This window comes from Micromonospora sp. NPDC049662, assembly GCF_040675055.1.
In the GTDB taxonomy this organism is placed as follows: Bacteria; Actinomycetota; Actinomycetes; order Mycobacteriales; family Micromonosporaceae; genus Micromonospora.
In genome coordinates this window covers 57,672-115,342 of record NZ_JBFAOC010000013.1, presented here as the reverse complement: position 1 = coordinate 115,342, position 57,671 = coordinate 57,672, and the positions used below count along the sequence as shown (strand labels likewise).

49 protein-coding genes and 1 pseudogene (2 of these 50 cut by a window edge) are annotated in these 57,671 nt (G+C 70.2%); 24 read left to right on the top strand and 26 right to left on the bottom strand.

The annotated features are described in order from the left end of the window. The 3 genes in view from AB0J36_RS13285 to AB0J36_RS13275 are tightly spaced (each overlapping or abutting the next) and all read right to left on the bottom strand, a layout consistent with a single transcriptional unit that may run on beyond the window. Positions 1–230: the start of a carbohydrate ABC transporter permease gene (locus AB0J36_RS13285; RefSeq protein ID WP_357173911.1), read on the bottom strand. Its footprint begins 682 nt before the window's first position; 230 of the gene's 912 nt are visible here — the first part of the coding sequence; the start codon lies at positions 228–230; the stop codon falls past the left edge of the window. Next, positions 230–1,177 carry a sugar ABC transporter permease gene (locus tag AB0J36_RS13280; protein WP_357125004.1) on the bottom strand — a complete coding sequence of 316 codons (948 nt, stop codon included), beginning with the start codon at positions 1,175–1,177 and terminating at the stop codon, positions 230–232. Before AB0J36_RS13280 ends, AB0J36_RS13285 begins: the two co-directional genes overlap by 1 nt. Next, positions 1,174–2,607: an extracellular solute-binding protein gene (locus AB0J36_RS13275; RefSeq protein WP_363660530.1), complete on the bottom strand. Its 1,434-nt coding sequence runs from the start codon at positions 2,605–2,607 to the stop codon at positions 1,174–1,176. The genes AB0J36_RS13280 and AB0J36_RS13275 overlap by 4 nt, the downstream gene beginning before the upstream one ends. A gap of 294 nt (positions 2,608–2,901) precedes the next feature. Between AB0J36_RS13275 and AB0J36_RS13270 the strand changes: the two genes are divergently transcribed. The 6 genes from AB0J36_RS13270 to AB0J36_RS13245 all read left to right on the top strand — a co-directional run bounded on the left by AB0J36_RS13270 (position 2,902) and on the right by AB0J36_RS13245 (position 7,488). Next, positions 2,902–3,594 carry a GntR family transcriptional regulator gene (locus tag AB0J36_RS13270; protein ID WP_357174254.1) on the top strand — a complete coding sequence of 231 codons (693 nt, stop codon included), beginning with the start codon at positions 2,902–2,904 and terminating at the stop codon, positions 3,592–3,594. Between the two features lie 88 nt (positions 3,595–3,682). Continuing rightward, on the top strand, positions 3,683–4,252 hold the full coding sequence (locus AB0J36_RS13265; protein WP_355047859.1) for a DJ-1/PfpI family protein: 570 nt from the start codon (positions 3,683–3,685) through the stop codon (positions 4,250–4,252). Between the two features lie 19 nt (positions 4,253–4,271). Further along, positions 4,272–5,093 (top strand): alpha/beta hydrolase, encoded by an 822-nt coding sequence (locus AB0J36_RS13260; RefSeq protein WP_357125011.1) that lies wholly within the window; start codon positions 4,272–4,274, stop codon positions 5,091–5,093. Between the two features lie 265 nt (positions 5,094–5,358). Beyond that, positions 5,359–6,588: a cytochrome P450 gene (locus AB0J36_RS13255; RefSeq protein ID WP_357125014.1), complete on the top strand. Its 1,230-nt coding sequence runs from the start codon at positions 5,359–5,361 to the stop codon at positions 6,586–6,588. Next, positions 6,582–6,812, top strand: coding sequence for a ferredoxin (locus AB0J36_RS13250; RefSeq protein WP_363660529.1), 231 nt, complete (start codon positions 6,582–6,584; stop codon positions 6,810–6,812). Before AB0J36_RS13255 ends, AB0J36_RS13250 begins: the two co-directional genes overlap by 7 nt. A 346-nt stretch (positions 6,813–7,158) precedes the next feature. After that, complete coding sequence (locus tag AB0J36_RS13245; RefSeq protein ID WP_355047864.1) at positions 7,159–7,488, top strand: TraR/DksA C4-type zinc finger protein; 330 nt, start codon at positions 7,159–7,161, stop codon at positions 7,486–7,488. A gap of 49 nt (positions 7,489–7,537) precedes the next feature. Here AB0J36_RS13245 and AB0J36_RS13240 read toward each other — a convergent pair whose 3' ends face one another. Together AB0J36_RS13240 and AB0J36_RS13235 are read right to left on the bottom strand one after the other, a co-directional pair. Beyond that, complete coding sequence (locus AB0J36_RS13240; protein WP_357392478.1) at positions 7,538–7,891, bottom strand: hypothetical protein; 354 nt, start codon at positions 7,889–7,891, stop codon at positions 7,538–7,540. A 49-nt stretch (positions 7,892–7,940) separates the two neighbouring features. Continuing rightward, positions 7,941–8,150, bottom strand: a complete 210-nt coding sequence (locus tag AB0J36_RS13235) for a hypothetical protein (protein ID WP_357392479.1) — start codon at positions 8,148–8,150, stop codon at positions 7,941–7,943. Between the two features lie 202 nt (positions 8,151–8,352). On the opposite strand from AB0J36_RS13235, the pseudogene AB0J36_RS13230 reads away from it, so the two are divergent. Further along, positions 8,353–8,428, top strand: a pseudogene (locus tag AB0J36_RS13230) (nucleotidyltransferase); the annotation flags it as partial. A 148-nt stretch (positions 8,429–8,576) separates the two neighbouring features. Here AB0J36_RS13230 and AB0J36_RS13225 read toward each other — a convergent pair. Further along, complete coding sequence (locus AB0J36_RS13225) at positions 8,577–9,821, bottom strand: PQQ-dependent sugar dehydrogenase (RefSeq protein ID WP_357173900.1); 1,245 nt, start codon at positions 9,819–9,821, stop codon at positions 8,577–8,579. Between the two features lie 395 nt (positions 9,822–10,216). On the opposite strand from AB0J36_RS13225, the gene AB0J36_RS13220 reads away from it, so the two are divergent. After that, on the top strand, positions 10,217–11,704 hold the full coding sequence (locus AB0J36_RS13220; protein WP_363660528.1) for an endo-1,4-beta-xylanase: 1,488 nt from the start codon (positions 10,217–10,219) through the stop codon (positions 11,702–11,704). A 151-nt stretch (positions 11,705–11,855) separates the two neighbouring features. Then, positions 11,856–12,629: a hypothetical protein gene (locus tag AB0J36_RS13215; protein WP_357173894.1), complete on the top strand. Its 774-nt coding sequence runs from the start codon at positions 11,856–11,858 to the stop codon at positions 12,627–12,629. 51 nt (positions 12,630–12,680) lie between these two features. On the opposite strand, the gene AB0J36_RS13210 is transcribed toward AB0J36_RS13215, so the two are convergent. Further along, positions 12,681–13,082: a cupin domain-containing protein gene (locus AB0J36_RS13210; RefSeq protein WP_357173891.1), complete on the bottom strand. Its 402-nt coding sequence runs from the start codon at positions 13,080–13,082 to the stop codon at positions 12,681–12,683. Positions 13,083–13,438: 356 nt separating this feature from the next. On the opposite strand from AB0J36_RS13210, the gene AB0J36_RS13205 reads away from it, so the two are divergent. After that, positions 13,439–14,305, top strand: coding sequence for an alpha/beta hydrolase (locus tag AB0J36_RS13205; RefSeq protein ID WP_357173888.1), 867 nt, complete (start codon positions 13,439–13,441; stop codon positions 14,303–14,305). Between the two features lie 111 nt (positions 14,306–14,416). On the opposite strand, the gene AB0J36_RS13200 is transcribed toward AB0J36_RS13205, so the two are convergent. Then, entirely contained in the window at positions 14,417–15,265 is an 849-nt protein-coding gene (locus AB0J36_RS13200) for an alpha/beta hydrolase (protein WP_363660527.1), read from the bottom strand. 9 nt (positions 15,266–15,274) lie between these two features. Beyond that, on the bottom strand, positions 15,275–16,108 hold the full coding sequence (locus tag AB0J36_RS13195; protein ID WP_357125055.1) for an alpha/beta hydrolase: 834 nt from the start codon (positions 16,106–16,108) through the stop codon (positions 15,275–15,277). Positions 16,109–16,323: 215 nt separating this feature from the next. On the opposite strand from AB0J36_RS13195, the gene AB0J36_RS13190 reads away from it, so the two are divergent. Further along, positions 16,324–19,191, top strand: coding sequence for a BTAD domain-containing putative transcriptional regulator (locus AB0J36_RS13190; RefSeq protein ID WP_363660552.1), 2,868 nt, complete (start codon positions 16,324–16,326; stop codon positions 19,189–19,191). A 56-nt stretch (positions 19,192–19,247) separates the two neighbouring features. Then, positions 19,248–19,712, top strand: coding sequence for a helix-turn-helix transcriptional regulator (locus tag AB0J36_RS13185; protein ID WP_357125058.1), 465 nt, complete (start codon positions 19,248–19,250; stop codon positions 19,710–19,712). Between the two features lie 51 nt (positions 19,713–19,763). Here AB0J36_RS13185 and AB0J36_RS13180 read toward each other — a convergent pair whose 3' ends face one another. From AB0J36_RS13180 to AB0J36_RS13125, 12 genes are all read right to left on the bottom strand, one after another. Then, positions 19,764–20,114 (bottom strand): hypothetical protein, encoded by a 351-nt coding sequence (locus AB0J36_RS13180; protein WP_363660526.1) that lies wholly within the window; start codon positions 20,112–20,114, stop codon positions 19,764–19,766. A gap of 152 nt (positions 20,115–20,266) precedes the next feature. Next, complete coding sequence (locus tag AB0J36_RS13175; protein WP_357125064.1) at positions 20,267–21,619, bottom strand: RICIN domain-containing protein; 1,353 nt, start codon at positions 21,617–21,619, stop codon at positions 20,267–20,269. Positions 21,620–21,975: 356 nt separating this feature from the next. Next, positions 21,976–22,404, bottom strand: a complete 429-nt coding sequence (locus AB0J36_RS13170) for a PPOX class F420-dependent oxidoreductase (RefSeq protein ID WP_357125067.1) — start codon at positions 22,402–22,404, stop codon at positions 21,976–21,978. Then, positions 22,385–23,305 (bottom strand): NAD(P)-dependent oxidoreductase, encoded by a 921-nt coding sequence (locus tag AB0J36_RS13165; RefSeq protein WP_357168988.1) that lies wholly within the window; start codon positions 23,303–23,305, stop codon positions 22,385–22,387. The genes AB0J36_RS13170 and AB0J36_RS13165 overlap by 20 nt, the downstream gene beginning before the upstream one ends. After that, the gene (locus AB0J36_RS13160) at positions 23,302–23,895 is read right to left on the bottom strand and encodes a dihydrofolate reductase family protein (protein WP_357125073.1); all 594 of its coding nucleotides are present in this window, start codon (positions 23,893–23,895) and stop codon (positions 23,302–23,304) included. Before AB0J36_RS13160 ends, AB0J36_RS13165 begins: the two co-directional genes overlap by 4 nt. Positions 23,896–23,954: 59 nt before the next feature. Then, entirely contained in the window at positions 23,955–24,857 is a 903-nt protein-coding gene (locus AB0J36_RS13155; RefSeq protein ID WP_363660525.1) for a DUF6597 domain-containing transcriptional factor, read from the bottom strand. Beyond that, positions 24,854–26,068: a nucleotide disphospho-sugar-binding domain-containing protein gene (locus tag AB0J36_RS13150; RefSeq protein WP_363660524.1), complete on the bottom strand. Its 1,215-nt coding sequence runs from the start codon at positions 26,066–26,068 to the stop codon at positions 24,854–24,856. The genes AB0J36_RS13155 and AB0J36_RS13150 overlap by 4 nt, the downstream gene beginning before the upstream one ends. Next, positions 26,065–26,736 (bottom strand): VC0807 family protein, encoded by a 672-nt coding sequence (locus AB0J36_RS13145; RefSeq protein WP_363660523.1) that lies wholly within the window; start codon positions 26,734–26,736, stop codon positions 26,065–26,067. Before AB0J36_RS13145 ends, AB0J36_RS13150 begins: the two co-directional genes overlap by 4 nt. Next, positions 26,733–27,350, bottom strand: coding sequence for a TetR/AcrR family transcriptional regulator (locus AB0J36_RS13140; RefSeq protein WP_357125085.1), 618 nt, complete (start codon positions 27,348–27,350; stop codon positions 26,733–26,735). The genes AB0J36_RS13145 and AB0J36_RS13140 overlap by 4 nt, the downstream gene beginning before the upstream one ends. A 119-nt stretch (positions 27,351–27,469) precedes the next feature. Continuing rightward, entirely contained in the window at positions 27,470–33,661 is a 6,192-nt protein-coding gene (locus tag AB0J36_RS13135) for a S8 family serine peptidase (RefSeq protein ID WP_357398536.1), read from the bottom strand. 13 nt (positions 33,662–33,674) lie between these two features. Beyond that, positions 33,675–33,818 (bottom strand): hypothetical protein, encoded by a 144-nt coding sequence (locus tag AB0J36_RS13130; RefSeq protein WP_355236120.1) that lies wholly within the window; start codon positions 33,816–33,818, stop codon positions 33,675–33,677. Between the two features lie 98 nt (positions 33,819–33,916). Further along, entirely contained in the window at positions 33,917–36,871 is a 2,955-nt protein-coding gene (locus tag AB0J36_RS13125) for an AAA family ATPase (RefSeq protein ID WP_357125091.1), read from the bottom strand. A 99-nt stretch (positions 36,872–36,970) separates the two neighbouring features. Between AB0J36_RS13125 and AB0J36_RS13120 the strand changes: the two genes are divergently transcribed. Then, positions 36,971–38,218 carry an FAD-dependent monooxygenase gene (locus AB0J36_RS13120; RefSeq protein ID WP_357125094.1) on the top strand — a complete coding sequence of 416 codons (1,248 nt, stop codon included), beginning with the start codon at positions 36,971–36,973 and terminating at the stop codon, positions 38,216–38,218. 7 nt (positions 38,219–38,225) lie between these two features. Beyond that, positions 38,226–38,765 carry a MarR family transcriptional regulator gene (locus AB0J36_RS13115; protein WP_357169009.1) on the top strand — a complete coding sequence of 180 codons (540 nt, stop codon included), beginning with the start codon at positions 38,226–38,228 and terminating at the stop codon, positions 38,763–38,765. A gap of 71 nt (positions 38,766–38,836) precedes the next feature. Here the strand turns inward: AB0J36_RS13115 and AB0J36_RS13110 are convergent, their stop codons facing one another. Beyond that, positions 38,837–39,400: an ester cyclase gene (locus tag AB0J36_RS13110; protein WP_357125101.1), complete on the bottom strand. Its 564-nt coding sequence runs from the start codon at positions 39,398–39,400 to the stop codon at positions 38,837–38,839. Between the two features lie 89 nt (positions 39,401–39,489). On the opposite strand from AB0J36_RS13110, the gene AB0J36_RS13105 reads away from it, so the two are divergent. Further along, the gene (locus AB0J36_RS13105; RefSeq protein WP_357125104.1) at positions 39,490–40,113 is read left to right on the top strand and encodes a TetR/AcrR family transcriptional regulator; all 624 of its coding nucleotides are present in this window, start codon (positions 39,490–39,492) and stop codon (positions 40,111–40,113) included. Positions 40,114–40,158: 45 nt separating this feature from the next. Here the strand turns inward: AB0J36_RS13105 and AB0J36_RS13100 are convergent, their stop codons facing one another. Next, entirely contained in the window at positions 40,159–41,004 is an 846-nt protein-coding gene (locus tag AB0J36_RS13100) for an IclR family transcriptional regulator (RefSeq protein ID WP_357125107.1), read from the bottom strand. Positions 41,005–41,123: 119 nt separating this feature from the next. On the opposite strand from AB0J36_RS13100, the gene AB0J36_RS13095 reads away from it, so the two are divergent. Next, the gene (locus tag AB0J36_RS13095; protein WP_357125110.1) at positions 41,124–42,350 is read left to right on the top strand and encodes a fumarylacetoacetate hydrolase family protein; all 1,227 of its coding nucleotides are present in this window, start codon (positions 41,124–41,126) and stop codon (positions 42,348–42,350) included. Next, complete coding sequence (locus AB0J36_RS13090; protein ID WP_357392601.1) at positions 42,347–43,864, top strand: aldehyde dehydrogenase family protein; 1,518 nt, start codon at positions 42,347–42,349, stop codon at positions 43,862–43,864. The genes AB0J36_RS13095 and AB0J36_RS13090 overlap by 4 nt, the downstream gene beginning before the upstream one ends. Positions 43,865–44,106: 242 nt before the next feature. On the opposite strand, the gene AB0J36_RS13085 is transcribed toward AB0J36_RS13090, so the two are convergent. Further along, a complete protein-coding gene (locus AB0J36_RS13085) occupies positions 44,107–45,630 on the bottom strand; it encodes an alpha-N-arabinofuranosidase (protein ID WP_357125116.1) in 1,524 nt (507 codons plus the stop codon). A 487-nt stretch (positions 45,631–46,117) separates the two neighbouring features. Here AB0J36_RS13085 and AB0J36_RS13080 point away from each other — a divergent pair, with 487 nt between their 5' ends. The 7 genes from AB0J36_RS13080 to AB0J36_RS13050 all read left to right on the top strand — a co-directional run bounded on the left by AB0J36_RS13080 (position 46,118) and on the right by AB0J36_RS13050 (position 55,613). After that, positions 46,118–47,140 (top strand): LacI family DNA-binding transcriptional regulator, encoded by a 1,023-nt coding sequence (locus AB0J36_RS13080; RefSeq protein WP_357125118.1) that lies wholly within the window; start codon positions 46,118–46,120, stop codon positions 47,138–47,140. Between the two features lie 83 nt (positions 47,141–47,223). Continuing rightward, positions 47,224–49,398, top strand: coding sequence for an alpha/beta hydrolase-fold protein (locus AB0J36_RS13075; protein ID WP_357169017.1), 2,175 nt, complete (start codon positions 47,224–47,226; stop codon positions 49,396–49,398). A 105-nt stretch (positions 49,399–49,503) separates the two neighbouring features. Beyond that, the gene (locus AB0J36_RS13070; protein WP_357392600.1) at positions 49,504–50,844 is read left to right on the top strand and encodes an extracellular solute-binding protein; all 1,341 of its coding nucleotides are present in this window, start codon (positions 49,504–49,506) and stop codon (positions 50,842–50,844) included. 80 nt (positions 50,845–50,924) lie between these two features. Continuing rightward, positions 50,925–51,866 (top strand): sugar ABC transporter permease, encoded by a 942-nt coding sequence (locus AB0J36_RS13065; RefSeq protein WP_357125127.1) that lies wholly within the window; start codon positions 50,925–50,927, stop codon positions 51,864–51,866. After that, a complete protein-coding gene (locus AB0J36_RS13060; protein WP_363660522.1) occupies positions 51,867–52,751 on the top strand; it encodes a carbohydrate ABC transporter permease in 885 nt (294 codons plus the stop codon). Positions 52,752–52,793: 42 nt separating this feature from the next. Then, entirely contained in the window at positions 52,794–54,521 is a 1,728-nt protein-coding gene (locus tag AB0J36_RS13055) for an IlvD/Edd family dehydratase (RefSeq protein WP_357125133.1), read from the top strand. 66 nt (positions 54,522–54,587) lie between these two features. Further along, positions 54,588–55,613: a LacI family DNA-binding transcriptional regulator gene (locus AB0J36_RS13050; protein WP_357125136.1), complete on the top strand. Its 1,026-nt coding sequence runs from the start codon at positions 54,588–54,590 to the stop codon at positions 55,611–55,613. Between the two features lie 22 nt (positions 55,614–55,635). Here AB0J36_RS13050 and AB0J36_RS13045 read toward each other — a convergent pair whose 3' ends face one another. Together AB0J36_RS13045 and AB0J36_RS13040 are read right to left on the bottom strand one after the other, a co-directional pair. Next, positions 55,636–57,048, bottom strand: a complete 1,413-nt coding sequence (locus AB0J36_RS13045) for a ricin-type beta-trefoil lectin domain protein (RefSeq protein ID WP_363660521.1) — start codon at positions 57,046–57,048, stop codon at positions 55,636–55,638. A 568-nt stretch (positions 57,049–57,616) separates the two neighbouring features. Next, positions 57,617–57,671, bottom strand: partial view of a substrate-binding domain-containing protein gene (locus tag AB0J36_RS13040; RefSeq protein WP_357125143.1) — the final stretch only. The gene runs 1,085 nt beyond the window's last position; 55 of the gene's 1,140 nt are visible here — the last part of the coding sequence; its start codon lies off the right edge, out of view; the stop codon is at positions 57,617–57,619.

Sequence of the window (57,671 nt, the reverse complement as noted above, 5' to 3'; positions counted from 1 at the left end):
TGCAACGTGACGGCGAAGTCGAAGAACTTGGCCGGGATGGCGTAGACGTCCCGGTTCTCCTTGATCGACGTCTCGATCATCCACAGCACCGGAAAGAGCATCACGGCGGCCAGCACGGTCAGCAGCACGACCTCCACCGCGGAGCGGCCCCGGCCGCCGGGGCGGCGCACGGGAGGTGTGTGGTCCCCGGCCGGACCGGTGGACACGGCCTCGTCGACGGAGACGGCCATCAGTCCTCCTTGAGCTTGTTCAGATAACGCAGGTAGAGCTGCGTGAGGACGATGACGACGAGGACCATGAGGATTCCGTACGCTGACGCGGTTCCGGTGTTGAAGCCCAGGAACGCGACCTTGTAGATGTGGAACGACAACGTCTCGGTGGAGACCCCCGGGCCTCCGTTGGTGAGGATGTAGACGAGGTCGAACAGCCGGAACGCCTCGATGGCCCGGAACATCACGGCGATGAGCAACAGCGGCCACACCAGCGGCAGGGTGATGGTGCGGAACTTGAACCACTCGGACGCGCGGTCGATCGAGGCGGCCTCGTAGAGGTACTTGGGCACTGCGCTGAGGCCCGCGAGCGCGATGAGCATGATGAACGGCGTCCACTGCCAGGTGTCGACCACGATCAGCGAGATCAGCGCCGTCCGCTGCCGGGTGAGCCACTCCACCTGCCCGAGGCCGACCGAGCCGAGCATGCTGTTGACCACGCCGAACTGCGCGTCGAGCATGAAGCGCCAGAACAACCCGACCACGACCGGCGACAGCATCATCGGGACCAGGAACAGGGTGGTCAGCGCTCCTCGCCCGCGCGTGCGCCGGGAGATCAGGTAGGCGATGCCGAACCCGAGCACGGTCTGCAGGGAGACCGCGCCGATCACATAGACCAGAGTCGTCAGGGCCCTCGTGTGGACCTGGGCCGACGTCAGGATGGCGGTGTAGTTCCCGAAACCGACGAACTCGGCGGGACCCCCGCGCGTGGCCGAGTAGTCGGTGAAGGACAGGTACAACGACCACAGCAACGGGAAGACCGACATGGCGAGCAACAGCAGGAGCGAGGGGGAGATGAAGGCCACGGCGAGCCCACGGTCGCTCAACCGGCGGGACCGACCCGGCGCAGGTGGCGTCGCGGACGCCACCTGCCCGGGGTGTTCGGTCGTCAGAGGGGCGTCGCTCACAGCCCGCCGCCGCCCTTGCGGTTGCTCGAGTCGAGCACGCTCTGCTGCTCCTTGGCGATGTCGTCGAGCGCGTCCTTCGGGCTCTTCGCGCCGTTGAGGGCCGCGTTCACGTTGGTGTTCTCGATGTCGACGAGGCGCGCGTACTCGGGCACGTTCCACATGTCCCGCATGCGCGGGACCGAGTCGGCGTACACCTTGTTGAACGGCCCGGCGTTGAGGAACTCGGGTGACTGGATCGCGTCGGTACGTGATGGCACGCCACCGGCGGCGGCCCACTTCTTCTGGACGTCAGCCCGCTCGAACCACTTCATGAAGTTCAGGGCTTCCGCCTGGTTCGCCGCGCCGGAGTAGGCCGAGATGTGCATGCCCATGCCGCCGAGCGGGACGAGGTTGGTCTTCTGGGTCGGCAGGGTGGCGAAGCCCAACTTGTCGAGGATCTGCTCGCGCGTGGTGCCGAGCGTCGACTGCTTCGGGTCGAGCAGGCCGCCGCTCGCCGCGATCCAGTTGAACGCGATGCACGCCTTGCCCTGGGCGACGGCCGCGTTCGTCTCGTCGATGAACCAGTTGCCGGAGCCCTTGGCGGTCAGCGGCTTCATCTTGTTGACCAGGACGTCCATCGCCTCTTGGCCGGCCGCGTCGTTGAGGACGCCCTGGATCTTGCGTGCCTTCGGGTCCCAGAGGTTGCCGCCGTAGACGCCGTTCACGGTGTTGTAGGTGACGGCCGCGGCGTCGGATCCGTTGGCCTGGTGGAAGGCCAGTCCGCTCACGCCGGGGTGCTCCGCCTGGCACTTCCCGGCGACCGAGATCATCTCGTCCCAGGTCTGCGGCGGCTTGTCGCCGATCAGGTCCTTGCGGTAGATCATCGTCCAGGTGTCGCCGAGCAGCGGCAGCCCGTACAGGCTGGCGTTCTCGTCGCGTTTGCCGGTCTCCGCCTGGGGGAACTGACCGTAGGCCGCCAGGAGGTACGGGTCGTAGGCCTGCACCTCGATGTTGTTCTTGACGAAGTCCGTGAGGTCGAGGATGTTGCCGTTCGTCACGGCCTCGCCGATGTGCTGCGAGTCCAGGATCGCGATGTCGAAGTCGGTCTTGCGCGCGGCGAACTGGGTGAACATCGCGTCGTGCCAGTTCGCGTTCGGCACAGTGTTGACCTTGATGGTCGCGTTCGGCCGCTCTTTCTTGTACTCCGCGTTGGCGAAGGCTTCCAGCGCTTGGGCGGGCGGCCAGTCGAACCAGATGAAGCTGAGGGTCAGCGGGTCCTTGCTGAGCTCCGGGACGGCCGCCGGCGCCTTGGGGGCGCTCGCCTTCGCGTCGTCGTCTTTGTCGCCGCCGCACGCCGCCAGGGTCGTGGCCACCAGCAGCATGGCCGCCGTCGCCAGCCGTGCCTTGCGACCGGGAACGGGCATTCGTCCTATTCGCTTCTGAGCGCGCATGTTATGCCTGCTTTCTGGATGGGGACTTCTAGGCCTCGCTATGTGCTTCGCCGAGCGGTTGCTGGGTTTTCTGGGCGTGGCGCCGGGCCGTCGTGAGGGCCGGCGTCAGGACTGCGCCGCGAGGTGGAGAATGAAGATCATCCGCCACTTTTCCTATACGATCTGGTGGGGGCGTCAGCATGCCGCAGCGCTGTGACTGATGTCAACAGGCCGCAACGGCGCAAGAAGGGACCTCACGTCACGATGGACGACGGAGCGATGATCGCGCGGGGCCGCAAGGCCGTGACGGGAGGAATGTCGGTGGGAAGATCGGGCGGCCGGCTCGCCGACGAGGTGTACGACACGCTGCTCGGGCAGCTGATGTCGCTACGGATCGAGCCCGGCTCCCGCGTCACGATCGACGTCCTGGCGCGAGAGCTGGGAGTCTCCCAGACGCCGATCCGGGACGCCCTGAACCGCATGGAGGCCGAGGGGCTGGTCGTGCGGGTGCCCCACGCCGGCTACCGCATCCCTCCCCAGATCACCCGCCACCGATTCGAGGACATGCTCGAGGTCCGCCTGCTGCTCGAGCCCGCGGCGGCGCGCCGGTCCGCCGAACGCGCCTCGGTGGAACAGGTGACCGGCCTGCGACGGATGCTGGAGGAGATGGCCGAGCTGGAGGGGGGCAAGGGGCCCGCGGCGTACGGCGCCTTCGGGCTCCGCGACGCCGCGTTTCACGACCTGGTCGCCCGCAGCGCGGAGAACCAGGTGATCCGGGAGGCGCTCGCCCGCCTGCACAGCCACGTGCACCTCTTCCGGCTGCACCACGACGCCCAGGTCACCCACCTGGCCATGGCCGAGCACGAGGACGTGGTGGCCGCGATCGCCGCGCGTGACCCCGACGCCGCCGCCTACGCGATGCGTCGGCACATCCTGCGCTCCGGCGACCGGTTCCGGCGATTGTTCGACGAGGTCACGGACGCGGAATCGATGGCGGTAGAGGCTTGACGGGTGGGCTGGGTCGAGGAATGCTATCGCCACCGGATCGGATCGGATTGGATCTCCACCACCCGCCACCAGACGCGAGGAGAAGCAGGTGCCCAGAGCGCTGCTCCTGACCGGCGACGCCGCCGAGGAACTCGACACCATGTATCCCTACTACCGCGTGCAGGAGGGCGGCTGGGACGTCGACGTCTCGTCACGGACGCTGCGTGACGTGCAGTTGGTCATCCACGAGTTCGACCCCAACTCCGACGCCTACGTGGAGAAGAACGGGCGCAAGCTGCCGGTCGACGTGCCCTGGGCCGAGGTCGACGTCGAGCGCTACGACGCCCTCATCATCCCCGGCGGACGTGCCCCCGAGTGGATCCGGGTGGACGCCGACGTCAGGCGCATCACCGAGCACTTCTTCGCGCGCAACCTCCCCATCGCTCTGGTGTGCCACGGCGCGCAGGTGCCAGCGGTGTACGGGCTCCTGAAGGGTCGGAAGACGGCGTGCTTCCCGCCCATCACGGGGGACATGGAGAATGCGGGCGCGACGGTCATCGACGCACCCGACGTCGTGGACGGCAACCTCGTCTCCTGCCGGGGATGGCCCGACATGCCGCAGTTCGGCAGGGCGATGATGGAGGTCTTCTCGAAGTCCGTCAGCTCCGCCTCGGCGTGAGCACGCCCGGCCTGCCCCGGTGACAGCACTTCGGACCGTCGCGGTCGACGGTTCACCCGTCCACGTTCTGGAGAGCGGCGCCGGGCCCGCGGTGTTGATGCTGCACGGCTCCGGACCCGGCACGACCGGGTCCGGCGCCTGGGCATCGACGGCGCAGGCGCTGGGCACGTCCTGGCACGTGGTGGCTCCTGACCAGGCGGGGTTCGGCCGTACGCCCGTGCCGGCCGGCTCCCCGAGCGGACTCCGGCTGTGGACGGAGCAGGCGGCGGGCCTGATGGATGCTCTCGGTATCGAGTCCTACGCCGTGGTGGGTCACTCCATGGGCGGCGCCGTGGCGCTGGCACTGGCGGCGGCCCGCCCTGAGCGGGTGACCCGTGTCGTGGCGGTCTCCACGATGGGCGCTCCGGGGGCGCCGCTGTCCGCCGATCTCGACGCGGTCTGGGCCGCCCCCGCCGGCCCGCTCGGGGCGCGGGACATGCTGAGCCGCCTCCTCCTCGACCAGGCTCTCGTCACCGACGCGGCCGTTGAGGCCCGTGCGGCGGCGATGCGGGATGGGGCGTCCGCGTACGCGTCGTTGTTCCCCGCACCGAGGGCACGATGGGTCGACGACCTCACCCTCACCGCGCAGCGGCTGGCAGCGATCCACGCGCCCGTGCTGCTCGTGCACGGCGCCCAGGACCGTGTCACCCCGATCGAGGCAGCCACCCGACCCCTGCTCGAACACCTGGCCGACGTGCGTCTGCACGTGTTCGGTCGATGCGGGCACGTGCCGGCGGTCGAACACCCGCGCGAGTTCCGGCAACTGCTGTCGTGCTTCCTCGGCCAGGACCGAGGTCACTGAACCACGCGCCGGTCGCCGCTACGGTCCGCAGTCCGTGCGAGAAGCTCAATCCTGCCGCGAGCGATCCGCTGGGAGCACGGCTGTCCCGTACGGGGCGCGGATCGGTTTCCATGGCGATCATCGACGTCCCTCGCTACGATCCGACATTGAAACGTCACGATGCGTAGGGGTGTGTTGATCCACGCCCTGGGCGTAGGCGATCTGAAGCCGCTGTGAAGGTGGCGCCGGCCTGCGGATCACGCCCGTCTCGACGAAGGGAAGCCGGATGACCGAGAGCGCGCAGAGCACCGAGAGCCGAACCGTTCCGCCCGTGCGGTCGTACCCGTTCAGTGTGCCCGACCGCCTCGTCGTCGATCCGACCTACGGCGAGCTGCGCGAGCACGAGCCGATGACCCGGGTGCAGCTCCCCTACGGGGAGGAGGCGTGGCTCGCCACCCGGTACGAGGACGTCCGTACGGTCCTCGGTGACGTGCGGTTCGGCCGCGCGCCAGCCGTCGACCGTGACGAGCCCCGGCTCACCCCGCGCCAGCAGTACAGCGGCATGCTGACCATGGATCCGCCCGATCACACCCGGCTGCGCCGGCTGGTGGCCAAGGCGTTCACGGCACGTCGAGTGGAGGCGCTGCGACCTCGCACCCAGGAGATCGCCGACACGCTGGTCGACGACATGCTCCGGCTCGGTCCCCCGGCCGACCTGGTGGAGCACGTCGCCACGCCACTGCCGATCCAGGTGATCTGTGAGCTGCTCGGCGTCCCGTACGCCGACCGCGACCGTTTCCACGTCTGGTCCGAGGCGATCGTCTCGACGACCTCACTGCCGCTGGAGACGATCCAGGAGTACCTGAACAATCTCTGGGGCTACATCGGTGGCCTGGTCGCCGAGCGTCGCCGCGACCCGGGGATCGACGACCTGCTCGGCGCGCTGGTGCGGGCCCGCGACGAGAACCAGGATCGGCTCAGCGAGACCGAACTGGTGGAGCTGGCCGCGGGGCTCCTCGCCGCTGGTCACGAGACGACCGTGACCCAGATCCCCAACTTCGTCTACGTCCTGCTGCACAATCCGGACCAGCTCGCGCGGCTGCGGTCCGATCCGTCGCTGGTGCCGGCCGCGGTCGAGGAACTTCTGCGGTACGTGCCGCTCGGCGTCGGTTCCTCCTTCGCCCGGTACGCCAAGGAGGACGTCGAGGTCGGCGGGGTGCTGGTCCGGGCCGGTGAACCGGTTCTCGGCTCACTGTCGTCGGCGAATCGGGACGGCACGGTCTTCGCCGACCCGGACCGGCTGGACTTCGATCGCGAGCAGAAACCGCACCTGGGCTTCGGGCACGGCGTACACCACTGCGTCGGCGCGCAGTTGGCCCGCATGGAGTTGCAGGTAGCCGTCAGCACCTTCGTCACCCGTCTGCCCGGCCTGCGGCTCGCCGTACCGGAGGCCGAGCTGAAGTGGAAGCGCGGCATGTTGGTACGGGGCCTGCTCAGCATGCCGGTGGCGTGGTGAGCACCGCCTGGCGGGTCGGGGTGGACCCGGCTCGTTGCATCGGCACGAGCATCTGCGCCGGCACCGCGCCCGAGCATTTTCGCCTGGTCGACGGTGTGTCCGCGCCGTTGGCCGGCGTTGTCTCCCCGGCCGAGGTCGTCCTCGACGCCGCCAACTCGTGCCCGGTGGAGGCGATAATCGTCCGGGACGTCACGGACGACCGGCTGATCGCGCCGGAGGAGTGACCCGTCACCCACACCGCGCGTGAGGCCGGCCGTTCCTCCGGCGTTGGCATCGCCGTGGTCGCCGCCTATGGTGGAGACATGTCCTCGGTTACGTTCCGCTCTCCTGCCGTCACCGGCGTGGCGGCGGTCGGGGCTGCCCATGTGGCGATGGCGGCGTGCCGGACGGTCGATATGCGGGTACCGGTTGTCCGCGTGCCGCGCATCGCGCCCATCTCGTGGTTGACGAGCCCGGCGCGAACCGGCCGAGGGCCCCCAGCGGAACCGTTGCATCACGGAACGACCGCCAGGGCGAAGCTATCCAGCTTCGGCCCTTTTCTTTTTACCCTTCGGAAGCAGAGGTAGGACCATGAGCGTCGATCAACGAGCTGTCGACCAGCGTTGGCTGGCTGATCTGCGAGCCTCGCTGGCGGAAGACTTCGCCACGCAGACGGCTCGGCTGCGGGAACTGACCGAGCTCAACGCGGACACCGGCGACCCGAGCGAGGCCCACAACCGGGCCGCGCTGCTGGTGGCCACCCGGCGCAACATCGAGCAGATCACCGGTGCGCTGAGCCGCATCAGCGCCGGTACCTACGGGACCTGCGCGAAGTGCCGCCAGAACATCCCGGCCGAGCGGCTCGAAATCCTTCCGCATGCGCAGTTCTGCGTGTCCTGCCAGGCGAAGCAGAACGGCTGACCGGCGGTGTGGCTGCCGTGCCGCAGCGGTACGGCAGCCACACCGGCCGTCACGCGGGAGATGGCTCCGTCACGGTGACGATGTCGAGGATGCCCAGAAGTCCGGCAAGCGTCACGGCCTCGGAGCGCGTCAGGGTGAGCGAGCAGGTGGCGTCGGGGTCGTCGGGGGACTCGTAGACGAGATCTCGTCGCCCGCCCGGGTGGTGCGTGACCACGCCCACTCGACGACCGTCAGCGGTGGTGAACATGCGGCGTACCCCGATACCGGGCAGCGGGGTCAGTTCGACAATCATGGGGACTCCAGCGGGCAGGGCGGCGCATCCGCGTAGCGGCTCGGCGGCGCGCAGGCCGGCGAGCGTGGCCGGGCGAAGTGCGGTGGGCGTGGTGGTGGCACGGCCGGTCATGGCGGCGAACTGGACACACCATGGGTCGGCGCGAGCCGGGGCGGGTGGATCAGGCGAGGCGCAGCGCGTGGCGCGGGGGAGCGCGATCCGCTGACCAGGCGGGCACGCAACCGGGGGTCGCCCGCCGTGCGGAACGGAACACGATGCACAACCCGATCGAGCGGGTGGCTGAGAGCACCAGCAGGAGCACGGCGAGCAGCAGCAATGTCAGCTGCGGCGTCCGCTCGCCGACGCGCCGGGGGCCGCGTCTGTCGTGCATGCCCCAACCATAGCCGTCGCCCAGAGTGTGGACCATGTTCGCGTTGGGTGACCGCCTCCGGGCGATGTGGTCGATGAACTGGATGACATCGTGGGCCTGCCGGGTCGCGCTCGTTCGGCCGCTGCTGGCGATGACGTACCACTGGTCGGGAACGACCGTCGGCCCGGTCCGCCGGGAAACGGTGGCGCGTGCGGGTCGGTGGTTGGGTAGCGTCCCGGCAGGCGTTCCTGTCGAGGCGTGTGGCCGAGACCTACGGCAACTACGCGCGGAATCAGCTCCCCGGCCGGGAACGCGTCGTCCTCCCCGGCCCGTGAGCCGGCGGCGGCCAACCAGGACCGACGACGTGGTTGGCCCCGTGCCGCGGTGGACCGCCACGGGTGCGTGGCAGTCCACCGCGGTGTCACCGGTGCCGGTTTCCGCCGAGGCTCAGCGGTTGGCCACCCCGGCGGTCGGGGTGGGCTGGACCCGCTCGAACCGGACCTTGCTCAGCCAGCCCGGGAGGTCGCTGAGCACGTACAGCTCCCCGTTCACGTCCGCGCCGAACGCCGTCGGCTGGGTGGGGAAGGTGCCGATCTCGGCGGACTCGTAGCCGCCCGTGGACGTGGGACGCACGGCGAACGCGCGGGTCGAGCAGTAGTCGCTCGCGATGTAGGTCCCCCGCGCCTCCGGGGTGACGGACCCCCGGTACACCAGGCCGCCGATGATGGAGCAGTTGTCCGTCAGGTAGTGCTCGTACTCGGCGACCGGGTCGGTGAGCCGTACGCCCGGCCGGCACTGCGTCTGGTCGAAGACCGGCGTGCCCTCCTTGCAGGACCAGCCGAGGTTCGCGCCACGCTGCGACGGGCGGATGTGGTTGATCTCCTCGATCAGGCCCTGGCCGACGTCGCCGATCCAGAGCGAGTTGTCGACCGGGTCGATGGAGAACTTCCACGGGTTGCGCAGCCCGTAGACCCAGATCTCCGGCCGCGCGCCCGCCGTGCGGACGAAGGGGTTGTCCAGGGGTACGCAGTAGGGCTTGCCCCCGCAGCTGCGGTTGACGTCGATCCGTACGATCTTGCCGAGCAGGGTGCCGAGGTTCTGGCCGCTCTTGAACGGGTCGTTCGCGTTTCCGCCGTCGCCGGTGGACCAGTAGAGGTAGCCGTCGCGGCCGAAGGCCACCTGTCCGCCGTTGTGGTTGCCGAACTCGGCGTGCTCCTGGGTGAGCAGCACCTGTAGCCGGTCGGGAGCGCCGAGCGGCACCCGCGCCAGGGTCAGCGCTCCGGCCGGCAGGCTCGTGTAGGCCACGTAGAGGATCCCGGTGCGCGCGAAGTTCGGTGCGGGCGTGATGCCGAGAAGGCCGCGCTCGTTGTCGGACGTGTCGATCCGGGCGGTCAGGTCGAGCACCGGATCGGCCGCCAGGCCGGTGGCGGGGTGGTACGCGCGGACGGTGCCGTTCTTCTCCGCGATCAACATTCGACCGTCCGGCAGGCCGGTGATCGCGATCGGGCGCTGCAGTCCGAACGCCACCCGCTCGGACACCACGGTCAGCTCGGTGAGTGGCGTCGCGCGGGCGTGGGATGTGCCGGTCGCCGCGGTGCTGGCCACCGACGCGGGTGGTGACAGAAGCACGGACAGGGTCAGGATGAGCAGGCCGGCCAGCATGGTGGCCGGACGTTGTCGCCGTCGCTGCATGTTCGGCTCCTCGATCAGGTGGGTGGTGGTGTGGGAGCGTTTCCACACTACATCGATCTAAGTCGATGCCAAACCGGCTGGTCCTCCGCCGTGCGCGCCACCGTTGTCGGTCGCCGGCTGTCCAGATCGAGCTGATTCGATATAGCATCGCGGCAGGGCAGTGTTACTCCGCAGGGGCGTGCGGCGCGGAGTGTTCGCCATCCACCGGGCGGGCCGGGCAGCCGGCGGTGGCCACCGATTTCGGGCGCGGCGGGGTTGACGCCGGCTCGGCGTCACCTGCGGCGTGCTGGTCCAGTGGCGAGCGCGGTGCTCCGGTCGTCGGCCGTGCGGTGCTCCTCGGTTCCGTGCCTCGAGTCGGCAACGGACCAGACGAAACACCGAGGAGAAGTGCACAGATGAACGACCTACCCGCTCGACCGAAGCGCCGAACCAGGGGGGCCGCCAGGCTGCTCCTGGGTGGGGCCTGCGCCCTGGCGATCACCGTGTCCTCGATGGCCGTGGCGACCTTCGCCCGCGCCGACCTCCCCGGATCGCCCGGGACCACCCTGAAGGCCGCCGCCGAGCGCAGCGGCCGGTACTTCGGCGCCGCCATGGGGGCGGACCGCCTCAACGACTCGGGCTTCCTGACCATCGCGAGCCGTGAGTTCGACATGATGACGGCCGTCAACGAGATGAAGCCCGACGCGACCGAGCCCAACCCCGGCCAGTTCAACTTTGATCGCGGTGACGCGATCTACAACTGGGCCACCCAGCGCGGCATGCGGTTCCGTGGTCACACCCTGGCGTGGCACGCCCAGCAGCCGAGGTTCTGGGGGAGCCTGAGCGGCACCGCCCTGCGGAACGCGATGATCAGCCACATCAACGGGGTCATGGCCCACTACAAGGGCAAGTTCGCGTACTGGGACGTGGTTAACGAGGCCTTCGCCGAGAACGGCAGTCGGCGGTCGTCGAACCTGCAGTCCACCGGCAACGACTGGATCGAGGTCGCGTTCCGGACCGCGCGCGCCGCCGACCCGAGCGTGAAGCTGTGCTACAACGACTACAACATCGAGAACTGGACGTACGCCAAGACGCAGGGCGTCTACAACATGATCAGGGACTTCAAGTCCCGGGGCGTGCCGGTCGACTGCGTGGGCCTGCAGACCCACTTCACCGGCGGCAGTTCGCTGCCCGGCAACTTCCAGCAGACCCTGTCCAGCTTCGCCGCCCTCGGGGTCGACGTGGCGTTGACCGAGGCCGACGTCACCAACGCCTCGACCAGCCAGTACCAGGGCCTCACCCAGGCCTGCATGAACGTCCCCCGCTGCGTTGGCATCACGACGTGGGGCATCCGGGACAGCGACTCGTGGCGCGGCAGCGAGAACCCGCTGCTCTTCGACCGCAACAGCAACCCGAAGGCGGCGTACACCGCCGTCCTCAACGCGCTCAACGCCGCCTCCACCACCGTGCCGGGAACGCCGCCGACGACCCCTCCGCCGACGACCCCTCCGCCGACCACTCCTCCGCCGACGACCCCTCCGCCGACGACCCCTCCGCCGACGACCCCTCCGCCGACCACGCCTCCGCCGACCACGCCGCCGCCGGGTGCCTGTAGCGCGACGTACCGGATGGTCAACAGCTGGAACGGTGGCTACCAGGGCGAGGTCACGGTGGCCAACAACGGCTCCGCCACCCTCAGCGGCTGGACCGTACGGCTGACGCTGGCCAGCGGGCAGAGCATCGCCAATGTCTGGAATGGCATCAACACCGGCACCAGCGGAACGGTCAGCGTCCGTAACGCCGACTACAACGGGTCTCTCGGCGCGAACGCCTCGACCACCTTCGGTTTCCTGGTCAACGGCAGCAGTACTACCGCACCGAGCGGTCTCTCCTGCACCAGTTGACGCGCGACGACGCGTACCGGTCCCTCCGCGTCGGGACGCTGACCGGGCCCGGAGCCACCCGCTCCGGGCCCGGGCGCCGTCGTGGTCGGACCGGTACGCGACCGAAGTAACCGTCCTCGCGTACCGCACCTCGTCGATAGGGAGAACGACCATGCGCAGACTTCTCGCGGTGTTCAGCGCCGCCCTGATCCTCGGCACCACGGTCGGCAGCGCTCCGGCCGGGGCGTCGGGCGCGTCCCGGCCCTCGTGCCCCCGTGGCCTGCTCTTCTGTGAGGACTTCGAGCGACTGCCCGCCGGCGGGGCCAGCACGGTGAACTGGGGCGTCGACACCCGCCACGGCACGCTCACCGTCGAACGTGCTCGCCGGGGCAACCAGGTGCTGCACGTCCACACGGTCGACAACGGACGTGCCTTCCTGCGCGTCGACGACTTCGCCGCGCCGGGCAACCGCTTCTACGGCCGGATGCGCCTGCGCGTCGACGCCTTCCCCACCGCCCCGGACTGGGCGCACTTCACGCTGGTCGAGGCGACCGGTAGCGGTAGCGCGGAGGTCGTGCGTCCGATCGGTGGCCAGTACGCCCCCACCGTGCCCGGCACGTTCTGGGGCATCGGGGCCGACGGCGGTCCCACCGGCGACTGGACCAACTGGCGGGAGTCCGCCCCGGTCGTCGAGGACACCTGGCAGTGTTTCGAGTGGAAGATCGACGGGGCGGACAACAGCGTCGCCGTGTGGATCGACGGCGTGGCGAACCCGGAGCTGACCGCCTCCACGAACGACCACGGCGGTAATGACGTTCCCTTCGTCCTGCCGAGCGTCGACACGGTGAAGATCGGCTGGCAGCTCTACCAGGGCGGCACGACGCCGGGTGAGTTCGACCTCTGGATCGACGACATCGCCCTGTCGACCAAGCGGCTCGGCTGCTGAGCTGACGCCCCCGCAGGTGCGCGGGGGCGTTCGACGCCGGTGGTCGTGATGTCAGTCGCGATCGACGTTCCTGCCGGGGTGCGGCTCTGCTGCCGTACCCCGGCCGAACTGGTCGGCTCGCCGATCTGGAGCGCGCGAGCCGTACGCCGGACCGAACACCACCAGCAGCGTCAGGTCCTCGGTCACCTCGTCGAAATGGTGCTCCTCGCCGGCCGGCACGAAGATCACCGAACCTGGGGCCACCTCGGCCGTGCCGTCCGGGGTCACGATCCGGGCCCGGCCGGCGGTGACCACGTAGATCTCATCCTCGGTGTGCGGGCTCTGATCGTCGAGACCTCCCGCCGGGATGCAGTACGTTCCCACCGACAGGTCCGGAACCCTCAGGTGTTCGATCCAGTCGTTGACGGCTCCGCCGGGTGTGGTCCACCGGCCCGCCCCTTCGATGATCTGCATTGCCGAAACCTAAGGGACGTCTCGCACCTCCGTGGAGGGCGTTTCCCGGCGCCGGGCCGGTGGGGGCGGTCGGCTCCGAGCACACGCGGCGACTGGGGAAGCAACCCGTTTGGCGGGTTTCCTCGGAAGATAGCAAATCTGAGCACTTCTCCTGTTTCGTCCATTATTCCGACTCATTGTGAGTACCGTGAAGTCGGGCGATCGTGCAGTCACCGAGGCGTCGGAGGCCGGCCCGTCACCGGTCGACGCACCGCTCGGCGGTGGACCCGACCGGTCGCGGCTCCGACCGGGCAGCGTTGGCGGCCACCCGCATCTGCCCGCGTTCGGCATCCACTGACCAACGAGGGGGAACAGACATGCTCAGAATCTCGCTACGTCGGCCGAAGGTGATCGCCGCAGCGCTCGCCGCCGCAACTCTGGTGACGGTGCTCGGCTCAAGCACCCCAAGCGTGTTCGCGGACGGCGGTGTGCGACCAACCCCCGACGAGGGGCACCGCAGCAGACCGACGATCGTCCTCGTGCACGGCGCCTGGGCCGACGGCTCAAGCTGGAATGGGGAGATCCGCAGACTCCAGGCGCGCGGTTTCGACGTCCAGGTCGCGCCGCAACCCGGCCGAGGGCCGTCGATCGACAGCGGCTACCTGAAGGACTTCCTGTCCACCATCGAAGGTCCCATCGTGCTCGCCGGCCACTCGTACGGTGGCTTCGTGATCAGCGACGCCGCCACCGGCAACAAGAACGTCAAGGCGCTCGTGTTCGTGGACGCCTTCGCGCCGGACAAGGGGGAGACCGTGGAGGAGCTCACCGCGGGCTCCGGCTCGATCCTCGAGCCGGCCCTGACCGACCCCACGAGCGTCTTCCGGCTCGTGCCGTTCCCCGGTGCCCCGGAGGGCGCGGCCGACGCGTACGTCCTGCCGAAGGTGTTCATCCCCGGCTTCGCCAACGGTCTGCCCCGGCGGCAGGCGGAGGTGCTCGCCGTGACCCAGACCGCCCTGGCCACCAACGCGCTGGGCGAGCCGGCCACGGAGCCGGCGTGGAAGACGATCCCCGCGTGGGCGGTGGTCGGCACCGAGGACCTGGTCATTCCGCCGGCCCGCCAGGAGGAGATGATGAAGCGGGCGGGGGCCGACATCACCCGGATCGACGCCGGTCACCTGGGCCTGATCTCGCACCCGGACCAGGTCACCAGGGTCATTCTGGAGGCGGCCCGGACGACCGCCTGACGAGGTCTCGTGACATCGGCAGCAGTGGCCGCGTGGGCTGGACCAGCCCACGCGGCCACTTCCCGACCGGCCGTGGCATCGCGCTGTGCGGTGCCACGGCCGGCCGCCGTGTCAGTTGGTCGCCTTGGCGGCGGCCTCGATCTGGTTGGTGACCGCACCCGAGTCGGTGACCATGGACAGGTGGGGTGCGTTGATCTGGACGCTGTGCGCCTTGGCCCGCTCGGACATGACGACCTGCTCGGCGGCAGGGATGACGGCGTCCTGCTTGCCGATCACCGACCACGAGGGGATCGTCTTCCACGCCGGCGCGCCGGACTCCTCGACCAGAGCGCTGAAGGCCAGCGGACGCTGCCGGGCGGCCAGCACCGCCACGTCCTTGGCGGGAATGCTCCTGCCGGCGAACGCCGTACCGAAGACCGACGGCTTCACGTACAGGTTGACGTTGCCGGTCTCAGCGGGGATCGCGACCTGGTCGAAGACGGCGGACGTGTCGCCCCCGAAGACCGAGCCCGGCACGGCCGAGGTCAGCGAGAAGACGGTGTCGTGCTGGTCCGGGATGTACGCGTCGACGTACACCAGGGCCTTGACCCGCTCGTTGCCCAGGGCGGCGTTCGTGATCACCATGCCGCCGTACGAGTGCCCGACGAGGACGATCGGCCCGGTGATGGTGTCCAGGTACGCGCGGAGACTCGCGGCGTCGTTCGCCACGCCCGACAGCAGGTTCGGCGGGGTGACCACCCGGTAGCCGTCGTGCTGGAGCTTGGCGGTCACCTTGTCCCAGCTCGACCCGTCCGCCCACGCGCCGTGCACGAGCACGACTGTCGGCTTGGTCGCGGCGGGGCGCGACTGCGTGACGTGAGTCGCCGAGGCCTGCGCGGTGCCGACACCGACACCGGTCAGGGTGAGGGCACCGATGGCCACGCCTACCGAGACGAGGCGGCGCTTGAAGGACAATTTCACGGTTTCTCCTTACTGCTGCACGAAATCGAGCAGGGCGGCGTTGACCTGATCGGCGTGGGTCCAGGCAATGGCGTGCGGCCCGCCCTCGATGACGAGCAACCGGGAATCCCCGACGAAGGCGGCAACCCGCTGGCCGGTCACCCCGATGGGCAGCACGCGGTCCTGGTCGCCCTGGATCACGAGCACCGGCACGTCAACCTTGGCCAGGTCCTCGCGGAAGTCGGTGAGCCAGGTGGGGATACACGCCACCGCGGCGACCGGGGACCCGGCCTCGGCCACGGCCAGACTGGCCTGGAACGCCTCGTCGCCGACCAGCGATCCGCCGTACACGTCGAGGTTGTAGAAGTTCTCCAGGAACTGCTTGAGCCACCCGTTCCGGTCGGCCCGCGCGGCCTGGATGAACCCATCGAACAACGCCTGCGGCGCGCCTTCGGGATTGTCGTCCGTCTTCAGGAGGAACGGCGGAATCGGCGACATCAGCACGGCCTTCGCGACGCGTTCGGTGCCGTAGCGACCCAGGTACCGGGCGACGTCACCGGTCCCCATCGAGTGGCCCACGAGAATGGCGTCGCGTACGTCCAGTGTCGTGAGGAGCACGTTCAGATCGCTGGCGAACGTGTCGTAGTCGTATCCACCCGCGGGCTGGCTGGAATCGCCCCAACCGCGCCGGTCGTACGTGATGACGCGGTACCCGGCGGCGAGCAGTGCGGCGACCTGCTTCTCCCAGGCCTGCCCGCTGAGCGGGTAGCCGTGGCTGAGCACGACCGGCGTGCCGGCGCCGTGGTCCTCGTAGTGGATGTCGATCGGGTTGGCTCCCTCTGAGCCAACGCTGACATGGGGCATGCGTACTCCTTGGGCTTGCGTTCCACGCTGGGAACCCTGCCGAAGGTACGGAGGTGGCGGCGTTTCGGAATCACCCGAATCACGTAGTCCCCGGCGTCGTCGGCCGCCCGAAAGACAACGAGCGATGGGCGATGCGGCGGGCCTGGCAGGAGTCGCAGGCTTGGGCCGAAAAGCGAAGCCGCCACCCCTTCGTCTCTAGGATGTCAATCGTGACCATGCCCGACCGCAGGCTCTCGGACGGGCCGCCGTCGCACTGCGAGTTCAAGGTCTTCGGCGGTATGGGCTGCCGGCGGGATGGCTCGGACGTCGATCTCGGCCCGGTCCGCCAGCGGGTCATCCTCGCCAAGCTCCTCGCGGCCGGCGGTGACGCGGTCAGCCTCGACAGCATCGTCGACAGCGTGTGGGACGACCGACCTCCGGCCAGCGCCGCCAACCAGATCCACCGGCACGTCGGGAACCTCCGTCGGATTCTGGAACCGGACCTGGACGTCCGCGAGACCGGTCGTTACCTCCTACCGGCCGGTACGGGCTACCGGCTGATCCTCGCGACCGAGGCATCCGATCTGGCCATGTATCGCGAGCTGGTCCGGCGGGCCCGCGAGGCGCTGGCGGGCGGGGATGCGGTGTCCGGCGTGCGGGCTTACCTGACCGCCCTGGAACTCGGCCGCAGCCCCGCGTTCACCGACCTGCCGACCGGGGCGTTGCGTTCGCCGGAGTTCGTGGCCATCGAACGGGAGCGCGTCGCGGTGGCGCTCGCGGCCAGCGAAGCCGCGCTGGCCCATGGCATGGCCGACGCCGCGCTGACCCCGCTGGTGAGCGTGGCCGCCGCGGCGCCGCTGGACGAGGCGCTGCAGGCGTGCCTGATGCGCGCGTACGTGGCCACCGGCCACCGGGCGGAAGCGGTGCAGGTATTCGAGCGGACGCGCCAACGTCTCGCCGAGGAACTGGGGGTGGATGCGGGGCCCGAACTGCGGGAGGCGTACCGGGAGCTGCTCGCCAGCGGCGGAAGCTCGCCGGACGAGCTGCGTCCGCTGGAGGCTCCCCGGCCCGCGCAGCTGCCGCCGCCGGTCGCGGGCTTCGTCCGACGGAACGACCTGGCCGCAGTGCTCGACGGCCTACTCTCCGACGCGTTCAGCGACGCGACGATCGTGATCACCGTGCTCGGCGGTATGGGTGGCATCGGTAAGACCGCCCTCGCCGTGCACTGGGCCCACCAGATCGCCAACGAGTTTCCCGATGGTCAGTTGTTCCTCGACCTGAGGGGCCTGGACCCGGACGGACGGGTCATGTCACCGCAGGAGGCGCTCGCCACGCTGCTCGCGTCACTGGGCGAGCCGGCGGTCTCGTCACCGCAGGAGACCGTCGACGCTCAGGCGGCTCGTTATCGCAGTCGCCTCGCCGGTCGTCGCGTTCTGATCCTCCTCGACAACGCCCGCGACTCCGATCAGGTCCGTCCGCTGCTGCCGGCCTCCCGAGGCTGTCTGGTCATCGTGACCAGCCGCCACCGGATGACGAGCCTGGTCACCCGGGAGGGGGCACGTTACCTGCAGGTCGACCGGCTGACCGGGGCCGAGTCCCGGCAGCTACTGATCAACCGTCTCGGCACCCGCCGCGCCACCATGGACCCGGCCTCGCTCGACAAGGTCATCAGCCTCTGTGCCGGGCTGCCGCTCGCACTGGCGATCGTCGCCGCCCGCGTGGCGCTCAATCCGGCCCTGCCATTGAGCGCTGTCGTCAGCGCCGTCTCGGCCCCGTCAGCCAGACTCGACGCGTTGTCCAGCGCGGACCCGTCAGACGATGTCCGGTCGGTGTTCTCGTGGTCGTACCGCGCTCTCGATCCATCGGCAGCGCAGGTGTTCCGCGCTCTCGCCGTCCACCCGGGTCCGGGGGTCTCGCTGGAGTCGATGGCGAGCGTCGCCGGGGTCAGTCGGACGAGGGCGCGCACGCTGCTCACGGAACTGGTGACCGCGAACCTGCTCGACGAGGCGCAGTCCGGGCGGTACTTCCTGCATGACCTGCTGCGGGCCTACGCGGGTGAGCTTCTCGACGAGGATCGAGAGCGACCGGAGTACGAGCGGCGTCTCGTCATGCACTACCTGCACTCGGCCCGGGCCGCGTACGCGAGACACCACCGGCAGCCGGTCGGCACCGCCACCGGGACGCCACCGGACGTCACGCCCGAGTCGTTCGACAGCGTGTCCCAGGCTGCCGCCTGGTACGCACGGGAACGGCCAGCGCTGTGGGCGACGATCGAGCTGGCCCTCGCCCACGGCCTGGCGCGCGATGCGGCGGCAATGGTCCTCGCGGCCTCGGCGCCGGGCAGCAACTCCATCCCCGCGGGCCGGACACCGACCGTCCTCGCGATCCTCGACCTGGCCGGCGCGCTCGGCGAGCCGCTGATGGAGGCCGAGCTTCTTCGTACCATCGGTGAGGTCTTCGCCCCGCTGCCACCGGCCGACGAATACCTCCGTCGAGCCCTGTCCATCTTCGCCGGCGCCGGCGACCTCGCCGGGCAGGCCGACGTCCTGCGAAACCTGGCCGTGCTCTCGTCGGCGCGTGGCGACCACGACGCCGCCAACGCGTACGGCGAACGCTCGGTGGCTCTCGCTCGGCAGACGGAGCGTCAGGAACCGCTCGCCGTCTCGCTGCTGACACTCGCGAGAGCGCGGCTCGGTTCGGGTCGGTTCGACGACGGCGTACGGATCGCGGACGAGGGGTTGGCCATCGCGATGGTGCAGCACCTTGATCACCTGAACGTCCGCTACGCGCAACTCCTCGCGGAATCGTCCTGGAAACTCGGTCAGCTTGAGCGAGCGGTGACGATCTCGGAGTGGGGATTGGCCGAAGGCGTCAGTGAGTCGAACGGTCCCCGCTGCGCCGTCGCGGCGATCCTCGCGCGTGCCGCGTTCGACCTGGGCGACCAGGCGCGCGCGGAACAGGGCTGCCAGCGGTTCGAGGGCCTGATCGCCGACAACGGCTTCCGGGAACTCATCGAGTTCGCCGGCATCGAGGACGCCGAGACGTATCGGACCATGGTTGCGTACGTCCGGGCCCGGCTGAGTCTGATGAGCGACGCGTCGTGAGCGGCTAGGGGCGCGAGCACTCAGTTTGCACTCGTCGCGCACAGCGGTGCGGTCGGATGGTCGTCGAGACCCCGAACCCGCGCCCGAGGAGCACCATGCACTGCCCCCCAGCCGACTCTTCCCGCGTTCATCCGGGTGCGGCACTGACCCCCCGACAGGAACAGATCGCCCTGCTGGTGGCGGCCGGCTCCACCAACATCGAGATCGCGAGACACCTGGTCATCAGCCCCCACACCGTCAAACACCATCTGCGCGGAGTGTTCCACCGGCTGAACGTCGCATCCCGCCGCGAACTGCGCGGGAGGTTGAGCCACCGCACGACCGATCGCTTCGCCCAGAGCCGTCGCCTGACCAGTCAGGAGCGCGACATCGCTCGCCGGGTCTCGGACGGCGCGTCCAACCGGGAGGTGGCGGCACAACTGTTCATCAGCCCGAGCACGGTGGACTATCACCTCCGCAAGATCTTTCGCAAGCTCGACATCACCTCACGCCGAGAACTGGCCGATCGCCCTCGTCTCTGACGCTCCCCGGTCTGCGCGTCGGCACGCGGTTCGGGTGTCGCGGGACCCGAGTCAGCGCTGGTCCCAGTGTCCGACGTTCGCTCCCCATCCGGACGGCGCTGCCAGACGAAGCTCGTCTCGACTCAGCACCTCCAGATCGGCCGCTCGCCCCTTGACGACCCGCGTGTCGAACGTGAACTGCACGCTGGCGCCGTCCGCGAAGGAGACCGTGACGTGGGTGTCGGGCCCGGCCGGGTGGTTGTCCAGCCATTGCACATGGACGACCTCGGCCGTCAGCGTGCCGTCCGGACGCACCAACGCGAATCCCTCGAGGTCACCCTGGGCGACATCCGGGTGGAACCGTCCGCGCAGTTCCGCCCGCCGCTGCTCGCGCCAGCGCCGTCGTGGGTCGATGTCCGCCATGCGGCGCATTCTGCAACGGGCGTCAGCACCGCGAAACCCGGTGTACGAGCATCCGGCGGCCACTCGTTCGGCCGTTCGATCGGACCCGAACGACACGCGCCGCCCGGGACAGAACCCGGGCGGCGCGTCTCTGACAGGTGGTGGGCGATGCCCTAGGTGCGCGTGCTCCACTGCTGGTTGGCGCCGCCGTGGCAGGCCCAGAGGTGCAGCTGTGTCCCGTTGGCCGTGCCGGAACTGACGGCGTCCAGGCAGAGCCCCGACTGCGCGGAGGTGATGGTGCCGTTGGAGTTGACGTTCCACTGCTGGTTCGACTGGCCGTTGCAGTCCCAGATGATGACCGCGGTGCCGTTGCTGCTGCCGCTGCCGCTGGCGTCCAGGCACTTGTTGCCGTAGACGGTCAGCGTGCGGTTGGCGGTCCGGGTCCAACGCTGGTTGGCGCCACCGTGGCAGTCCCAGAGCTGCGGGCGCGCGCCGTTGGCCGTGCTGGAGTTGGGGACGTCGACGCACCTGCCGGACTGGCTGCCGACGATCAGCACGCTCTGCTGGCTGGGTGGCGGGGTCGTCGGCGGGGGAGTCGTCGGCGGGGGAGTGGTGGGCGGCGCGCCGCCGCCGAACTGCGCGAAGAAGTTCCACACCTCCTGCTTGACCCAGCTCCGCGCGCCGCTCTCGCAGCCCGCACACCCGTCCACCGGGCCCTGCTGGTGTCCGCCGTCGAACGCGGCCCAGAGCACCGGATATCCGGGCTGGCAGGAGTAGGCGGTGGTGATGTGGGTCCGGCTGCCGGCCGCGGGCTCGGGCGGGTTCTGCGCGGCGCATCCGTTGTTGCGGACGAACCTGTCACGCAACGCCCGGCCGTTCGCGATGTTGTCGTTGATGCCGTGGATCCCCAGGTACGCCACGGGTTGGGTGCCGCCGCTGCATCCGCTGATCGCTCCCGGGGCCGCGATGGCCGCGACCGCGCGGAACACCGTCGGCCGGGAACACGCCAGCGAGTAGCTCATCGCTCCGCCGTAGCTGAACCCGACGGAGAAGAGTTGCGTCGTGTCGACGCAGAGGGCGTTCTCGATCACGCGGACCATGTCGTCGGTGAAGGTGACGTCCTCACCGTTGGCGTTGCCCCAGCCGTTGTTGAGTCCCTGCGGGGCGACGAAGATCGTGGTGTTGTTCGCCTGGGAGAGCATGCCGTAGTAGGCCCACGGCGCGCCGTCGGTGCCGCCCGACGCGACCTGGCTGGCGGTGCCGCCCAACCAGTGGAAACCGAAGGCCAGCCGGTGGGCGTAGGTGTTGTTGTAGCTGTCGGGTAGCCGAAGGATGAAGCTCCGGCTCTTCCCGCCGCTCTGGATGGTGTGGGTGCCGCTGTTCAAGCCCGGCGCCTTGCCGCAGCCGGCGGTGCTGGCCGCGGCTGCCGGAGTGACGCTGGTGACGATGTAGGTTCCGACGGCGATCAGGACCAGGACCGCCATGGCTGCCCCGATCCAGGGGGCGGACAGTCTGCGAAGTGGCACAGTTGAATCTCCTTGTGCGAAAAGGAACGTCGGCCTGCCGCACGACGCCTCGTCTGTTCGGTACGAGGTGATCCACGCGCGGCGCGGGACGTGCCCATGACGAGGGCCGGCTGGACGCCACCGGTCCTGCGGCCCGTGCGGGACCGGATGGTCGTCGAATCGTCGGTGGCCCACAACGTTCGCCCGAACACCACGCGCCCGGCCGTCGGAGGATGCCGGAGCACCAGATCCGAGGGTCGAACCGATTCGACTCGACGCTAGATCACGCAATTAGGGGTGTCAATGTCTTGGGCGGCGACGACCGAGACGAGACAGACCTGGGCGACCGCTGCCAGTGTGCGGGGACGGGCTGCGCGTCAGCGGATGCCGATGCTCTGGTGCTCGGGTTCGATGACGGCGACGACGCGTTCGTCGTCGCGCGGGTACGTCCCGTCGGTGTACTTGGCGACGATGCGGTCGATGATCGACCACGCGGCGTCGCCGTCGAGCCAGTTGACGACACGGCCGCGTACGACAATCGGAGTGAACGGATCGTCGGCCGGCGCGATGGACAACGCCAGGCGCGGGTCGCGGCGCAGGTTGCGCGCTTTGCGCTTGCCGGGCCCGGTGAATATGACGATGTGTTCGCCGTGCGTTCCGACGTAGACAGGGGTGGCGTGCGGTGCGCCGTCCGGCAGGACGGTGGCAAGGTGGGCGATCGGTGACCCGTCGAGCACACGGCGGATGTCGAGACGCAGCACGGTGGTCCCTCCGGTGGTGTGGTGGTTATCGGGCGTGATGGGCACGCCAGCTGATGTAGTCGGCGACGGCGGCCGTGAGGTCGAACGCCGGTTCGAAGCCGGTGTCGGTGGTGAGGCGGGAGATGTCGAGGTAGGGATCGCGCCCCGGTCCGCCACTGCGACCGTCGAGCACGTCGAGCCGCGCGTCCGGAATGGCCGCGCGTACGGCGTCGATCAGCTGCCCGTTGGTGAAGGGCTGTCCGCTCGAGATGTTGTAGATCTCGTGGCCGAGGGCGTCTGCCGTGATGAGCAGGGCGATTGCGCGTCCAGCGTCGGGGGCGTAGCAGAAGTCGCCCCCGTCGTGGGCGTGCAGGGCGGTGGGGCGTTCCCCGCGTAGCACGGAGCTGATGTAGGGCGGGACCGCGTTGAAGGGAGTGGCCGGGTCCATGAGCGGTCCCCAGGTGCTGCCGATGCGGAGCACGAGCGCCTGAATCCCGGTGTCCCGCAGCGCATTCGTGGTGAGCGGTTCGACAGCCTTCTTGAAGGCGATGATCGGGTGCGGTACGGCCACCGCAGGTAGGGGCAGGTCTTCGTGCCAGGTGATCGCACTGCTGCCCAGGTAGGAGCCGAGACTGCCGGCGACGGCGAAACGCCGCACGCGCCAGCTGCGTGCGGCGTCGAGCATGGTGAGCAGCCCGGCGGTGTCGGCCCGGAAGTACGCGACTCGATCCTCGCCGGGGATGCTGCCGGCCAGGTGGACGATGTCGGTGATCCGGTACCGGTCGCCGAGGGTGGACACCGCGGCGGCGTCGGTGACGTCGAGTTGTTCGACGATGACGTCGTCGGGCAGGAACGACGGGCGCTCGGTTCGCCGGTGGGCGGTCGCGACGACGGTGTGCCCGAGGTCCGTCAGGGCGCGCGCGGTCTGGGCGCCGATCATGCCGAGGCCGCCCGTCACGAGGATCACCGGACCACCTCGTAGTGCAGGTGGGTCACGGCCGGCGCGGCGACGGCCTCGATCAGGCGGAGTTCGACGGGTGCGGACAGGGCCTGGAAGTACGGCCGGCCGGCGCCCAGCAGCACCGGCCGCTGGTGCAGGATCAGCTCGTCGACCAGACCCGCGGCCAGCGCGGCGGTGGTCACTCCGCCCCCCATGAGGGCCACGTCCTTGTCGCCGGCCAGGCGGCGGGCCGTGTCGACGGCCTCCTCGATGCCACTGGTCACCAGAATCTGGCGCGGATGCTCGGCGGGCAGCGATCGGTGGCTGAGCACCACGAGCGGCGCGTCGGGGTGAGGGGTGCCGCCGCTGTCCCAGCCGGAGTCGTCGTAGGTGTTGCGCCCGGCCAGGCTCGCTCCCACCCTGGCCGCGGCCGTGTCGAACACGCGGGCGCTGGGAGCGCTCAGCCGGAAACCGTCGAACACCGCGCTCGGTGTGTCGCCGTCGAAATACCAGTCGAACAGCATGCCGCCGTCACCGAGGCCGCGTCGGGGTCCCGGGTCACGACCGGTGATGTATCCGTCGACCGAGACCGACAGGGCTGCGAGGACCTTGCTCATGTATCGCCTCTCACTCGTCGCGGGACCGGGTAGGTGCCGGCCTGCCACGGAGGGGGACGTTATCGAGCGACGCGCTTACCGGTCTTGAACGAATCGCGCACCGTCACGTGGTCTGCGTCTCCACCGACCTGGACTTTCTCGGGCGATCGAGCCGCGAGGAACGGCGCGTACGACGCGGTGTGGTCGTGCCCGCACGAGCACCGGTCGACCTGTGCGCCGAGCAGTCCGGCCGGCGTCAGCCCGCTGAGACGCCGCACCTCTCGACTCAGGTGGGCCTGATCCGCGTACCCCGCATCGACCGCGAGTCCCACCATTCCGTCGGCCCCGCGTCGTCCGGCCGCCATGGTGCCCGACTGCGCCAACGCCAGGAAACCCTGGAACCGCAGCGTCCGCTGCAACGACTTCGGACCCGTTCCCACCGCCCACACAGAGCGGCGACGGAACTGGCTGACCGACAGTCCGAGGTGGTCGGCGACGACGCCGATCTCACGCGGCGCCCAGGGCATGAGCATGCGTACCGCCGCGCGAACGAGGGGATCCCCGCCAGCGGTCCGCGTGCGGCGCAGCAGGAATTCCTGCAGGACGAGCAGCCCCGCCCGAGGTGTGACGGCGGTGGCAATGGCCTCGCCGAGCCGGTCCACCCACCGGTGACCGAGCTCGTCCAGCGCGACCTGCCGGTCGAGCAGGTCCCCGACGCCACCAGGTATCAGAACGGGTGCCCCCGGATGGAATCGGACGCCCAGCAGGATCGTCGACGCGGGGATCACCTCGACCCGGGGTCCGGTCAACGGGCCGAGCAGGCGTGGCTCTCCGCCGAGCGGCCAGTGCAGCTCCGCGCCACCGGTGGGCAGGTGCCGCTGCAGGTAGGGCGCCGTCCCGGTGGTCTGCACCCACACGGTCCGAAGGTGGTCGACCAGCCCTGGCAGCGGGGCAAGCTCAACGTAGGACTCGCCTGCGCTCACGCGCGGACCTGATCCCCGTCGGACGCGATGGCCCCCTGCACCGCGTCCGCGGCTGCTCGACGCCCGCCCGCCGCCCGCACCGTCGCGGATGCGGTACGCAGGCGCTCACGGATCGTCGGATCGTGCGGGAGGTCGCGGATGCGGGCCTCGACGTCGCTGTTCGGACCAGCACCGTTCGACAGGTTCACCCCGAGACCGAGAGCCTCGACCCGTGCCGCGACGACGTGCTGTTCGCTGGTACGCGGCGCGCAGACCATCGGAACGCCGAACCAGAGGGACTCCATGACGCTGCCCATCCCGGCGTGCGTGACGAACAGGTCGGCCTGCGCCAACGCGGCGAGCTGGTCGACGTGCTCGTGGGCTTCGACCCGGTCGGGCAGCGTCCCGAGAGCGGCGATCGGGAGCCCGCCGGTGGACACGAGCACCCGGCGGTTGGGCGCCGCGGCGGCCGCCGCTCGGATCAGTGGCCGTAGCGCCTCGGGCTCGGCCGCCGCGGTGCCCGCGCTCACGTACACGAGGCGCTCGCGCACTGCCGGTCCGGTGCCGAGCCGCGAGCGCAGGCACGGTCCGACGAAGTGGTGGTCCGGGCCGAAGCCCTCTCCGTTGCACTGAAACCACCGCGGGAGGAACGCGATCGATCGCCGCTCGCGTGCCTCGGCCAGGTCGCGTACGGTGCCGCGCTCCAGTCCCCAGCGCGCGGAGAACTGGTCGAGCTGGTCCTGCAACGGGGCGAAGGCGGGATGTGCGGGGTCCAGGACGCTCGCCTGCCCGGTGGCCGCGGCCAAGGACCACGCCGGCCCCTGTGCGAAGGACGGAAACATCGCCACCGCCGGCCGGTTCAGCAACTGCGCCAGCGCGCGGCCGGCCGGATGCGCGGCCCGATCGTAGAGCAGGACGTCGGGGACGTCGCCGCGCAGCACGGGGATGATCTGGGGGACGACGGCGGCTGCTTCCGCCAGGAGCACGAACGGGAGCCAGACCGCGAAATCAGCCGGCGGCACCGTCGACGACGGGCGCGTGACAAGCGTGGACTCGTACGTCACGACGTGCGCGCCGGCACGTCGCGCGGCGGGTGCGGCGCCGTCCGGGGCGAAACAGGTGACCCGGTGCCCGCGGGCCCGCAACTCCTCGATGACGTCGAGGACGGGCAGCAGGTGACCAGTGGCCCCGACGGCGAGGACGGCGACGTGCGCACTGGCCTTCGTGCTCATGCGCGCAGCCCGTGTCGGGCGGTGTACCAGAAGAACCAGGACAGCAGGCCGGCGAGCATGACGACGTACTGCACGTTGGTGACCGTCGCGACCGCGTCGAGGTCGATCACTGACGCGATGGCGACGCGGACCACGGCGTCCAGCATCAGCACGACGCCGACCACCACGCTCACCAGGCGCAGGCGGCGCCGGAAGACGGGATCGTCGGTCCAGCGTCGCTGCCACGCCGCGGCGCCCTCATCACCGACCTTCGCGGTGGCGATGGCCGTGCCGAGGTGGAGCATGAACGGCCGCTTCATGGCCAGCGACAGCAGCACCCAGGCGCCGAGCAGGCCGGTGAGCCAGCCGTCCTTGATGTACAGCAGCCGCGCGTCCCCGGTGACCACGCTCAGCGCGCCCCCCGCCAGGAAGAGGCTGACGACGACGAGGCCCGCGACGTCGATCCGCCGGCTGCGGGCGGCGACCAGGGCGGCGTTCGCCGCGGGGACCGCCCCCGCGGCCAGGGTGGCGGCCAGCACGCCGGCGCCCAAGGCGCGAAGCGCGTAGTAGACGAGCAGGGGCAGGACCACGTCGACGACGATTCGTCCGACCAGAGCGCGGCGCGCGCGCTCGCTCGTACGCCCGGCGGCAGTCGGCGTCGGCTGGGTGTCGTTCCTGACCGGCCTCACCGAAGCACCTCCCCGCGATCCCTCGTGGCCGGCTCGGCGGCGATCGCGCGGTCGAAGAGCGCGCACAACTCCTCCGCGTAGGCGGCCAGGTCCAATCCGCCACCGCTGGCGAACCGCTCGACGGCGGCGTCGACGGCGGCGCGGACCGTCACCGCCATCACCACCGGATCGAACGTGCGCAGTTCCCCGGACTCCTGGCCGGCGACGAAGAGGTGCGCCAGCAGCATCACGGGTACGTCCTCGCGAGCATCCGCATCCGCCGTGTCCCTGGGCAGGTTGCGGACGATCTCGACGGCCGCGCGGGCGTACGCCGGTCGTTCGCCCAGAAAGCGGAAGTTCGAGCGTAGGTACGCGGCGAGCTTGCCACGTGCCGTCGACTCAGCCTCGATCGCCGGGACCATGACCTGTTGCGCCCGGTCGACGATGTGGCGCAACGCCGCGGCGACCAACTCCTGCTTGGTGTCGTAGTGGTACGTGATGAGCCGGGTGCTGCTGAGTCGCGCCGTCTCGACGATCCGCGCGAACGTCGCCCCCGCGTAGCCGTGCTCGGCCAGCAGCTCGACGAACGCCTCCAGAATCTGCGTCTTTCGATCGACCTCCGGTGTTATCTGCATAGATAAAAGTTCAGCAGAAGGCCGGCTTCCCGTCAAGGGCGTAGGGATCGCCGCAGCGCGTGCGGAAACGGCAGAGCCTCCCCGGCGACGTCGCCGGGGAGGCTCTGACCAGTGCGCGGCTATCTCTTCAGGCGCGGATCCTCCTGCACCTTCAGGGCGTTGAGGATCGGATCGCCCTCGCCCTTCTCCCGGGTGAACTGGATTGTCAGATCGCCACCGGGGTGCTCGACCGTGACCGTGTTCGCATCGACGGTCAGCGCGCCCACCTTCGCCTGCACGTCGTGGTCGTACAGCACGACCTTGCCGTCGGCGAGCACGTCGAAGGCGCGCTTGCCGGCCTTGACCTTCTCGAGCTCCGCGAAGTCGAGGCCGATCCGGTACGTGCCGGCGGGGGCGTTCTTGAACACGTAGCTGAACGTGTCGCCGGTCCGCTGGGTGCGGAACAGCGCGTCGTCCGTCGTACCGGCGATGTCGGCCTTGGTGGTGTGCGCCTTACCGCCCACGTAGCCCCACTGCCGCGAGCCGAGCGCCTGGTCGGGCGCCCAGAAGAAGCCCGAGGCGTCGACGTACCCGGACCCGCCCGCGTCGACGCCCTTCCAGTAGGCCGACGTCGCCAGGCGGACCGGCTTGAGCTGGCTCTCACCCTTGCCGGCGTTGGACGCCACGAGCACGTCCCCGACGAGTACGCCGGGCTTGATGCCGGCGTTGTCGGCCGTCACCGTGACCGTGGTCGACGTGCCGACCGCGAGCGTGACCGGGCCGGTCGCGGCCGGGCCCGTGAGGGTCAGCCACGGCAGGTCGGCGGCCTCGTGCCCACCGTCGTCGGTGCGCTTCTGCTCGCTGACCCGCACCTGAAGCGGCGCGGAACCGGTGTTGGTGACGGTCACGTCGGCCGTCGCCTGCTGGCCCTTGTCGAGGAGCCAGTCGAGGTCAGTTGCGGCGACGGTGGCGATGCCCGTGGTCAGCGCCGTGTCGACCACCTCGGCCTGGTCCTTCTTGGCGATGGTCACGGGGTGGCTGGCGGTGACGTAGTTCGGCGCCTCCACCTGCACCGTGTTTCCGCCGACCAGCGCCTGGGCCTTCCACCGGCCCTTCACGTCGGTGGTGATGACCCGTTCACCGGCCGGCCCCTTGAGCGTGACGACCGCGCCCTCGATCGGCTTGCCGTCGTTCCTGTCGGTGACCGTGCCCTCGATCGTGCCCGCGGCCGGGAGCGTGTACTCCAGCCCCAGGCCGGCCTTCAGGACCGGCTCGTTGAAGGAGTACTGGCCCGCGGGGTTGCGGTTCAGGCTCTCCACACCGACCGTCGCCGACGAACCCTTGGTGAGGGGGTTGTCGCCGCCGACGCCCTCGCCGTACCCGATCTGGATCCGTCCGTCGGCGATCAGGGTGACCGAGAAGCTCACCCGGGCGCTCGGGTCAGCGAAGAAGGTGACGTTCCGCCATTCGATGACCTGCGCCGCCACTCCGTCCACCTCGGTCGTGCCGAAGTAGATACCCGCCTCGTCGTCGACGACGAGGTCGTCCCAGAACGGGTAGATCGCGTCAATCGGGTACGGCGACGGCAGCGCCGTGTTGCTGCCCGACGTGGCGGCGCGGTCGAAGACGAGCGTGCCGTTCGTCGTGACGCACACGCCGTCCCAGGCCGTGTCGTAGAACGGCTGCAGGTAGTCGGAGCTGAACCACAACGGGCCACAGAGGTCGTCGCCCAGCCACCCGGACTCCTGGGTGCCCTGGCGGTAGAGCCCCTCGGTCACCTTCATCGAGTACGAGCGACCGGCGGGGGCCACCGGTACCGGGCCGGGGTCCGGCTGTTCGGGCTGGGGATCCGGCTCCGCCGCGTCCGCCCGCGGGTCGAGCGTCACCCGCAGCGCGGCGATGCTCGGGGCCTTCAGGCCCTTCGAGCCCCGCAGTTCCACCGTCAGCGGACCGCCGTCGTGCTGCACGACCGCGGTACGCCAGTCGGCGGTGTTCGGTCCCACGGCGGCGGCCGGGTCGTACGCGTAGTTCGTCAGCGTCCCGTCCACGAGGACGTCGAACACCCGCTTGCCCTTCGGCGCCTTCTCGATCTCGGCGAAGCCGAAGTCGATCGCGTAGGTGCCCTTGGGCGCGTCCGGGAAGCGGTAGAACAACTGCTTCTCCGGCGTGCTGCGCTGCGACTGGAACAGGAGGTCGTCCGTCGTGCCGGCGATCGGGGCCTTCGTGGAGGTGACCTTCGTCTTGCCCTCGTAGCCCCACGACTTCTTGCTCGCCGGCTGGTCGGCGGACCACGTGTAGCCGGTGCCGTCGGTGAGCTTCGCGCCGCCGGCGTTGACGCCGACCTGGTACTTCGTGGTCGTGAGCGTCACCGGCACGTACGTCTTGGACTGGCGTCCGGAGTCGGACCGCACGACGATGTTCGCGCCGAGAACACCCGGCTTGGCGTCCTTCGACGAGATCGAGACCTGGACGGTCGTCGACTGACCCGGCGCGAGGGTGCCGCCGGTCGAGGAGAGCGACAGCCACGGCAGGTCGGTGAGCAGGTCGTCCTCGACGTCGACGAGGACGACGTCGTCGGCGATCTGGTCCGCCGCCCACAGCGCGCCGGTGGAGTCGGTCTCGAGGCCGCCGCCCTGGCCCACCTTCTGGCCCGGGAACCACCACGCGTTCACCAGCGAGCAGTCGTCGGGGTCGACCTGCAACAGCCGGGTGGGCCGGTTCGAGGTGAGGTCGGTGTACCAGATGGTGTCGGACGCCTGGTTGTAGGCCAGGCCCATCACCTCGGGCAGCGGCGGCGTGCAGAAGGACAGCAGCGCGCCCGGGTTGTCGTGCGAGGTGCCGGCGACCGTCCCGATCATGCCGTTCGCCCGGCCACCGACGTAGAACACGTCCCGGGCCGGGTTGTAGGCGAGGCCGGTGAGCTGGAGCGTGGACCAGTCACCCTTGATCTGCCGCGTCTCCTTGCCGGTCTCCCGGCTGAAGCAGTGGATGTAGCTGGCCGGGCTGTCCTCCATCTGGCACATGTCACCGGTCTTGGTGTCGAGCGCCATGTCGAAGGCCCGGTACGCGGGGTTCCACGACGCGTCGAAGACCTTCGACGTCTTCTTGCCGGTCACCGTGTAGGCGGTGTTGGTCCGCGCGTTGTAGTCGTGGACCCAGACGTCGCCGTCGTACCCGATGCCGGAGGGCTCCTTCTCGGCGATCGTGCCGGGAATGGCGATCCGGGTGATGACGTCTCCGCCGGAGGTCGCGCCGACCCTGGCTGCCGCCTGGGCCTCCGCGAGGCTCGGCGTGGCGGGCTTGCCGTCGACGTTTGACGGCTTCATGCCGCTCGCACCGGCCTTCCAGCCGGCGAGGTCGATCGTGCTTGCCGCGCCCACGCCGGTACGCGCGGTGGCGCCGGTGGCGTCGAGCTCGGGGTGCCGCGCGGCCTCGCCCAGGTCGTACGTGAGCGGGGCGGAGCCGGTGTTGGTCAGCGTCAGCGAGCCGACGCCGTTCTGGTCGGTACCCAACAGCGTCTCGAGGCCGTCGGCCTTCAGACCGGCGACACCCGTGGTCAGACGCGCGTCGATCTTGGCCTGCGCGTAGAGCTTGTCGAGCGAGAACGGGTACGACCCGGTCGTGTAGTTCGGCGCCTCGACCGTCATGGTGTAGTCGCCCAGCGGAAGCTGGCGGTGCACGAGACCGGTTCCGTTGGTCGTGACGGCCTCGACGAGCCCGTCCTTGGTGCTGAAGGAGACCTTGGCGCCGGCCACCGGCAACCCGTCGTTCTTGTCCACGACGGTCGCGTCGAGGTACCCGAAGTCCGGCAGGTCGTAGGTGACGATCATCCCGTCGCGCAGCACCGGGGCGTGATCGGAGAACCGGATGCCGTCGACGCCGGCCCAGCCCTGGATGCCGGTGACGGCGTTCGCGCCGGCGGTCACCGGGTCGTCGGTTCCGACGCCGTCGCCGTACCCGAAGATCATCGTGCCCGAGCGGGTGAAGGTGGCCGAGAAGTTGACCGGTTCGGTGTACTCCGACCGGGTCGGGTAGGCCCAGATTTTGGTGTTGCGGTACTCGACGACGAACGCGTCCTCACCGTTGACCTTGGTGGCGGCCGTGAAGACACCGCCGCCGGGGGCGAACTCGGCGGGGCTCTCCATGTAGAACGGGAAGGCGCCCGCGCCGCCGTAGCCGGGACCGGTGCTGCCGTCCGGGGCGATCACGCCACGCAGGCCGACGCCGAGGGTGTCGTGGCTGCCGTTGTACAGCGCGATCGGGAACGGCAGCTTCACCGTCGCCCACACACCGCTGCCGAAGGTGACCTGCTCGGTGCCGCGCAGGTACTCGCCCTCGGTGACGGCGCAGCTGTAGCCGCCCTTGTCGACGACGAGCCCGACCGGGATCTCGGGCGACTCGTTCTGTGCTCCCACGGTCAGCGGGAGCGTCTTCGGCGAGAAGCACGAGTTGGGCGTGACGGCCAGCTTGTACGCGCCCTCGGGGACACCGGTGATCGTGAACGCGCCGTTGGCGTCCGTGCGTACCGGCTTCAGCGGCGTGTCCCGGATCGCGACGTCCGCGTTCGGCACGGGCCGCTTCCTGTCGTCCACGACCCGGCCGCCGATGTCGTGCTTCGCGGCGGCCGTGAGCGGCAGCGTGACGGAGGTGTCCTGGCCGAGGGTGACAGCGACGGTGGCGGTCGCGGTCAGGTACCCGAACACCCTGGTGGTGAGCTGGTAGTCGCCGACCGGCAGGTTCGTCGTGAAGCGGCCGTCCTTGTCGGTGCCGATCGACCGGCTGAACGGCCCGCTGATCGTCACCTCGGCGGCGGGGACCGGGGCGCCGTTGGCGGTCACGACACCGGTGAGGGTGCCACCCTTGCGGGGCGCGAGCTCGAGCAGGCGGACGAGGTCGAGCCGGCCCTCGCCGTACTTGTTGTTGAGCTCGGCGGTGCCGCCGCACTCGGTGTCGTCGACGTCGGTCGCCGACTCGGCGAGCAGGCGACGGGTCTCGTCGACCTGCCCGATCAGGGTCGGGTCGTAGCTCCAGAGCGCCGCGACCGCGCCGGCGACGTGCGGTGCCGCCATCGACGTACCGGCCATCTCGACGTAGCTGTTGTTCGGATAGGACGAGCGGACGTTGACACCCGGCGCGGAGATCTCGGGCTTGATCCGACCGCCCTCACCCGCGCCCTTGCGGGAGAACGCCGCGAGCGTGCCGTCCTCCGAGTAGGCGCCGACGGAGTAGGCGGTCGCCGCCGAGCCCGGCGAGGAGACCGTGTCACAGGCCGCGTACGGCACGGTGTTGCCCGACGACCAGGTGCTGAAGATGCCTGCGGCGGTCCAGGCCTCGTCGATGGCCTGGAAGAAGTCGTCGAAGTTGTGTTCGACGTCCTGGCCCCACGAGTTGTTGACGACGTGCGGGCGCTTGGACGGGTCGGGGTTGTTGCCCTCAAGGTCGGTCGGGGCGAGCAGCCACCAGCCGGAGCGCAGCAGCGACTCGACACCGGTCCTCTCGCAGCAGCCGTTCGTCGCGATCCACTGCGCGTCCGGGGCGACGCCGACGTGGTCGGTGCCGTCGACGCCGACCATGGTGCCCATGGTGTGCGTGCCGTGTCCGTTGTCGTCGCACGGCGCGGCCGAGCACGATCCCCGGGTGGCCATCCAGTTGTAGTTGTGGTCGACGGTGCCGTCCGGCTTCGCGCCACGGTACTGACGCGACAGGGCGGGGTGGTCGAACTGGACGCCCGAGTCGAGGTTGGAGACGGTGATACCCGCGCCGGTGGCGCCCATGGCCCACGCCTGCGGGGCGTGGATGGCCTCGAGACCCCACGTGACGGTGTCGTCCGCGCCGGCCTTCGGGGCCGCGGGTCGGGCCGCCTGGTCAGCGGGGAGCTTCTGCTCCACGGGCTGTACCAGGGCGACCTGCGGCGTGGCGTGGATCTCGGCGACCTGCACCCGCGCGGCCACGTCGAGAGCGAGCTTCTCGGTGCCGCCCTTGACGAGTACGGCGTTGGCGATCGGGTAGGGGGTGTACTTGACCCCGGCCCGGTCGAGTTCGGTGGAGACGGAGGCCAGGGAGCTCTTCGACGCCGTGGCCAGTGCGTCGTAGACGAACTGACCACGGGCCGTCCAGTCGGCGATCTTCTTCGCCGGCCCGAGGTCGGGCTTCGTGTCGAACGTGATCCAGAAGTCGGAGGCCGGCTGCGTGCGGAAGCGGTCCTTCAGGGTCGGCGCGATCTTCCTGGCCGCCGTGCCGGGATCCGGCTCGGCGGCGGACGCCGGTATCGGCTGGAGCATGCTCAGGCCGACCGCTGCGGCCAGCGTTGCCGCGAGGGCTTTGAATCTCATCGGGGTCCTTCGCCTACAGGGGTTGGTAGGGGTCGTGGCTCTCGTGGTCGACGGCACCGTCGGCGTCGCGTACGTCGGAGGCGTCGCGCGGGGTGACGCGCGATTCGCCGAGCCGCTCGGGTGGCGGCTGGTGTTCGAGGGCGGAGTCGTCAGGCACGACGGGACGCTCAGGCATTCATCGCCCATGGGCTATGGATCATGGACTCATGCTCGGTGAGCCGGGTGGCCTTAGCTATCCGGCGGATACGTCAAAATTCACGATGCGTTGTCGAGGGATTCGTCCTCGGCGAACACACCGGCCTCCACCGCCTTGACCGCGAGCGCGGTCCGGCTGCTCACCTTCAGCTTGCGCATCGCCGCGCGTAGCTGCTGGTCCACCGTGGCCGGCGACTTGGCCAGGATCCGGCTGATCTCCCGGTTCGTCTTGCCCGCGACGACCAGTTGGACCACGTCGAGCTCGCGGGGTGAGAGCTGGTCCCCGTACCCGCGTCGGCCGCCGCGCCACAGTCGCGGGACCTCGGCGCCGTGTTCGCGAAGCCGCTGTGCGACACGGTCCGCGTCGCCGCGGGCGCCGAGCCGGAACAGCCGCTCGTACTGTGCCGCCAGCAGCTCGCCGCCCTGCTCGGTCCGGCCCTGCGCGATGATCGCTTCGGCTTGGCGCTCGCGGGCGCGCAGCGCGTCGTACGGACGCGGCAACGCGCTCCAGGCGCGCGCCGCGCGGTCGTACGCCGTCGCCGCGCGGGCGTGCTCCCCGGACGCGGCGAGCAGCAGGGCACGACACACGGTGAGCGCGGCGCGCGGCGCGGGCGCCGTACGACCGCGCAGTCCCCTGGCGAACTGGTCGGTCAGGCGGGTCGCGGCCGTCAGGTCACCGGCGGCGAGGTGCGCCTCGATCCGGGCGGGGACGAGGTCGGTCGCCCAGACCCAGACGCCCTTTCGCCGGACGGTCTCCATCGGCTCGTTCGTGATTCGCAGGGCTCGGCCGCTGTTGCCGTCCGTCAGCCACAACCTGGCCAGCGCCGCGGCGGCCTCCATCGTGTCGTCGGCCGCGCCGAGACGGGCGGACTCCTCGAGGACGAGTCGGAACTGCTCCTCGGCGACCCGCCGCCGTCCGGCTGCGGCCGCCAGGCGGGCGGCGAGGCGAACGCTGCCCAGGTAGTGCGCCGGCCGGTCCCGGTCGGCCTCGGCGAGTGCCGCGCTCGTCTCCGCCAGGCCGTCCCACCGACCGGTGAGCCACGCCAGGTTGGCCTGTTCGAGTCGGACGTTGTGCTGCAACCGGGACGCCTGCTCGACCTCGGCGAGACTCATGGCCACGTCGAGGTGTTGCTCGGCGTCGGCGTACCGGCCCCAGATCAGCGCGCCGGTACCGACATTCGTGTGGATGCGGGCCACGTCGAGACGCTCTGCCGAGGTCGAGCCACCGAGGGGCAGGTCGGCGACGACCTCCCACGCCTCCTCCTCGCCCAGCATGAGCAACGCCGCGGCGCGGTTCCCGGCCAGGTTCAGCCTCTCGGCGGGGGAGTCGATCTGGGCGGTGAGATCGGCGGCGCGATCGAGCCATCGCCGATGGGTGGACGCCGGCCACGGTCCCGCGTAGGCCCAGCCGAGGTAGGTCATCGCCCGAGCCGCCTCGACCGGGTCGTGGTCGAGGTTGGCGACCGCCTGCTCCAGCTCGCGCAGGGCCGCCTGCGCCTCACCCCCGGTGATGAGAAGCCGACCCAGGGGGTTGCGGATCTCGGCCTGCTGCCGGGCGGAGAGGCCGGGGGTCTCCAGCACCGAGCGCAGGGTACGGATCACCCGGTGGTGGACCTGGTCGACCTCTTCCCGGCGGCCCAGGGCGGCGACTCCGGCGATACGGGCGACCCGCGCCCGGTCCACCGGCGGCAGCACGGCCCACGACAGCAGGTCGACAAGCAGGTCGACCGCCTTGGTGTGGTCGCCCGAGGCGATGGCCAACTCGGCGCCCTGTTCGGCGTACCGCGCCCAGGACGGGGTCTCGCCGGCCTCTCGGAAGTGGTGGGCGAGGCGCGCCACGGGCGGCGGGTGGAGGTGCTCCAGGGCGCGCCCGGCCAGCAGATGAACGTGTCTGCGGTCGGTCAGCGGAATCGACTCGTAGACCGCGGTGGCGGCCAGCACATGCCGGAAGCGCCACCTGCCGCGGTCGTCTCCGTCCAGGACACCGGCGTTGGCCGCCTCCGCGATGGCGGCCCGGCACGCGGCCGGCGACAGGCCCGCGGTCATCGCGATCGTCGCCGCCGAGGACCGTTCCGCCAACGTCGCCGCGGCGCGCAACGCCTGCTGCGCCGTGGGCGACAGGCGGCTCACCCGCTCCCGGGTGGAGTCGCGCACCGTCGGCGGCACCTGTAGCTCGCGCAGCTTCAGTCGGACCCACTGGCCGTCGCGGAAGACGAGATCGGCCCGATCGCACATGAGACGGACCGACTCTTCCAGGGCCAGCGGGACGCCGCCGGTCCGTTCGTGCATGAACGCCGTGAACTCCTGCGAGATCGGATTGCCGTCCAGCATGGAGGAGACCAGCGCCGCCGTGTCGTCGGGTCGCATGGGCGCGAGGGCGATCCTCAGCTGCGTCACGCCAGCGGGCAGCCGGGACGTCAGCCGTAGCAACAGCGATCCGTCGTCGACCTCCTCGGGCCGGTAGGAGATGACGAGGCTCGGACCGTCCGAGTGCTGTCGGGAGATGACGAACAGCAGGAACTCCAGCGTCACCTCGTCGGCCCAGTGCGCGTCCTCGAGGACGAGGACGTCGACCCGCAGCGCCCGCAGCAGCTCTTCCAGGGCGCGGAACAGTCGATGCCGGGCCGCCTTCGCGTCGTCCAGGGGCGGCAGCGCGGGCGGCAGGCTCGCGGACCATTCGGGGAACAGGGGCCGGAGCGCGCCCGCGAGCGCGGTGAGCCGCAGCCGCGACACCGGACTGTCGATCCCCCGGAACGCGTCGACGATCGGCCCCAACGTGAGCGACTCGCGCAGCGGTGGGCACACCGACACCAGGGCGGTGCGCCGGGCCGGGGCGGAGTGCCACTCGCGTAGCAGCCGGCTCTTGCCGATGCCCGCCTCGCCCTCCACCAGCACGATCGCCGGTGGCCGGGCCAGGGCGCCCCGCAGTGCCGCCAGCTCCCGGTCACGACCCACGAAGCGCGGGGTGGCGACGGTTGGCGCGATCCCGTCGTCCTCGTTTGAGGCGTCGAGCATGCGTGATGATCTCGCTTTTCGGCGCGTGGACACAAGACCATCGCCGCCGGTGGTCGCGGGCGACCTTGCGAAAATCATCTTAGTCATTAAGATAACGGCATGGGCATATCGACGGACTTCTCGGTGGCTATCGCCGGCGGCGGCCTCTCCGGTCTCTGCCTCGCCCAGTACCTGACGCGAGCCGGCATCGACGCGCACGTCTACGAGCGGGACCCCGGCCCCTTCGTCCGGCGGCAGGGCTACCGGATCATCCTCGACCGGTACGGGTTGGCGGCGTTGCGCGAGAGCCTGCCCCGTCCGCTGTACAACCTGGCGCTGGCCACCGGCGACGAGCCCGGCGGACACCTCCGCTTCACCGACAGCCGACTCCGGGACGCGTTCACCATCGCCTTCAAGGACGAGCCGTACGCGACCCGCCAGGTCGATCGGTTGACGCTGCGCTCGATCCTGCAGACCGGGCTCGACGGGCGGATCCACTACGGCAAGGAGGCCGTCGCGGTGGACAGCGGCGGCCCGGCCGGGCTGCGACTGCGGTTCTCCGACGGTGGGGCCGTCGCGGCGACCGTCGTCGTGGGCGCGGACGGCGTGGGCTCGGCACTGCGGGCGCAGCTCATGCCCGACGCGGCCCCGGCGAGCGCGCCGATGGCGGGCATCTACGGCCGGTCGCCCCTGCGCCGCAACGGGGAGAGCATGATCCCGGACGCGCTGCGCGACAGCGGCGTCCTGGCCATCGCCGATCGACCCGGCCTCGCCTTCTTCTTCACCTCCATGCGGTTCGGCGAGAGGCCACGGGAGGCGTTCGCGCGGCTGGCCCCGGGCAGCTACGCGCCCACCGGCGACGACTACGTGATGTGGGGACTGCTGCTACCGCAGGAGGAGGTGCCCATCGGCGTCCGCGGCGACCTGCTGGCGCTCTGGCGACTGGCCGCCGGGATGAGCACGGGCTTCCACCCGCTCATCCGACGGGTGGTCGCCACGGCCGAGTTGGACGCCACTGTGCTCAACCTCTTCGCCACCGGCCGACGCCCGCAGCGGTGGGCGGTGCCCCGGGCGACGATGATGGGCGACGCCGTACACGTCATGCCACCGTTCGGCGCCCACGGTGGTAACACCGCGCTCCGCGACGCGGCCCTGCTCGGCCGCCGGCTGCTCGAGGCTCGGGCGACCGGTCGGGCGGTGGAGGAGGCGATCGCCGCCTACCAGGACGAGATGGTGCCCTACGCCTTCCGCGCCGTCGACACCGCCGGCCGGCTGATGCGCCGTCTCACCGGGGGCGCGACCGCACCACACTGGGTGCTGACCCGCCTGTTACCTCGGCTGCACCGGGTGACCGTGCCGGAGGCATGATTGCGGCATGTCCCAGGTGCCGGCCCGCGCGTCCGCGATCGCCGACCTCATGCGCGCCGGGCGGGAGATGTCCCGGCTCTCCATGGTGTTCCGGTACGCCATCGCGGACCGGCTGGGCCTGACCGTGAGTGACCTGGAGTGCCTGGACTACCTGGCGGACGTCGGGTCCGCTACCGCGGGGCAGGTCGCCGAGCGGACCAACCTCACCACCGGAGCGGTGACCAGCATGTTGCGCCGGCTTCAGCAGGCGGGGTACGTGACGGCCGAGCGTGACCCGGCGGACCGGCGGCGGGTGATCGTCACCCTGCGCCCGGAGCGGATGGCCGAGTTGACGCGGCCGTACGAGCGGTTCGCCGAGGGGGCCGAACGACTCGTCGAGGGCTACAGCGTCGAGGAGGTCGCGCTGCTGGTCCGGCACTATGACCGCATGCAGGCGATGTACCTCGCCGAGTTGGACCGCCTCCGTGGTGGCGACACCGCGCAGCGGGCACGCGGTCAGGCCGGTGAACGGCCGTCGCTCTCCGGGTCCGCGGACGGCCGCGGGTAGCCGGGTGCGCGCTGCGGTCGATCGCAGCGCGCACCGTCGGTGTCCCGCCCGCACGGATGCGGACCGGTGACCTACCGCTCGGGAGCCGCCGTGACCTTGAGTTGCGTGACGAGCAGCAGAGTGTCGGCGTTGAGCCAGTAGTCGGTGATGAGGCCACGCCTGATGCGCAGCGTGTCCGTGCCGGTGAAGCGGACCCGGGTGCCGGGCGCGGCGGTCGCGCCGGGGAAGCCTCCGCCGTACGTGCCGTTGGCGACCCATCGCACGACCACGTGGTCACCGTCGATGATCGGGCCGACCTCGACGGTGAAGCGCAGGTCGGGGAAGGCGGACCGGATCTGGCCGACCAGGTCGGCCATGCCGTGCGGACCCTTGACGGCGCTGCCGTCGCCGCCGTCGAGCAGCGCGGCCCTCACCCGGACGTCCGGGGAGATGATGCGCTCGGCCTGTGTGTAGTCGCCGTTCCAGAGCTGAACCCAGGCGCGGGTCACCTGCCGCGCCTGACCGGCGGTGCCGTGCTCGTCGGGCTGCTGGTGGGCGAAGGCCGTGCCGCCGGCCAGAGCGGGTACGGCGCCGCTGGCGAGCGCCGAGCCGCCGATCAGGAGGGTGGCGATGGTGGCTGCGGGGAGATGCTTCACGGTGACTCCTCAGGTGGGTAACAGTCGTTCGCTTCCGTTACACCATATAACTGCAGTAACCTGATGTCAACGCGAAGGGGAGGTATGGCATGGCGGACCAGACCCGTACGGCCGGTGAGCAGTCGGCGGAGTCGCTTGTCGGGCCGCGCGAGCGCTATCGGCGGCAGGTGCAGGCCGAGGTACGCGCACACGCGTGGAAGCAACTCGCCGAGGCCGGCGCGGCGGGGCTGTCGCTCAAGGCCATCGCCAAGCAGATGGGGATGACCGCACCGGCTCTCTACCGGTACTTCGCCAGTCGCGACGACCTGCTCACCGAGTTGATCCTTGCCGCCTACCGCGACCTGGCACACGTGGTCGAGGCCGCGGCCGGCGCCGGCGCGACCCCACGCGACCGGCTGACCGCGATCGCCACGGTGATCCGTGACTGGGCCCGAAGCGATCCGCACCGCTACCTACTGCTGTACGGGACACCGGTGCCGGGCTACGCCGCTCCGGCCGAGGCCACCGAACTCGCCCGCCGCATCTTCGCCCCGGTGCGAGATGCCTTCGCGCACGCGGGTGAAGATCAGTCGATGCGCCGGTCGCTGACCTTCTGGACCCGCGTGCACGGGGTGATCAGCTTGGAGGTCGCCGGGCACTTCACCGGCATGCCGTTCGACCCGGCGGGCCTCTTCGCCGCCGAGGTCCGGTCCACGCTCAGCGACCTACCCTGAGGTGGGCCGCCTCCGCAGTGGCGACACCGGACGGCGGGGGCGCGGTCAGGTCGCGGAGGGCCGCGGGTAGCCGATCTCGTACGAGATCTGGTCGGCGGTCTCCAGCAGTAGCGGCAGATTGCTCCGCAGCTCGTCGAGGCTCGCGATGACCTCGATCGCGGTGATCGAGACGGCGGCGATGACCTGCCCTCGGGAATCCCTGATCGGTGCGGCCACGCACATCACGTAGGTGTCGTGCTCACCGTTGTCCACGGCCCAGCCGCGTTCCTGGATGGCGGCGAGTTCGGCGTCGAGCGCGCCGCGGTCGGCGAAGGTGGTGTCGGTGAACCTCTCGAAGACGACATGCGAGAGCAGCCGCTCGCGATCCTCAGGGGGCAGGTACGCCAGGATGGTCTTGCCGACGGCGCTCGCGTAGATCGACACCGCGCGCCCGACCCGGGAGGGGAGCTTGACGGCGTCGAACGCCGGGCTGTCCACCTTGTCGATATAGATGATCTCGTCGCCGGTCTGCTGCGCGAGGTGCACGGTGTGGCCGGTCTCGCGTTGTAGCGCACGCAGGTGCGCGGCGGCCGGCTGGCGCAGGTCCATCGAGCCGAGCGCGAGGTCCGCCAGCTCGATCAGCCCGCTGCCGAGCACGTAGGCGCCCGCGCCGGTACGGCGCACGAAGCGCGCGGACTCCAGGGTGTGCAGAATCCGTAGGGCGGTCGACTTGTGCACGCCGAGCACGTCCGCGGCCTCCGTCAGGGACAGCGGACGTTCGGCCGATCGACGGATGAGGTCGATCGCGCGGCGGATCGATTGCGCCAAGGCTGTGTCTCCCCTCGCACGGCGCGGCGTCGCCGCTTCCGTTGCATCATGTGCAATGTAGATGACGCGATGCGCAACCGCCACTTGACAACGTTGCACATGTCGCTACGATCGTTGCAATTTATGAGCTTGACTCCGACTTGTAACGGTGGAGCGACGATGGGTAAGTGGTGCGCTCGGATCGGCTTCGCCGGGGCGACGAATTGACGACGACCGACAGGCCCTCGCGTTCCGGGACCGCCGACGAACCCCGACGCGAGGACTGGGTCGGCACCGCCGCCGAGGCGTTGCCGGACGACGCGGGCAGCGTCCTGATTGGCCGGATCTGGGATCCGTCCGTCAGCGGCCCCACACCCGTGGTCGTCCGCGACGGTGAGGTCCTCGACCTGAGCCACCGGTTTGCGACCGTCCGGGACATCTGCGAGCTGCCCGACCCCGCCGCGACCGTGGTCGGGCTCGACGGGGCGCGGGTGGGGGACTTCGGGGAGATCCTGGCCAACACGGCGGTCACGACCCGCGACCGCGACCGGCCCTGGCTGCTGACCCCGGTCGACCTGCACGCGCTCAAGGCCGCCGGCGTGACCTTTCCCATCTCGATGATCGAGCGCGTCATCGAGGAGCGGGCCCGCGGCGACCTGGCGCTCGCGGCGGACATCCGGCAACGGATGTTCGCCGACATCGGCGTCGACCTGCACCACCTGGAACCGGGCTCGGCCGAGGCCGATCGACTCAAGAGCCTGCTGGTCGCCGAGGGCATGTGGAGCCAGTACCTGGAGGTGGGGATCGGTCCGGACGCCGAGATCTTCACCAAGGGGCAGATCCTCTCCGCCGTCGGCACCGCCGTCGACGTGGGCGTGCTCGCCGCGTCGACCTGGAACAACCCGGAACCCGAGATCACGCTCATCGTCCAGTCCAGCGGCCGGATCGTCGGCGCCACCCTGGGCAACGACGTGAACCTGCGCGACATCGAGGGCCGCTCGGCGCTGCTGCTTCCCCTGGCGAAGGACAACAACGCCTCCTGCGCCCTGGGTCCCCTGATCCGGCTCTTCGACGACCGGTTCGGCCTGGAACGGGTGCGCGAACTCGAGGTCCGCCTGGAAGTCCACGGCGCGGACGACTTCCGGCTCGAGGCGGTATCGGAGATGACGCGGATGTCGCGCGACCCGGAGGACCTGGTGCGGCAGCTCATCGGCCCGCACCACCACTATCCCGACGGCGCGGCCCTGATGCTCGGCACCATGTTCGCGCCCATCCAGGACCGGGGTAGCCCCGGTGAGGGCTTCACCCACCAGGTCGACGACGTGGTACGGATCAGCTGCCCGGCGCTCGGCACCCTGGTCAACCGGGTGCGGCACGCCCAGGAGTGCGAGCCCTGGCACTTCGGCATCCGCGACCTCATGGGCAATCTGGCAAGGAGGGGACTGCTGTGAACGTGGTCAGCACGGTCGATCCGCGCGACGGCCAGCGCCGCGCGACGGATCTCACCGAGACCGACGAGTCAGGGGTGGACGTGGTCGCCGGCCAGGCGTCCCGGGCGACGCGCTGGTTGGCCGACCTGGGAAGGCACGGCCGGGCGGAGCTGCTGGACGCCATCGCCGCGTCCCTGGAATCCCGTCGGAAGGACCTGGTCGCGGCCGCCGAGGCGGAGACCGGGCTGGCCCACGCGCGGCTGGACTCCGAGCTCACCCGGGCCGCGGTCCAGTTCCGGATGTTCGGCGACGTGCTCCGCGACGGCGCGTACGTCGAGGCCGCCATCGACCACGCCGCCGACACCCCACTCGGACCCGGTCCGGACGTGCGGCGGATGCTCGTACCCCTCGGGCCGGTCGCCGTCTTCGGCGCCAGCAACTTCCCGTTCGCCTTCTCGGTCGCGGGCGGGGACACGGCCGCCGCGCTCGCCGCCGGCTGCCCCACGGTCCTGAAGGCCCATCCGTCGCATCCGCTGACCTCGCACGCGTCCGCCGCCGCGATCGAGGCGGCCGTCCGCGACCTCGGCGGGCCCGATGGCGTCATCGGCGTCGTCTACGGGGAGCGGGCCGGTCGCTGGCTGGTGCGGCACCCCGCGATCCGTGCGGCCGCCCTCACGGGCTCGGTCAACGCCGCCCGTGCCATCCAGGCGGCCATCGACGAGCGACCCGATCCCATTCCCCTGTACGCCGAACTGAGCAGCGTGAACCCGATCGTCGTGCTGCCGGGCGCGGCCGCCGACCGGGCCGAGGGGATCGCCGAGGGACTGTTCGCCTCCTTCACCGCCTCCGGCGGCCAGCTCTGCACCAAGCCGGGCCTGGCGTTCGTGCCGGCCGGTCGGGGCGGTGACCAGCTCGTCGACGGTCTGCGCGAGAGGGTCGCCGGCTCCGGCGGCGCGATCCTGCTCAACGAGCGCATCCGGGACGCGTACGAGATCCGGGCGGCCGAGTTCGAGCGGGCCGGCGTCCGCGTCTCGGCGCAGCCGCGGGTCGAGAACGGCGCGGGCTTCGCCGTCGCGCCGAGGCTTCTGGAGGTCGACCTGCCGGGGCTGACCGCCGAGATCGCCGACGAGTGTTTCGGGCCGCTCATGATCGTCATCCGGTACGACGACACCGCCGACCTCGACGCCGCGCTGCACGCCGTCCCGCCGTCGCTGACCGGCTCCGTCCACCGTGGCCCGCAGGACGACGCCGACGTGGTCCGTGGGTTGGTCGACGTGCTCTCCGCCCGCGCGGGTCGCATCGTCTTCGACGGCTATCCCACCGGTGTCCGGGTGTCCTGGGCCCAGCACCACGGTGGGCCCTGGCCGTCGACGAACGCCGTGCACACGTCGGTGGGCGCGACGTCGATCCGACGGTTCCTCCGGCCGCTGGCATGGCAGGACGCGCCGGCCTGGGTGCTTCCCGAGGAGTTGCGCGACGAGTACACCGCGATTGTGCGGCGGATCGACGGGAGGTTGACGCCAGCGGTCGAATAATTGCGTCGACGGTCTCTCGGGTGCATTCTTACGACACCCGCCGCTGACGCGTGGATTCCGTCGCGAAATAGAGCGGACCGAGATTCCGCACGCCAATTCGACAGGCGCTCACCGCGTTTTCCTCGGCCGCAATTGTGTCGGTCCTGGCCGGACCGTCGACGCGATTCTCCGTACTCCCCGTGGTGGGGAATCCCCGGCCGCGCACCCCCTGGTGAAAGCCGGGGCTGCGCGGCCGGGGTGTGCTACGGGGTCACGTCGGTGACGTGCAGCCGCAGCATGGTCCACGACGCGGGCGCGAGAGTCAGGCGGACGCCGAGGTCGCTCGCCTGGACCGTGTCGTTGGGGCGCGGCTCGGCGTGGTCCGGGCCGTCGGCCGTGTTCTTGGCATCGAGGTCGGCGCCGCCCACGGTGACGCATTCGATGATCTCGCCCACCTGGGCGCCGGCGAGGTCGACGGTCACCTCGGCGGGGGTGTCGACGACCCGGTTGACGAGGAACACGGTCATCTCGGCGGCGGTGTCGTCCCAGGTGGAGACCGCGTCGACCGCGTCGATGACGCCGTAGCGGTCGGTGGTCGTGGTGCTGCCGTCGCGCAGTACGTCCAGCACGACCCCCCGGGCGTGCCGGGCCGTGCGGGCGAACGGGTGGAAGATGGTCTGCCGCCAGGCCGAGCCTCCCGGTTCGGTCATGATCGGCGCGATGACGTTGACCAGTTGGGCCTGGCACGCCGCGGTCACCCGGTCGCTGTGCCGCAGCAGGCTGATGAGCAGGCCACCGACGACGACGGCGTCGGCCACGCTGTAGTGGTCCTCCAGCAGCGGCGGCGCGACCGGCCAGTCCTCGCCGCTGGGCGGGGTGGACGGCGCGGCCGACTGGTACCACACGTTCCACTCGTCGAACGCGATCATGATCTTCCTGGTGGACCGGCGGATCGCGCCCACCGAGTCCGCGATGGCCGTGACGGCGTCGATGTACCTGTCCATGTCCTCGGCCGAGGCGAGGAAGCTGGGCAGGTCATCGTCGACCGGCTGGTAGTAGGCGTGCAGCGAGATCAGGTCGACGTCGTCGTACGCCTCGGTCAGCACGTCGCGCTCCCAGCTCCCGAAGGTCGGCATGCCGAGATGGGACGAGCCGCAGGCGACCAGTTCGAGGTCGGGATCGAAGCGGCGCATCGCCTTCGCGGTCTGCGCCGCGAGTCGCCCGTACTCGGTCGCGCTTCGCTGGCCCACCTGCCACGGGCCGTCCATCTCGTTGCCCAGGCACCACAGCCGGATCCCGTACGGGTCTGCGGCGCCGTTGTCGCGGCGCTGGTCGGCGAGGTGGCTCCCCGCCCGGTGGTTGGCGTATTCCAGCAGGTCGACAGCCTCGGCGGTGCCCCGGGTGCCGAGGTTCACCGCCATGATGGGATCGACGCCCGCCTTGCCGACCCAGCGCATGAACTCGTCCAGCCCGAAGGCGTTGGTCTCCAGGCTGTGCCAGGCGAGGTCGAGCCGGGCCGGTCGTTTCTCGACCGGGCCGACGCCGTCCTCCCAGCGGTAGGAGGAGACGAAGTTGCCGCCCGGGTAGCGGACCGTCGTGACGCCCAGCTCGCGGACGAGCGCGAGGACGTCGCCCCGGAAGCCGTCCGCGTCGGCGCTGGGGTGGTCGGGCTCGTAGATTCCGCCGTAGACACAGCGGCCCAGGTGCTCCACGAACGAGCCGAAGATCCGGCGCGGCACCGGTGCGACACGTCGCCGCGGGTCCAGGAGCAGGCGTGCGGTGTTCACGACAGCCGTCCCGGCTGGCCCGGACGAGGCTGGACGGGCGAGGCGGCGCGGTGGGGGAGTGGGTGCGGCGCTGCGTCGAGGTGGGTGTTCAGGGCGGGCTCCTCTCGGAGGAGGCCTCCGACGTCGGGATCCGTGTCGCGGCGCCGGGGACCCGGGGGTGGTGGGTCGGTGCGAGCTCTGGACATCGCCATGATCATCGATTACGTTCGCGATCGATGTAAACGTTACCGATCATGCTCCCCGGAGGGAACACCGCGTTCCGGAATGGCGCCTGACAGAGCGTGCCGTCCCGTTGTCGATGGGTAGATCGCGTGCGCGAAATGGCGCGGCTTTGCACCCCGGGAAGTCCACCTTGCACAATCCCGTTAGGACCCGCTGCCGGCTCTCGCGCGGGGATGAAGAGGTCTTGTGTTCGCAATCGTGGTCGGTTACGTTGGCAACATCCTGGAAACGTAACCGATAACGATTGCAGTCCAGAGAGAGCGGCATGATCGAAGCCAATGCGCCGGTAACAATGAGTGATGTCGCCCGGATCGCCGGCGTTTCCACCGCCACCGTTTCGCGCGTCGTCAACGGGCACTACGGCGTCAGCGCCCGCACGATCGCTCAGGTCCGCACCGCCATCGAACAGCTCGGCTACGAGTCGAGCCTGGTGGCCTCGAGCCTGCGGCGCAGCCGCACCAACGTCCTCGGCCTCGTGGCGCACAGCTTCCAGTCGTACACGGCAGAGGTGCTCAAGGGGGTCATGAAGGCGCTCAGCCGCTCCGGCTTCGACCTCATCATCTACGCCAACAGCGACCTCTACGGGTCCTACTCGGAGGGTTGGGAGCAGCGGCACCTGACCCGCCTGTCGGGCACCCTCACCGACGGGTGCATCGTCGTCACGCCCTGGGGTGAGATGCGCAGCCGTACGCCGGTCGTGGCCATCGACCCGGTGCGCGGCGCGACGGCGCCCTCGGTCATGGCCGACAACCTCGCCGGCGCCACCACCGCTGTCGAGCATCTGCTCGACCTGGGCCACCGACGCGTCGGCTTCATCGCCGGTCGCGACAGCCTCGCCTCGGCATGGTCCCGGGAGGAGGGCTACCGGGCGGCGCTCGTCGCCGCCGGTATCCCGGTCGACCCGACGTTGATCGGCCGGGGGGACTTCAATCCCGAGTCGGCCGTTCCGTTGGCGCGCGCCCTGTTGCAACGGGCGGACCGGCCGTCGGCGATCTTCGCGGCGAGCGACGGGATGGCGCTTAAGGTCCTTGAGGTCGCCAGGGAACTGGGGCTCTCCGTCCCGCAGGACCTGTCCGTCGTCGGCTTCGACAACATCCCCGAGTCGGCGTCGACCGTTCCGGGTCTGACCACGGTCGACCAGTCGATGTACCAGCTCGGGTACGAAGCCGCGCGAATGCTCAAGTCACTGGTGACCGGCGAGTGGGACGAGCCGCACCAGATAGTCCTGCCGACCAACCTCGTGGTCCGTGGCTCGACCGCAGCACCGGCGAGGGACCGAAGGAGGTGAGCGCTACCGCACGGCGAGATCCACCGATGGGTTGAGCTGGTCAGCGGGTCGCATCCGCTGCCGGCACAGGAAAGGAGTGGAGCGTGACAACCGAACATTATCACGGGCGCCGACGCCGCCTCGGCGTACGCCGGCTCGCGGCGGTGTTCAGCGCCGGAGTCGTCGCCCTGGCGGCGGCCCTGCTCGCGCCGCAACCGGCAGCGGCGGCGGACACGCCGTGGCTGGACGTCTCCCCGGACCGCTACGCCTCGTTCAGCGTGCCGGCCGCGTACGTCCAGGAGCGCCTCGGCACCGTCTCGCAGGTGGTCGTCGAGGGCAACTTCGGCCCGTCCGCCACCTGGGCGGAGTTCGGTCTGACCCGCCGCGGTGACGTGTGGTCCGGGGTGCTCGGCGCGCTGACGCCCGGGCTGTACCGCTACCAGGTGACCGCCGACGACAACAAGACCATCAAGGATCCGACCAACAGCGCGGGAGTGGCGTCCGACCCGCTCCTGAGCACCTTCCTGGTCGCCGGCGAGTCGGCGCGCTGGCTGGCCGACGCGCCCGCCGGCAGCGGCGGCACGGTCGGGACGCTGACCTACCGGGTTCGCGCCGAGCAGCGCTCGGCCCTGGTCTGGACGCCACCCGGGTACGCGGCGAAGAAGCCGAAGGGCTATCCGACGCTCTTCCTGGAGTCGGGGGGCGGCGTGGCCGCCACCGACTGGCTCGACCTCGGTCGCACGAAGCAGATCCTCGACAACCTCTCGGCGGCGGGCGCGATGCAGCCGATGGTCGTGGTGATCGCCGACAGCACGGACGACCGGGAGTTGAAGGATCTCCGCAAGGCGGTCGGCGACAACTACCGGGTCCTTCGCGATCCGGCCCACCAGGCCATCGCCGGTGTCACCGACGGCGCGGCGCGGGCGGTCCGCGCGGCCCTCGCCAAGCCCGGCCAGTTCGGCTCTGTCGGCTGGTTCTCGGGCACGTCGACCCCGACGATCGACCGCCGGGACGCCACGGCGCTCAACCACCTCAAGCTGCTGCGCCTCTACACCGGGAACGTGACCGACCCGGCCTACAACACCACCTACCGGCTGACGAAGGCGCTGGACCGGGCCGACGTCCGGTTCGAGTTCGACGGGGTCAACCCGGACGGCGGCGGGAACTGGACCACCTGGCAGGAGAACCTCGTCGACTTCGTGCCACGGCTGTTCCGGCACGTGGCGGACCACGGGCCGAGCCCGGGCCACGGCCGGTTCACGGGCGAGTTCTCGCCTCCGCCGGCCGGCACCACCCCGACGCCCTTCGTCACCGCGGACGGGTTCGTCACCTTCGAGACCACCACCGACTTCGCGGACGCCCAGCACGTCACCGTGTGGGCCAACATCGCGCCGGGCGGCAGTTGGCTGCGCGTGCCGCTGACGCGTGACGGCGACCGGTGGCGGGCGACCGTGGGGCCGCTGAAGCCCTGGTTCTACTACTACCGCCTGATCGTCGACCGGGTGCCGTTCAAGGACGTCTCCAACCCGACGAGGGTGACCACGGAGCCGATGTGGAGCACCTTCCTCGTCCCGGGTCCTGCGGCCCGACTGCTGACCGACGTGCCGGCGGGCCAGGGCGGCACGGTCGAGAGCATGACCTACACCAGCACGGTGGCCGGCCAGGACCGCACCGCGCTGGTCTGGACCCCGCCCGGGTACGACCCGCAGCGAGCACAGCCCTATCCCGTCCTCTACCTCCAACACGGTGGCGGGCAGAACTACACGGACTGGGTCGAGATGGGCCGGGCCAAGCAGATCCTCGACCACCAGTTCCTCGACGGGGACCTGACACCCATGGTCGTCGTGATGGGCAACGGCAACTCGTCGAACTTCAACCGGGAGTTGTTGGAGAACATCGTGCCGGCGGCCCGGTCCCGGTACCACGTCTCCAGCGACCCCTCCCAGCAGGCCCTCGCCGGGCTGTCGATGGGCGGCGGGCAGGCGTTCGGTGTGCTGAAGGCCTATCCGGGCCAGTTCGCCTACGTCGCGGCGTTCTCGGCCGGCTTCGGCAGCGGCACCGGCGTCGACGTCGCGGCCATCAACAACGGCACCAGGATGCTGCGCCTCTACGTCGGTGACCAGACCGACTTCGTGTACCCGAGCTTCATGGCCTCGCTGACCACGATGGACGCCCTCGGTATCCGCTACGAGTTCGACGGGGTCACCCCCGGACCGCACGGCTGGGACGTGTGGCAGAAGAACCTCATCGACCTGGCGCCCCGTCTGTTCAAGCGCTAGGAGCCTGCCCAGGCGACGCCACCGGGAGCCGGGTCCCAGCGCCTCCGGTGGCGCCGCTGGCGCATGGATGTCCGTGCACCGCCACCTTTGAAGGGAACCATCTCAATGAAGAGAAGACGCATACTCGCCACGGTGGCCATGCTCGCGGCCGGGAGTGGCCTGGTCGCCTGCTCCTCGGACGACGGCGGCAGCGACGCGAGCAACTGCACGAACACCATCACCAAGCAGAACGTGCCGGTCGTGACGATGTGGGGCTGGTACCCCAACACCCAGCTCGTCGTCGACAACTTCAACAAGCTGCACGACGACGTGCAGGTCTGCTGGACCAACGTCGGTCAGGGCGGCGACGAGTACGACAAGTTCCAGACGGCCATCTCGGCGGGCACCGGGGCGCCCGACGTGATCATGGTCGAGGCGGACCGGATCCCGACCTTCCAGATCCAGGGCGCGCTCGTCGACATCAAGCAGTACGGCTACGACGCGGTCAAGGCCAACTACGGCGAGGGCGCCTGGAAGGACGTGTCGGTGGGCGACGCGGTCTACGGCGTCCCGGTCGACGGTGGCCCGATGGGCATGATCTACCGCAAGGACATCTTCGACAAGTACCAGATCACCCCGCCGAAGACCTGGGCCGAGTACGAGCAGGCCGCGCAGAAGGTCAAGGACGCCGGCGGCCCGTTGTTCGGGGACCTCGGCGCGAACGTGCCGGCCGTGATGATGGCGCTGCAGATCCAGAAGGGCGCGTCGCCCTTCACCTTCGATCCGGCCCAGCCGAAGTCGATCGGGGTGAAGCTCAACGACCAGGCGTCCAAGGACGTGCTGGACTACTGGGGTGGCCTCGCCAAGAAGGGCCTGGTCGGTACGCAGGACCAGTTCACCCCGGAGTACATCTCCGGTGTGATCAACGGAAACTACGCGACGTACATCTCGGCGGCGTGGGCGCCGGGCTACCTCACCGGGGCGGGCGTCGGTAAGGGCCAGGACACCGGCAAGTTCGCGGTCGCGCCACTGCCGCAGTGGGATTCGGCCAACCCGGTGCAGGTGAACTGGGGTGGGTCGGCCTTCTCGGTGACCAAGCAGGCGAAGAAGCCGGAGCTGGCGGCGAAGGTCGCCTACGGGCTCTACGCCGACAAGGAGTCGCTCACCGACGGCTGGACCAACCAGATCATCTTCCCGCTGAACCTCACCGCGCTGAAGGATCCCGCGTTCGTCGACCTGAAGGTGGCGTTCTTCAGCGGCCAGCAGGCGAACAAGGAGGTCTACCTGCCCGCCGCCGAGGCCTACAAGGGGGTGTCCTACGCGCCCTTCGGCCAGTACTACCTGGACGCCATGACGAAGCAGATCAGCGAGGTCATCAAGGGCTCGACCACCGGCTCCCAGGCTGCCGACAAGCTCCAGGACGACGTGGCGAAGTACGCCAAGGAGCAGGGCTTCACCGTTCAGTGACCGCTCCGGGTGGGTCGCGCCGGCGGTGGCCGGCCGGCCCACCCACGACCCCCCGCGTCCACGCCCTTCGGAGACCACAGATGACAGTCCTGACCGAGAAGCGCACACCGCGTCCGCCGAGCGAGACGCGCAAGATCCGTGGCAAGGTGCACCTCCGCGAGCACCTGATGGGGTGGCTCTTCGTCGGGCCCTTCGCGATCGTCTTCCTGGCGTTCCTCATCGCGCCGTTGGCGTACGCGCTGTACCTCAGCCTCTTTCAGAAGAAGCTGATCGGCGGCACCAGTTTCGTCCTCTTCGACAACTACGTGAAGGCGTTCACCGACCCGAGCTTCCTGTCCGGAGCCTGGTTCGTCATCCGCTTCTCGCTCGTCTCGATCCCGCTGCAGATCGTCCTGGCGCTCGTGATGGCTCTCATCCTGGACGCCGTGACGACGCTGTTCGCGCGCTTCTCCCGCCTCATGATCTTTCTTCCGTACGCGATCCCCACCGTCATCGGGGCCGTGATGTGGGGGTTCCTCTACAGCAAGGGCTTCGGCCCGCTCACCGACATCTTCGGGCTGTTCGGCGCCACCGCGCCCGACTTCCTGGGCAGCGACCTGATCTTCTACGGCCTGCTCAACGTCGTCACCTGGCAGTGGGCCGGCTACTACATGATCATCCTGTACGCGGCGTTGCAGGGCGTCGACCCGACGCTCTACGAGGCCGCCCGGATGGACGGCGCCGGACGGTGGCAGATCGCGACGCGTATCAAGATCCCGCTGATCGCGCCCGCGCTGATCCTGATCCTGGTCTTCTCGCTCATCGGCACCCTGCAGTTCTTCAACGAGCCGCAGATCCTGCGTTACCTCGCCGCGGGCACGATCGGGGCCGACTTCACCCCCAACATGTACGCGTACCAGCAGGCGTTCTCGCTGGCCAACTTCAACTACGGGTCGGCGATCTCGTTCGCGCTCGGCGGCATCGTCTTCATCTGCGTGTACGCCTTCCTGTTCTTCACCCGCAAGCGGAGGAGCTTCCTCTAGATGGCCGACCACACCAGCGTCCGCGCCGGCGTCCGCCGGCCGCAGCGCTACCTTCCCCTGCAGATCCTCCTCGGCTTCCTGGTGATCTACTTCCTGGTCCCGTTCTGGTGGGTCATCGTCAACAGCTCCAAGAACGCGCCGGGCCTGTTCGGAGGCGGCAACACCCTGTGGTTCTCCGACCAGATCGACTACGTCGGCAACCTCCGGCAGCTCTTCACCTACGACGGTGGCATCTACCTGCGGTGGATCCTCAACTCCACGCTGTACGCCATCGCCGGCGGAGTCGGCGCCACGGTCCTGGCGGTGATGGCCGGCTACGGGTTCGCCAAGTACCGGTTCGCCGCGCGGCGCTTCAGCTTCGCCGTCGTGCTGGGCGCGCTCATGGTGCCAGCCACCGCCCTGGTCATCCCGACCTTCATCATGTTCTCCCGGCTCGGCCTGACGAACACCGTCTGGGCGGTGATCCTGCCGTCGCTGCTCAACCCGTTCGGCGTCTACCTGATGCACGTGTACGCGCGCGACGCGGTGCCGGACGAGCTGCTCGACGCGGCGCGCGTGGACGGCGCGGGGGAGGTGCGCACGTTCCTGCAGATCGCGCTTCCGCTGATGCGTCCCGCGGTGGTCACCGTGCTGCTGCTGTCCGCCGTGGCGTCCTGGAACAACTACTTCCTGCCGCTGGCCATGCTCTCGGACAACCGGCTCTTCCCGGTGACCGTCGGTCTCGGCCTCTGGCAGGGGATCGCCTCGGCGAACAACTCGGGCGGCACCTCGCTGTGGAGCCTCATCATCCTGGGCTCACTGGTGTCCGTGATCCCACTGGTCATCGCGTTCTTCAGCCTCCAACGGCACTGGCGCGGCGGCCTGTCCGTCGGAGGCCTTCGCTAGGTCGCGCCGAGCGACCTTGAGGCATGACAGAGAGGTGTGCTGATGTCGACGACAGATCGACCGCTGCGCAGCGCGCAGTGGTTCGGCGCCGAGGGCCGCAACGGGTTCATCCACCGGTCCTGGATGCGCAACCAGGGATTCGCGGACGACGTCTTCGACGGTCGCCCGGTGATCGGCATCGCCACCACCTGGTCGGAGCTGACCCCCTGCAACGCCCACCTGCGCGACCTGGCCGAGTCGGTGAAGCGCGGCGTGTGGGAGAGCGGCGGCCTGCCGCTGGAGTTCCCGGCCATGAGCCTGGGCGAGCCACTCATGCGTCCCACGACCATGCTCTACCGCAACCTGCTCGCGATGGAGCTGGAGGAGTCGGTCCGCGCCAACCCCCTCGACGGGGTGGTCCTGCTCTCCGGCTGTGACAAGACCACCCCGGGCCTGCTGATGGGGGCGGCGAGCGTGGACCTGCCGACGCTGATGCTGACCGGCGGGCCGATGCTCAACGGCAAGTTCCGGGGCCAGGACATCGGCTCGGGCACGGTCGTCTGGCGTTTCACCGAGGAGATGCGGGCCGGCCGGATGAGCGCCGCCGACTGCGCCGAGGCGGAGGTCGGCATGTCCCGCAGCCGGGGCCACTGCATGACCATGGGGACCGCCTCCACCATGGCCTGCGTGACCGAGGCGCTGGGCGTGCAGCTACCGGGGGCCGCCGCCGTACCCGCCGTCGACTCCCGGCGGTACGCGCTCGCGCAGGCCGCCGGACGGCGGATCGTCGCCATGGTGGGCGAGGACCAACGGCTGTCCTCGGTGCTCACCCGCGAGGCGTTCGAGAACGCCATCCGGGTCAACGCCGCGATCGGTGGCTCCACGAACGCCGTCGTGCACCTGCTCGCCATCGCCGGACGCCTCGGCGTGCCCCTGTCACTGGAGGACTTCGACACCCTCACCGCCGACGTTCCGCTGCTGGTCAACCTCATGCCGTCCGGGGCGTACCTGATGGAGGACTTCGCCTACGCGGGCGGCCTCCCGGTGGTGATGAAGGAGCTCGCGCCGCTGCTGCACACCGAGCACGTCACGGTCAGCGGCCGGAGCGTGGCCGAGAACGTCGACGGCGCGCAGTGCTGGAACTCCGAGGTCATCGCCACCATGAAGGAGCCGTTCCAGGCCGCCGGCTCCGGCACCGTGGTGCTGCGCGGGTCACTGGCGCCGTCCGGAGCGGTGCTGAAGGTCTCCGCCGCCACCCCCCACCTCCTCACGCACACCGGCCCGGCGCTCGTCTTCGACCGGATCGAGGAGTACGTCGTCGCCGCCGACGACCCGGACCTGGACGTCACACCGGACACGGTGATCGTCGTTCGCAACGCCGGTCCGCGCGGCTACCCCGGCTTCCCGGAGGTGGGCAACGTGCCCATGCCCCGCCGACTGCTCACCGACGGCATCACGGACATGGTGCGGATCTCCGACGCGCGCATGAGCGGCACCGGCTACGGCACGTGCGTCCTGCATGTGGCGCCGGAGGCGTCCGTGGGCGGTCCTCTCGCGCTGGTGCGAACCGGCGACCTGGTCCAGCTCGACGTCGCCACCCGCCGCCTCGACCTCCTGGTCGACGAGGCGGAACTCGCCGAGCGTCGCTCCGCCTGGAAGCCGCCGCCGCCGGTGGCCGAGCGGGGTTGGGCACGGCTGTACAGCGAACACGTCCTCCAGGCCGACAGTGGGGCCGACCTCGACTTCCTGGTCGGTGGCAGCGGCAGTGACGTGCCCCGTCACTCACACTGACGGACGAGGAACCCGACTCATGGAAGAACGGACGGCCCGCCAGTGCGAGTTCACGCGGAGGAAGCGGTGACGACCGCCCACCGGCCAGCGGTCATGGCGGACGTCGCCCGCCTGGCGGGCGTGTCCCACCAGACGGTGTCCCGGGTGATCAACGGAGCGCCCGCGATCCGGCGCGAGACGCGGGAGCGGGTCCTCGAGGCGATCCGGCGACTCGACTATCGCCCCAACACCGCCGCCCGGGCGCTGGTCCGGGGACGCTCCGGAATGATCGGCATCATCGGCACGGCCCGGACGCTGTTCGGTCCGACGAGCATCCACCGCAGCGTCGAGGACGCCGCCCGCGCCGCCGGCTACTTCGCCACCTCGGTCAGCCTCTCGGAGGTGACGGTACGGGCGCTCAGCGACGCCACCGAACACCTCATGCGCGTCGGCGTGGAGGGCGTCGTGATGATCGCCGGCAACGACGAGGCTCTCGAAGTGGTGCGGATGACCCGGTCCGGGGTGCCCTTCGTGGTGGTGGAGGGCGACCTGTCCAGGGCGAGCGTCACCGTCGGCGTCGACCAGGTGCTCGGCGCCCGGATGGCGACCGAACATCTGCTCGGCCTCGGACACACCGAGATCGTGCACGTGTCCGGTCCGCTCAACTGGGCCGAGGCGCGCGCCCGCCGCGACGGCTGGCGTACGGCGATGGTGGCCGCGGGCGTACGCCCACCCGAGCCCGTCGAGGGTGACTGGATGGCCCACAGCGGCTACCTCGCCGGGCTGCGGATCTGCGAGCTGCGCGGCACCACCGCGGTCTTCGCCGCCAACGACCAGATGGCCCTCGGCGTGCTGCGCGCGCTGCACGAGCGTGGTCGGCGCGTGCCGCAGGATGTCTCGGTCATCGGGTTCGACGACGTGCCCGAGGCGGCGTACCTGATTCCGCCGTTGACCACGATCCAGCAGGACTTCGACGCGGTCGGTCGACGGGCCATCACGGCGGTCACCCAGGCCATCGACGACACGGTGCCGCGGCCCCTGCCGTTGGTCGTACCCTCGCTCGTGGTGCGTGAGAGCACGGCGCCGCCGCACGGCGGGGCGGGCCCGGCGTGATGCCGAGCCCGCCCGGGTGCGCTCACGTCAGGGCAGCGAGCCGGAACTGCTGGTTGGTCTGGCCGTGGCAGTCGTAGAGCTGGATCTGGGCGCCGTTGGCGGTGCTCCAGACGTCGAGGCAGCGTCCGGACTGGACGCTGCTGATGGTGCCGTTGGCGTTGATGTTCCACTGCTGGTTGGTCTGACCGTGGCAGCTGTAGATCTGCACGGCCGCGCCGTTGCCGCTGCCTGCGGCGTCGAGACACATGTTGCCGTACACCTGTAGTTGTTTGCCCGAGGTGTAGGTCCAGGACTGGTTGATCTGTCGGTTGCAGTCGTAGAGGGTGACCCGGGTGCCGTTGGTGCGCGACGCGTTCGGTACGTCGACGCATCGGCCCGACTGCGCGCCGATGATCTGGCTCGCCGAGCTCGGCGGCCCAGTGGTGGGTGAGGTGGTCGGCGTCGGCGTCGGGCTGCTCGTCGGGGTGGTGGTCGGCGTCGGGGTGGTCGGCGTCGACGGCAGCAGCGGACAGGTGCTGCGGTAGGTCACCACACCGCTGTTGTCCAGCAGCGGGCAGAGGAACTGGCTGTACCGGGCGTCGTTGTCGATGAACATCTTGACGAACGGCAACGTGGTCCGGACCATCACCGGGTTCGACCGTCCGACCATGAAGCCGTGGTCCGCGCCGGCGACCTCCAGGTAGACGCTCTCAGTGGTGCTCGGGATGCTGTTGTAGAGACCGGTGGCGTAGGACGGGGTGACCACCGTGTCCGCCTGGCCAGCGAAGATCATGGTGGGTACCCGGTCGGTGGCCAGGTTCGACGACGGCGAGTACGGCGCGATGCCGACCACGGCCTTGAGCGACGGCCGCCGCATGGCGGCGCTCAGCGCCCCACCGCCGCCCATCGAGTGGCCCGCGACGGCCAACCGGTTCGGGTCGACGCGGTCGCGTACCGGGCTCTGCTGCGTCAGGTAGTCCAGCGCGGCGAGGAGTTGGGTGCCGCGCGCCGTGTCGAAGTCGTTGCGGCTGTTGGTCTCGATGCCGATCACGACGAAGCCGTGCGACGCCAGCCACGGTCCCATCCAGGCCAGTTCGGCGGAGAACAACGCGGTGTAGCCCGGTGAGATCGCGATGGCCCCGAAGGTGCCCTGGCTGGTGTCGGTCGGGTAGTAGATCCGGCCGCCGTTGAAGCCGTACCCGGTCGGGACGGCGACCGACGTGTTGGCGAAGGGGCCGTTCACGGCGGTGACGCTGGTCCGGGTCGGGTCCGGGCCGCGCTGGTACGGGTTGTCGGCCGCTGACGCCGACCCGGTCGCCAGGGTGATGGTGAGCAGCCCGACCGCGGCGGCGATCCCGGCTGCGGCCACTGTGAACAGACGTCCCCGGAGGCCGGGCGACCTCCGGTCGGCATGGGTGTTCCCCGCGGGCGGGGAGTGGTCTGCGGATCCTCGCACTGTCGGTACCTCCTGGTGGTGGGGGAGTGAGGGGCGGGCGGGAAAGTCCCGTGCGGAGCCCCGATCACCCCGGCGGTGTCCGAATTGTCAGCGTTGCAGCGTCAGCCTGCCGGCCGGTACGGCGGGAGGCCGTAGTCGCCGCCGAAGCTGGGCGAACGCCTCGGCCACCCGGGCCAGGTCGGGCAGCAGCGACACCACCAGGGCGACAATTATCGCGACAGTTCCGGAACTGGAGAACGTTCGCGGTCGGTCCGCCCGGTGGTGGCGGTGCGGTGGTTTCTCCTGGTGGTGGACCTGGCCGCCGGGCGGACAGGTAGGCCTGACGGTCGCGTGCGGCGCCTCCGGAGCTGAGTGGATCGTGTTAACGTTCACAGCCATCGATGGCTCTCAGGCTCGCAGAAAGTTCCAGCATTTTCAACCGGTAGTTTCGGGCTTGTTACGGATCGCCCGAACGGCGCGTGGCCGCCGTGCTGGGGCCACCGCCCACCGCGCCACGTCGCCGGTCAGTCGCCGTGGTGGTCGTAGGTGGACCGTCGGTCGTGGTCCCCGGGCGGGACGGGAAGACCCGTTACGCGGGTGGCGGCGCGGTCGACCCCCGGACCCGCAGCGACGGACTGATGACG

What these genes read in the sequence shown, in the direction of transcription:
- AB0J36_RS13125 (WP_357125091.1), bottom strand. Translation starts at nt 36,871, where the DNA reads ATGCTCGACGCCTCAAACGAGGACGACGGGATCGCGCCAACCGTCGCC.
- AB0J36_RS13160 (WP_357125073.1), bottom strand. Translation starts at nt 23,895, where the DNA reads ATGAGCAAGGTCCTCGCAGCCCTGTCGGTCTCGGTCGACGGATACATC.
- AB0J36_RS13215 (WP_357173894.1), top strand. Translation starts at nt 11,856, where the DNA reads ATGCGCAGACTTCTCGCGGTGTTCAGCGCCGCCCTGATCCTCGGCACC.
- AB0J36_RS13115 (WP_357169009.1), top strand. Translation starts at nt 38,226, where the DNA reads ATGTCCCAGGTGCCGGCCCGCGCGTCCGCGATCGCCGACCTCATGCGC.
- AB0J36_RS13140 (WP_357125085.1), bottom strand. Translation starts at nt 27,350, where the DNA reads ATGCAGATAACACCGGAGGTCGATCGAAAGACGCAGATTCTGGAGGCG.
- AB0J36_RS13105 (WP_357125104.1), top strand. Translation starts at nt 39,490, where the DNA reads ATGGCGGACCAGACCCGTACGGCCGGTGAGCAGTCGGCGGAGTCGCTT.
- AB0J36_RS13060 (WP_363660522.1), top strand. Translation starts at nt 51,867, where the DNA reads ATGGCCGACCACACCAGCGTCCGCGCCGGCGTCCGCCGGCCGCAGCGC.
- AB0J36_RS13240 (WP_357392478.1), bottom strand. Translation starts at nt 7,891, where the DNA reads ATGACCGGCCGTGCCACCACCACGCCCACCGCACTTCGCCCGGCCACG.
- AB0J36_RS13245 (WP_355047864.1), top strand. Translation starts at nt 7,159, where the DNA reads ATGAGCGTCGATCAACGAGCTGTCGACCAGCGTTGGCTGGCTGATCTG.
- AB0J36_RS13235 (WP_357392479.1), bottom strand. Translation starts at nt 8,150, where the DNA reads ATGCACGACAGACGCGGCCCCCGGCGCGTCGGCGAGCGGACGCCGCAG.
- AB0J36_RS13120 (WP_357125094.1), top strand. Translation starts at nt 36,971, where the DNA reads ATGGGCATATCGACGGACTTCTCGGTGGCTATCGCCGGCGGCGGCCTC.
- AB0J36_RS13150 (WP_363660524.1), bottom strand. Translation starts at nt 26,068, where the DNA reads ATGAGCACGAAGGCCAGTGCGCACGTCGCCGTCCTCGCCGTCGGGGCC.
- AB0J36_RS13070 (WP_357392600.1), top strand. Translation starts at nt 49,504, where the DNA reads ATGAAGAGAAGACGCATACTCGCCACGGTGGCCATGCTCGCGGCCGGG.
- AB0J36_RS13080 (WP_357125118.1), top strand. Translation starts at nt 46,118, where the DNA reads ATGATCGAAGCCAATGCGCCGGTAACAATGAGTGATGTCGCCCGGATC.
- AB0J36_RS13065 (WP_357125127.1), top strand. Translation starts at nt 50,925, where the DNA reads ATGACAGTCCTGACCGAGAAGCGCACACCGCGTCCGCCGAGCGAGACG.
- AB0J36_RS13275 (WP_363660530.1), bottom strand. Translation starts at nt 2,607, where the DNA reads ATGCGCGCTCAGAAGCGAATAGGACGAATGCCCGTTCCCGGTCGCAAG.
- AB0J36_RS13255 (WP_357125014.1), top strand. Translation starts at nt 5,359, where the DNA reads ATGACCGAGAGCGCGCAGAGCACCGAGAGCCGAACCGTTCCGCCCGTG.
- AB0J36_RS13225 (WP_357173900.1), bottom strand. Translation starts at nt 9,821, where the DNA reads ATGCAGCGACGGCGACAACGTCCGGCCACCATGCTGGCCGGCCTGCTC.
- AB0J36_RS13220 (WP_363660528.1), top strand. Translation starts at nt 10,217, where the DNA reads ATGAACGACCTACCCGCTCGACCGAAGCGCCGAACCAGGGGGGCCGCC.
- AB0J36_RS13135 (WP_357398536.1), bottom strand. Translation starts at nt 33,661, where the DNA reads ATGAGATTCAAAGCCCTCGCGGCAACGCTGGCCGCAGCGGTCGGCCTG.
- AB0J36_RS13210 (WP_357173891.1), bottom strand. Translation starts at nt 13,082, where the DNA reads ATGCAGATCATCGAAGGGGCGGGCCGGTGGACCACACCCGGCGGAGCC.
- AB0J36_RS13180 (WP_363660526.1), bottom strand. Translation starts at nt 20,114, where the DNA reads ATGGCGGACATCGACCCACGACGGCGCTGGCGCGAGCAGCGGCGGGCG.
- AB0J36_RS13190 (WP_363660552.1), top strand. Translation starts at nt 16,324, where the DNA reads ATGCCCGACCGCAGGCTCTCGGACGGGCCGCCGTCGCACTGCGAGTTC.
- AB0J36_RS13205 (WP_357173888.1), top strand. Translation starts at nt 13,439, where the DNA reads ATGCTCAGAATCTCGCTACGTCGGCCGAAGGTGATCGCCGCAGCGCTC.
- AB0J36_RS13055 (WP_357125133.1), top strand. Translation starts at nt 52,794, where the DNA reads ATGTCGACGACAGATCGACCGCTGCGCAGCGCGCAGTGGTTCGGCGCC.
- AB0J36_RS13195 (WP_357125055.1), bottom strand. Translation starts at nt 16,108, where the DNA reads ATGCCCCATGTCAGCGTTGGCTCAGAGGGAGCCAACCCGATCGACATC.
- AB0J36_RS13185 (WP_357125058.1), top strand. Translation starts at nt 19,248, where the DNA reads ATGGTCGTCGAGACCCCGAACCCGCGCCCGAGGAGCACCATGCACTGC.
- AB0J36_RS13270 (WP_357174254.1), top strand. Translation starts at nt 2,902, where the DNA reads ATGTCGGTGGGAAGATCGGGCGGCCGGCTCGCCGACGAGGTGTACGAC.